Origin of the sequence: Roseibium aggregatum IAM 12614, assembly GCF_000168975.1 — a bacterium.
In the GTDB taxonomy this organism is placed as follows: domain Bacteria; phylum Pseudomonadota; class Alphaproteobacteria; order Rhizobiales; family Stappiaceae; genus Roseibium; species Roseibium aggregatum.
The window spans coordinates 57672-104657 of the sequence record NZ_AAUW01000025.1 but is presented as its reverse complement, the minus strand read 5'-3'; the positions used below and the strand labels follow the sequence as shown (position 1 = coordinate 104657).

Sequence of the window (46986 nt, the reverse complement as noted above, 5' to 3'; positions counted from 1 at the left end):
ACGCCCCCTCTTATTATTCTGCCGATTCTTGCGGTTTCTTCGCGGTGCTGCGCGGTTTGCGCGAAACGGCCGTCTTGCGCGCCGGCGCCTTGCGTGTTGCAGGCTTGCGAGGAGACGACTTGCTTGGCACCGCCGCAGCCGAGGCAGCTTTTACAGGGGCTGTCCGCTTTGCGGGTGTCTTCGCGGGGGCGTTGCTCGCTGCCTCTTCCTGGGCAGCCCTGGTATCTTCCTTGCCTGGCTCGACAGAGACATCCGTCACCGCCAGCGGATCATGCAGTATGTCTTCCGAAACCGGCGGCAGACCCAGTACCTCGTGGAACTGCTGCAGGGTTTCCAGGGTATGCGGCGTCATTTCGTCAATCGCCCCGGGCACGAAGCGGACAACCTTGGCGGCGAGTTCCCGCTCTTCTTGCGTTTTCAGCAGCTTGGGCAAGGTTTCGAGCGCCTGTTCCGGCGCAAATTCGACGATCATCGTCTGTTCCTGAAGTATGAAGCTGCGTTCGTCTGCGGTCAGCGATTTGAATGGCTCGTCCTGCGTCAGAACACGGGCAGACCTTTCCAGACGGTCGCGGCGGACATTGCCCCGGCTGTCGGCAAGCAGGATCAGCATACGGATGACCGCTTCGCAGAAACCACCTTCCTCGATATGCATCAGGGCGGCCTGAACCGGCGGCAGGCTGCGCAGCTCGTCCTTGCGCTTCAGTGTCCGGCCCGGTTGCTTGCTGCGGCCGAACCAGCGCATGTAGGGTGTTCCCCAGATCGAGTAGAACAGGTTTTCATAGGCGGTGTCGCGCAGATCCCGGAAGAGATCCATGGATTGCTCGATCAAGGCCGCATTGACCTTTTCCAGTTCCACAAACGGGTTGCCGGCACTGGCCGGAGACCTCTCGTTTCTGGCTCGCTCGGCAATGCCCGGCAACCAGCCCAGCGCCGGATTGAGGCTGGAGAACAGCGCCCGTTGCATTCTGAGCGGATGGCTCTTGCGGCGCAGGTCCGCGCTCTGCTCTGTCACGAAAGCCTGGACGAAGGGACGCACACAGACATCGTAGAATTCGGCTTGCTGTTCGGAGGCACGGGCGACAGCAGCGAAGGGAATTTCATCGTCCCGGCCGTCATCGATCTTTGCCAGGTCTTCCATCTTGCGCTCATGGAAGCTCACCGTGAATTCCCGCTCAAGCAGAGGGCCTTCATAGTCGTCGATGGTCATCTCATATAGGCCCGGTGCCAGCGCCTCGATTGTCTTCAGCGTCGAGGTGACTTCGGTGTGTTCCTTCTTGGCGATCTTGGAGGAGACGAAAATACCGAGGTGTCCGACCTGTTCGTGGATCATATAGATGATCCGCTGTCCGCGGATGGCGATTTCCCGCTCGTCCGTGTAGGTGTCGATGATCCAGTTGAGGGCCTGCTGCGGCGGGGTGATGTTATCGCCGTAGCTGGCAAAAACGATGATCGGCGCACGAATGTGCTTGATGTCGACGTTTCGGCCGGTTTCGAGCTGCGCTTCGTTCTTGGAAAGACGGTTGCCGACGAAGAGCTGCTCGACAATCCATTTCATCTCCGCTTCGTTGAGCAGGAAATACCCGCCCCACCAGCGTTCGAACTCCAGGAAGCGTTTCGGCTCGGTGTCGACCTTTGAATAAAGATCGTAGTATTTGCCGAAGTAGTTCCGGGCCGGATTGAGCATTTCAAAATTCTGCACGATGTCGGCACCGTCGAAGATGCCGTGGCCGAGGTCGGAGTAATACATGGCGTTCCACGTTCCGCCCAGAACACCGGCGTTATAGCGCATCGGGTTTTCGCCAACACGGCCGGACCAAGTGGACACAGGTGCGCCATTGAGAATGATCGGCCCGGTCAGGTCCGGGTTCATGGCAGCCAGCAGCAGCGTCGCCCAACCACCCTGGCAGTTGCCGGTCACGACAGGATTTGGCGCTTCCGGGTGCAGTTCCATCACCTTGCGAACGAAGGCCGCTTCTGCGTGGGTCACGTCTGCCAGCGTCTGGCCTTTTTCCGGCATGCGCTTGAAAGCCACGAAATAGACGGGGTGACCGTCATGGAGGGCAACACCCACCTGACTGTCCGGTTTGAAGCCGCCGATCCCTGCGCCATGCCCCGCGCGCGGATCAATGATGATGTAGGGTCGTTTGAATGGCTTGGGGTCGCGGCAGGGCAGATCAGCCGGCGGGATGATTTTCAGCAGCATGTAGCAGCTTGGGCGCGGCAGATCGGCCCCGTCCAGCACCACCTCGTAGTCATAAATCAGAACAGGCGGACAGCCGGCCTCTTCGTGATCCATGAAGTTGTCGCCACGCTGGCGAAGCACATCCATGGTGAGAACCGTGCGCTGGGTGGCGTCCTGCCAGTATTCCTCCCATGCCTGATAAAGTGAGCCGGCCTCCTGAGCGCCGCCCATGTCTTTCACGGCCTTTCCGTACTCGGCAACGGTCGCCTGCCAACGGCTCTTGTGGTCGTCTGAAATCCTGGTCAGGTGCTTGCTCAGCCCCCTGCCCATCAATTCCCCCAGGTTGGACAGTTCCGTTGCCTGCGCCTGCAGGGCCGTGAACCGTTCAGATGGGCCCCAGGCGGTTGCGTCATGCAGCGACTCCAGAAATTCGTTCTGGCCTTTTTCGAGCGCGTCAAAAATGTCCCTCATCAGGACCTCCTATCCAAGAATGCTGTAGCCACCGTCGATCGGATGTACGGCGCCGGTGACGTTGAAGGCCTCCCGGCTGGCCAGAAAGGCGGCATAGGCCCCGACATCGTCGATCGTGGCCAGGTGATGCGTCGGCGCGCGTTCGGCCGCGTCGTTCAAAAGTGCGTCGAATTCGGCGATGCCGGAAGCGGCCCGTGTCTTGAGAGGACCAGGGGACAGTGCATGAACCGAGATCCCCTTCGGACCGAGTTCGGCTGCCGCATAGCGGGTTGCCGCTTCCAGCGCGGCCTTGACCGGCCCCATGACGCCGTAGTTTTCAACCACCCTCTGCGCCCCCATGAAGGAGACCGTCATGCAAGTTCCGCCTTGAGGCATCAGGGGTTCGGACCTTTTGATAAGCCGCAAGAAGGAATGAACAGAGACATCCATCGCCAGCGCAAAACCGTCGGACGAACAGTCGATCACGCGGCCATGCAGGTCTTCCTTTTTGGAAAAGGCAATGGAATGGAGTAGCGTGTCGAGGCGCCCCCACCTGGCCTCGATTTCGGCAAACAGCGCCTCCATCTGGGCAGCGTCGCTCACGTCAAGTGGGGCGATAATTTCGGCATTGAGCTCTTCGGCGAGTGGCCGCACATAGGCTTCGGCGCGCTCATTCAGATAAGTGATCGCCAGATCGGCGCCCTGCGCACGGAACGCCTTTGCGCAGCCATAGGCGATGGACTGATCGTTGGCGACGCCGACAACAAGGGCCTTGTAACCCGTCAAATCAAACATATGCGCACAGATCCCGAACCTCAGTTCCGGACGGTCGGAAGAAAACCGGCCGGCCGCCACACGTTGCCGTTTCAAGCGCAACCTGAAACTGCTTCGCAGTGCAACATAAACCTTGTGACGGAACAATGACCTTTTCAAGGAGATAGGGGTTACTGCGGATGAGTTTCTTTTGCTGCATCGCAATAGAGGACCCCGGACGATGAACCGGAAAAGAAAACGGCGCCCCGGGTATCCCGGGGCGCCGCCATCTGTTTCCAAGGGCCGTGACCGGTCTTACAGCAGATCGAAACGGTCCGCGTTCATGACCTTGGTCCAGGCTTCAACGAAGTCCTTCACGAACTTCTCGTTGTTGTCGTCCTGAGCGTAGACTTCCGCATAGGCCCGCAGAATGGAGTTGGAGCCGAAGACGAGGTCTGCGCTGGTTGCGGTCCACTTCAACGTGCCCAACTGCCGGTCGCGCACTTCATAGGTGCCGTCGGCGGCCGGATGCCAGCTATTGCCCATGTCGGTCAGGTTGACGAAGAAGTCCGTGGTCAGAGCGCCTTCACGGTCGGTGAAGACACCATGCTTGGAGCCGCCATGGTTGGTACCCAGCACGCGCAGGCCGCCCACCAGAACAGTCATTTCACGCGCGGTCAGGCCCAGAAGCTGCGCACGGTCGAGCATCATTTCTTCCGGGCTGACAACATACTTTTTCTTCTGCCAGTTGCGGAAACCGTCTGCGACCGGTTCCAGAACCTCAAAGGATTCCGCATCGGTCTGCTCGTCGGTCGCATCCCCACGACCCGGAGCAAACGGAACCGAGACGTTGAAGCCACCGGCCTTGATGGCCTGTTCCAGACCGACATTGCCGGCCAGAACGATGACATCGGCTACGGATGCACCGGTCTCTGCGGCAATCGGCTCGAGCATGGCCAGAACCTTTGCCAGACGGTCCGGCTCATTGCCTTCCCAGTCCTTCTGCGGAGCGAGACGGATGCGCGCGCCGTTGGCGCCACCACGCTTGTCGGAGCCACGGAAGGTCCGGGCGCTGTCCCATGCGGTTGCGATCATCTCTGCAGCGGACAGGCCACTGGCGGCGATCTTGGCTTTCACGGCGTCCACATCGTAGGAGGTGGAGCCTGCCGGGATCGGGTCCTGCCAGATCAGGTCTTCAGCCGGAACATCCGGGCCGAGATAGTTGACCTTCGGGCCCATGTCGCGGTGGGTCAGCTTGAACCAGGCGCGGGCGAAGCAATCGCGGAAATAGGCTTCGTCGGCCATGAACTTCCGGCAGATCTCGTTGTAGACCGGGTCCATCTTCATGCCCATGTCGGCATCGGTCATCATCGGATTGCGGCGGACTGACGGGTCGGAGGCATCAACCGGCTTCTTGTCTTCCGGCATGTTGACCGGTTCCCACTGCCATGCACCGGCCGGGGACTTGCGCAGTTCCCAGTCGTAATTGAACAGGTAGTCGAAGTAGCCCATGTCAAACTGGATCGGGAATTGCGTCCAGGCGCCTTCAATACCGGAGGTGAAGGCATTGGAGGCCTTGCCGCCCTGGTCCGGATTTGACCAGCCGAAGCCCTGCGACTCGACGCCGGCAGCTTCCGGCTCGACACCGATACCTTCGGCTGAGTGGTTGCCGTGGGCCTTGCCGACGGTGTGACCGCCACAGGTCAGCGCCGCGGTTTCCTCGTCGTTCATCGCCATGCGCTTGAAGGTTTCACGTACATGGGCAGCGGTTCTGACCGGGTCCGGCTGGCCATTGACGCCTTCCGGATTGACGTAGATCAGGCCCATGTGGATTGCCGCCAGCGGGTTCTCCAGCGACGTTGCATCATCGGCATTTTCGAAACGGTTCTCGACAGGTGCGAGCCATTCCTTTTCCGAGCCCCAGTAGACGTCGGTTTCCGGACCCCAGATGTCCTCACGGCCGAAACCGAAACCGAAGGTTTTGAAGCCCATGGATTCGTAAGCCATATTGCCGGCCAGAATGATCAGGTCGGCCCAGGACAGCGCATTGCCGTATTTCTTTTTCACCGGCCACAGCAGGCGGCGGGCCTTGTCGAGGCTGGCATTGTCCGGCCAGGAGTTCAGCGGAGCAAAGCGGATGTTGCCGGAGCCCGCACCACCGCGGCCGTCCTGCATGCGGTAGGAGCCGGCGGAGTGCCATGCCAGACGGATCATCAGACCGCCGTAGTGACCCCAGTCGGCCGGCCACCAGTCCTGGCTGTCGGTCATGAGTGCGCGGACATCGGCCTTGACGGCTTCGTGGTCCAGACCCTTGACCGCTTCACGGTAGTTGAAGTCGGGGTCCATCGGGTTGGTGCGCGCACCGCGCTGGTGCAGGATGTCGAGGTTCAACGCATTCGGCCACCACTTCGTCACCGGCTTGTCCATCGACGTGTTGCCACCGTGCATTACAGGACAACCGCCTGTCTTTTCCACTTTAGCGTCCATAACTCTCTCCACTTAAATCTGAAACGTTCGATTATTCGGGCCGCATGAGACGCCCGTAATATCCGCAGACCCGCTTGAGCCCGGGACAGATCGGTTTCCTCAAATCTCCCTAAACTTTCGAGCCCAGCAGAAACCCGGCAATGCAAGGGGGTGTTTGCTCGCCGCCCGCTTCTGTTTGAGCCCCTTGACGCTAGCAAAGGCAATCCATCAGAGGAAGTTGAATTTTCTGATAAGTTCGATAAGCTGACCTTATGATCAATATCACCCTCAAACAGTTGCGCTATTTCGAGGCCCTCGCCCGTCACGGGCATTTCGGCAAGGCAGCCGAGGCTTGCGCCATTTCGCAGCCCGCGCTGTCCATGCAGATCAAGGAAATGGAGGAAGTGCTCGGCGCCACCTTGTTCGAACGTGGGGCCCGCCAGATCCGGCTGACACATTTTGGTGAAGTCGCCGCCGAACGTGCCCGCGACATCCTGCGGTCGGCCGAGGAATTGGGGGACCTTGCCAGGGCATCACGCGAAAGGCTTGTGGGGAGGCTGCGGATCGGCGTCATTCCGACGATCGCACCCTATCTCCTGCCGAGCGTCGTCGGGGCCTTGACCAAAAGCTATCCGGAGCTGGACATACATGTGCGCGAGACCGTCACGCCAAAGCTGATCGATGAGCTGGACGAAGGCCGCCTCGACACGGCAATCGTTGCCTTGCCGGTTTCCGAAGGTACCCTCGCCGAAACCGCTCTGTTCAGCGAGCGCTTCGTCCTCGTGCGCTCGGCGCGCGAGGCCAATGCGCCGCTGCCGAATGCCGACAGCCTGCGCGAGATGCGGCTTCTGTTGCTGGAGGAAGGCCATTGCTTTCGCGATCAGGCCCTCTCCTTCTGCAATCTGCAATCCGGCCCGCCGCGCGAAGTGCTGGACGCCAGTTCTCTTTCGACACTTGTTCAGATGGTGAGCGCGGGAATGGGCGTGACGCTGATCCCGGAGATGGCCGTTCCCGTGGAAACGCGCTCCGCATCGGTGGCAATTGCCCGTTTTGAAGCTCCTGAACCGACCCGGACCATAGGCATGGTCTGGCGCCGCAGAAGCCCGTTGGCGGGCCAGCTCACGGAGATCGCGGATATCGTCAGGCGATCCGCCGAAGGGCTGACGGCCTTGCGGGATCAGCCGGCACTCAGCTGATCTGCTGCCCGTTTAGGTTATGCCTGCGCAGCAGAGCGCCGGAACGTCATCAGGCCCAGCAGCGCCATGGCGGCGGCAAGGCCAAGCAGCACGGCCCTGGCGTCGTCACCGGCTGCAAACAGCGCAACGATCAGTCCGGCCAGCGGTTGGGACAGGTTGTTGAGGCAGATGATCACGCCGGTTGTCTTGCCGAATTCCTCCGGCGGTATGATTTCCTTGCGCAGGGTGCGCACATAGATGTTGAACATCTTGTCGAACCCGGCAATCAGCAGGAAACCTGCCGCATAGATCAAGGGATGGGTCCCAAGGCCCGTCAGCACGGCCCCTGCGCAAATCAACCCGTAAGCCGTGACGCCAAGTGTTTTCAGGCCGAGCGCCACATGCGCTGTCAACGTCAGTACGGCGAGCGTCGCAAGCGCTCCGCCGACCTGGAGCCAGGCGTAGACCTGCTCGCTCTGACTGAAGAAACCGGTCATCATGGCGGCCGCCGTTGCCAGGGTCGCCCCGATGATCAGATTAACCCCGGCAGCCTGCAGAATGGCCCGTGCCAGACCCGGCAAAGTCCAGACCAGCGTGAGCGCATGCCTCAGATCCGCGACCGGATGACGGGCAACGCGCGAAACAGGAGCCGCCTCCATGCGCGCCTGGCCGGGCCAGAAGTGAAAGGCGAGGTCGGCCAGCACGAACAGGACCGTTGCCAGCACGACCACCGCCTGCCAGGGCCAGAACGCCATCAGGTAGGCGGCCACCAGAGGCCCCATCACCACGCCCATTTGCGAGGCAAGCTGGCCATAGCTTGCCACTTTCTCGAAGCGCTGATCGGAAAAGGCGCGCACCAGCACCATTTCCAGCGCCAGCATGCCCTGCGTCGTGAAAATGCCGACGACGGCGGAAAGCCCGATCAGCCACCAGACCCCACCGAAGGCAAGCTGACCGGCAATGCCGGCGATGCAGGCCACAGCCCGCAGAATCCGGCTGATGCGCAGCAGCAGGATCGGCGGGAACCGGTCGCTCAATATGCCTGCGACGGGAAAGGTCAGGTAGCGTGGCAAGGTTTCGAAAAAGAAGGCCAGGCCGGACCAGCCAACATCACCGGTGATCTGGAATATCACCAGCGGCACAAGGAACAGAAGAATCTGATCGGCCAGAACCGTCAGGAACATGGACGCGAAAAAGGCGCGGTCGCGGACGAGCATTTTCAACTTTCAAGGGAGCATTCGTGGCGAGGTAGATCACACCTAGCACCCGAAAAGCCTCTCTGCAAGTTGCCTCGGCGCTTCATTTCAATCGATTTAATGCCGTGTTTGACGGCCTTTTCGAGCATCGCACCGCATTAGAGTTTCCGCGCCACGACAAACCGGCTGTAGGGAGCCGGATAGGTTCCTGTCTCGATGATTTCGAAACCGGCGGACCGGATCTTTTCTTCCAGCATGTCAAAGGAAAGGAAACGGACAAACGGTGCCTTGCCGAACAGTTGCATCACCTTGACAAGGGGCGCGAACAGCCACGCCCGTCTTTTCAGGCAAACGGTCTTCGAGATGTAGAGACCACCCGGTTTCAGAAGCTGGTGGATGCGCGACAGAGTTTCCTCGGCATTTTCCACCAGATGCAGGAAATTGAAGGCAACAACGGCATCATAGCCGGTTTCGCCCGGCTCGACCTTGTCACTGAAGACATCGGCAACTGCAAACCTCAGGCCCTGCGGAGCCTCCTTCGCCTCTGGCCCGCCTTTCAGTTTTGCCTCGGCGATTTCGATCATGCCGCTGGCAAAATCCGTGGCGAGGTAGGACCTCACGTTGCCGGCCAGCAGCAGCGCCGTGGTCCCCGTGCCGCAGCCGAGTTCCAGGACGCTGTCCTGAGGCCCCAGATGCGCGCTGGTCCGCTCCAGCGTCTTTTCATAGGCGTCCTGGTTGCGGATCGGAGACGCGGCATATTTGCGTGCAACCTTGCTCCAGAAGCCGGCGGAAGACGGCATGTCCTTGGTCCATGTTGTCGCCATGGTCGATGTTCCATTTCTAACAGATAAGCGGAGACGCAAACGGCCGGCCGAAACCGGAACCGGTGGCGAAGATGACAGCCGGCACATAGGTGCCCAAGCCTCGAAGAAGCTTCGAAACACCGGCTGCTCGAAGCTTCTGGATCCCTCTATTTCTTCTTCTTTCGGCCGCCGCGCAGGCCGAGATCTTGAAGAATGTCACGGCCGATATCGCGGCCGCCAGTGGGTGAAGCCAGAAACTCCAGAACCGAAAGAACGATATTTGCCAATTGGATCATCAAAGATGACGGGCTCATTGGCGTCTCCTTTCGACAAGAAATGTACGCCCTTCAGAAATGAATGAGAATTGCCGAAATCTGGCTAGTTGATATACATATTTGCATGAATTGGCAGACCATCACATTTGACTGGAACCAGGCCCGTGCCTTTCTCGTGACGGCAGAGGAAGGGTCCCTGTCCGCAGCGGCCCGTGCTCTCGGGCTGACCCAGCCAACGCTCAGCCGACAGGTGGCCGCACTTGAAGAAACCCTTGGCGTGACGCTGTTCCAGCGGGTCTCCAAGAGCCTCATCCTGACCGAAGCGGGCATCGAACTGGCCGATCATGTGCGCGCCATGGGTGACGCGGCCAGCAGGGTGTCGCTTGCGGCGTCCGGCAAATCGCAGCAGGTCGAAGGGCTCGTGACCGTTTCAACGACCGATCTCATGGCAGCCCACGTTCTGCCCGGCATTCTGCGTGACTTGCGCAAGAAGGCACCGGGTGTGGAAGTGAAGGTCCTGTGCACGAACAGCTTGAGCGACCTGCGCCGGCGCGAGGCCGATATCGCAATTCGTCATGTGGAGCCGGACCATCCCGACCTTTATGCCCGGAAGCTGCGGTCGGCCCCGGCACGCATCTTCGGAGCCAGATCACTGGTCGAGCAATTCGGCCGGCCGCTGACGAAGGAAGACGCACCGGATCTCGATTTTATCGGCTTCGACAACAACGAGGAACTCATCGGATACCTGCGGGTCTTCGGCCTGAAGGTAACCGAAGTCAATATACGTCTGGGGTCGCCCAGCGGTGTGGTCGCCTGGGAGTTCGTCCGTCAGGGCCTCGGTCTTGCCATCATGGCCGACGAAATCGCCGATCGTTTTCCCGAAGTCGTTCCCGCCTTTGCCGATATCGAACCGATTTCCTTCCCGATCTGGCTGGTAACCCACCGTGAGCTCCACACCAGTCGAAGGATCCGCGTCGTGTTCGACCACCTGGCGGAAGGCTTGCTGAAGATGCCGTTGAGGGGGACGCCTGCTGTCTCAGTCCGCGTCTAGATTGCTGAAGATGTTGTTCGCGCTATCTTAATTTAGGAGATTCATTTCCTTGCAGGCAGAGCACGGTGCGCGAGAATTCGATACGTCTTTTCGTCCATGTCAGTCACGTTGCACGACGAAATTTCCATTGTACGCTCGGACATCGAAAGCGTCCCGTTTTGCACCAGAACAGCGCGCAGACGCGTGTCGCAATGACCCGCGCCTTCCTCACGACTGCTGTAAACTAGCAAGATTTTTTTTCCCCCATCTTCAAAAAGACGCAGGCTTTCGTCGCTGTTGAACACAAAATCGCAAGGTGCGGGCAGACCAGTATCAAGGCTTACTTTATCCGTTTCACCTGCCAGCATAACAGAACACCCATCAAGCCAGATTTCAGAACCAGAGAGGTCAATCGCACCTGGAGCGCCCGCGAACGAAGTCGTTCCAAGGCCTACTGCCAGCCCAGCGGCGGCAAGAACGGTCAGCGACATTTCAACTCGCCGGCCAGAACCAAATTTCCGTGCAGTCTTCGAAGTATTCACCGGTTTTGCTCGCTTTTCCGTCCCAAAGATCAATGTGGTCGCCAATACCATTCCGAAATCCGGCGATATCCTTAAAGAAAACAACGCCCGACTTGTTAGAAACTTTCACCTTGGCGTTGGCTCCACCAGGAACGATTGTGGGTCGATGAACTTGAGACCAAATGTAATGTCCAAGTGACTGTGCACCGCGCGCATGCCCGTGCTTGCAAAGGGGCCCCTGTTTGTAACCGGACAAGTGGAAGCCTGCTCCGATCAGGCAAATGCTCATACGAATTGCACATTGGTTATCCCACCCCTGATCACAAGGGTGATTAGCAGCCGGGTAGGAACTGTCGAGAGACGAAAACTTCGGAAGGGTACGCGCCATCACACTTCAACCTGAAACTGCCAATCAATTTTCACTCAATCTAATGTGGCGAAAGCTAAAGTTCTAGCTGTTTGTGCCCCCAAAAGCACTCGATGAAGGCGCCCAACGCCCGTTTCTCTAGCCCAGCATCCAGTTGAGCACGAGGCGCCAGTCGGTCATGCGGATGGGCGTGCCGTGCGTGCCGGTATCGAACAGGGTGAACTTGATCGGATAATTCGGTGCCTTGGTCTTGATCTGCTTGAAGAAGTTCGCCTGGTCTTCCCAGTTGTAGACCTGATCGAGTGTCCCCTGCCCCATATAGATTGGCACGTTGCGCCCGAGCGCTCCGGAAGACAGGAAATTGGGATCTTTCGGCGAGCCAAGGAGCAGGACGCCGGAGAGCATGCTGGCGTAATTGGCGTTCTTCAGCAGGTTCCAGCAGATGATGCCGCCCATGGAGCCGCAGGCAACCACCACCTTGGCGCGGGGAGACAACTGCTTTTGATACTGGATCAAAGCAGCCACATCCGTGGTGCCGCGATTGTCGAAGTTCTTTATGTCGACGGTCAGATAAGCGCCGCCGTTTCTGACCATCAGGTTCTGCACACGGTTGAAGTTGCCGCCGAAGGAGACGTCGTTCATGCCCTGAAAGCGGTTGCCGCCCTGCCCGTGAATGTAGATCACGATGGCGTTTGCGCCGCCTTTCCAGTTGCCGGTGCCCATGAACTCGACAACCCGGCCATTGGCTTTCAGTTCGCTGCTGCCACGGCCACGCTTGGGTTTGTAGGAAACATAATTTCCGTAGACCCTGCGTTCATCGACTTCGTCGCGGTCGCGCAGGTCCCGCTGCTTGGAGTATTCGACGACGATGAAATCGCCGTCGTAGAGCGTTTCGCTGACCTTCTTGTAGCGGAACAGCCCATCCTTGTAGGGCTTCAGGGCCTCTGCCTGGGCGAAACCCGCCATCCCCGCATAAGTCAACACCCCGCAAAGCAGAAGGTTCCGGATCAAGCAGGCCGGGCGGGCGTTGAAAAATCGGTGCAGCATGTGGCGTCCTTCAAGGCGCGTATATAAGATAGAAGTCTGATCCCAAAGCATCTGGCGTGCAATTCACCGCAGGCAAGTGCCCACAACACCATGAGACCGGTCAACCGGCAGCAGGCAGCCGATTCAGGCCCCCTTTCCGCATCGACAACCTACGCGGCACCCGGGGCGCATGCAATCGGTGGCGGGTCAAAAACGGGCGGGCTTTCTTGCCGGTCCAGTCTGCAAAGGCCCAAGATGTTGCTGATTGATGATTGCCGCTTCGAGAGCGCCGCTCGGTGCTGACAACACGGCAGGTCTCAGAACCCTTGCAAATTGTGCCAAGGCCTTTTGCGCGTCTTTATCCACAAATCCTAACGCGCGTTGAATAAGTGTGCTGCAAAATGCGAATTTAAGGATTTGGTAACCATAAAAATCCAAGACTGCCAGACAGATAGGCCTGCAAAAGGTCATCGGCGACACAAGCGGATTTGCAATGGAACAGACGAAAACCCGCTGACGGATCGCCTTTTAGGTGTTGGGGCAGCTTTGTGCATGCACTCGCAGACGCAAGTTGCTCCAGACAATGCTCGGCCAGGTCAGGAGAACCCAGATGCCAGTCATTTCCTTCGCAAACGCAAAGGGCGGCGCCGGAAAAACCACGGCGGCCCTGCTGCTGGCGACAGAAGTCGCGGCACGGGGAAAACGCGTCACCATCTTCGATGCGGACCCGCAGAAATGGATCTCGAAGTGGTACGAGCTGCCGCGCAAGAGCCCAGGCATCAACGTCATCAGCGAAATCTCGCCGGCCTCCATCACCGAGCAGATCATGCTTGCGGCCGAGACCTCCGACTACGTTATCGTTGATCTTGAGGGGACCGAGAACCTGATCGTCGCCAATGCGCTGTCGGTATCCGACCTGGTGGTGGTGCCGATCCAGGGCTCTTCCATGGATGCACGCGGCGGCGCTAAGATCCTCACGCTAATCAAGAAGCTTGAAAAAATCGTCCGTCACGACATCAAGCATTGTGTGGTTCTGACCCGGACCAACGCCGCCGTGACAACACGCGCGATGAAAGCGGTGCAGGATTTCCTTTCGGCCCAGAACATCGATGTCCTGATGACCCCGATTGTGGAGCGTGCCGCATTCCGCGACCTCTTCGAATTCGGCGGCGGCCTTTCCGGCCTCGACACAACCCTGGTGTCCGGCGTCCGCAAGGCGCGGGAAAACGCGTCGCTCTATGCGGCGGAAGTTCTGGAACGGGCGATCTCCGTGCCCAAGAAACGCTGGTACAACGTGTTCAAGCGGGCAAGCTGACGGCTTCGGATCATATCAATTTGCTGAAAGGCTGCGTATCAAATCGCAGCCTTTTTTGGTTCCGGTTGACGACGATCACCCCTCTTTTCTGGTCGATGCGAACCGGCACTTCATCGCAGGCTTTCTCTTGATGTTGATCCCCTCGCCTCCGCCTCAACCAGCCATGGCACACACCTTCGAAGCAGGCTATGGTTACGGCAAGGTACTGCCCCTCTTGCTGCATGCCGTTGATCCATTGAGAGGAATCCATGTCCACGACCCGTCCTCAAGCCTTCCTCGCCGCCAGCCTGTGCCTGTTTGTTGCCGGCTGTTACGGTGAAGAAGGCAATGTTGCCCTTGGAAATCTCGAGCGCGACCGGGTGGCCCTGACGGCGACGGCCAACGAGGTTCTGGTGGAGCTGCCCGTACCGCAAGGAACCTTCGTCAAGAAGGGAACCGTGCTGGCTCAGTTGGACCCGGCAGAACAACAGGCTATCGTCGCTCAGGCAAAGGCGGAGGTTCAGAAAGCCAAGGCCAATCTGGTGAAGCTTGAAAACGGAGCGCGCCAGGAAGAAATCGCCAAGGCCCGTGCGAGTGTCGCCGGAGCAAAGGCGGAACTGGAAGACGCGCAGGCCACGTTCGAACGCTACAACGACCTGACCGGGCGCGGCACCACAAGCCAGGCGCAGCTCGACAGCGCGAAGGCGGCGCGCGATGCCGCCGACGCAACCTTGCAAAGTGCGCAGGAACAATTGAAGGAGCTTGTCGCGGGGACAAGGCCGGAAGACCTCGACATAGCCAAGGCCGAGCTTGAGGCTGCGCAGGCCAGCCTTGCCACACAGGAAAAGATCCTGTCGGATCTCACCATCACCGCGTCACGAGACGGAACTCTCGACAGTCTTCCCTGGAACCTTGGAGAACGGGTGACGGCCGGCAGCCCCGTTGTGGTGATGCTGGCGGGCGATGCCCCCTATGCCCGGGTTTATGTGCCCGAACCGCACCGGGTGAAGGTCAAGCAGGGCGACAAGCTTGAAGTGCGGATCGACGGCCTCGACAAGTCGATCGAAGGCACGGTGCGCTGGATCAGCTCCGAAGCATCCTTCACGCCCTATTACGCGCTCAATCAGTCCGAACGGGCCAGGTTGATGTATGTCGCCGAGGTGCAATTGCCCGACAGTGCCAACGACCTGCCAAACGGCGTCCCCGCCCAGGTCGTCCTGCCGTGAGTTCAACGGGTGGGGACATCGTGATCCGGGCCGAGGGCCTGGTGAAAAGCTTCAAGGGGTTCCGGGCAGTCGACGGACTGGACCTGACCATTGAACGCGGCATGATCTACGGCTTTCTGGGCCCCAACGGCAGCGGCAAGACCACCGCCATGCGCATGCTCACGGGGCTTCTGACGCCAACGGAAGGAACCGTTGAAGTTCTGGGGCTCTCCGTCCCCAAGGATGCGGAGACCCTGAAATACAAGATCGGCTACATGACCCAGGCCTTCTCGCTGTACGGCGACCTGACGGTGCTGGAAAACCTCACCTTCATGGCGACGATCTACGGCCTGCCGTCGAAGCGAAAGAAACAGCGCATCGCCGAGGTTATGGAGCGCTATGAACTGAGCGACCTCGGGGACCGGTTCGCAGGCAAGATGTCCGGCGGCCAGCGCCAGCGCCTTGCCCTGGCAACCGCGGTTCTGCACGAGCCGCAGCTTCTGTTTCTGGACGAACCGACCTCGGCCGTGGATCCGGAGTCGCGCCGCCATTTCTGGGAACAGCTTTTCGACCTGGTCGATGGCGGCACCTCCATCGTCGTGACCACCCATTTCATGGATGAAGCGGAACGCTGCCACAAGATTGCTATCATGGAAGCAGGCCAGAAGCGTGCGGACGGAGCACCCAAGGACCTGATGGCGGCAATGGGCGCCAATGTGGTGGAAATCGAAGGACCGAACCTGCGCGAGATCCGCCGGAAGCTGCTGGGAACGGAGGGCATCATTACCGCCGCGCAGCTTGGGGCCCGACTTCGGGTTCTGGTGCGGGAAGACATTGCCGACCCGGAAGCCTTTCTGAAGACCAAGGACGAAACCAACGGTGCCACGCTGATCGAAAAGGTGCGCCCGAACCTGGAAGATGTCTTCGTGACCGCAACGGGAGAAGGCCGCCAATGATCAGACCGCTCTCCCGCATATCCGCGATTTTCTTCAAGGAACTCGCCCAGTTGCGCCGTGACCGGATGACTTTCGGCATGGTCATCATGATCCCTTTGATCCAGCTCATCCTGTTCGGCTACGCGATCAACACCAACATCCGGGACATTCCCGTTGCGGTCGTCGATCACAGCCAGACCGGGATCAGCCGCGTTCTGATCCAGATGGTGGAAGCCACGCGCGTGGTGAAGGTGACCGAACGCCTGACGAGCATTGAGGAAGCGGAAACGGCCATCAAGGCCGCCCGCGTGCGAGCGGCCTTCATCCTGCCGTACGACCTGTCCCAGCGGGTTGCCCGCTCTCCCGCCGCCAATCTCGGCACGCCGCCTTCCACGGACGAGGAAACCAGCCGGCCCGTCGCCCAATGGATTGTCGACGGCTCCGACACCATGATCGCAGGTGCCATCAAGTCGCTGCGCAACATGCCGCTGTCCGAACTGAACCGGCAGGCCCCGAACCGGTCGACGCCGACCTTCGAGGTGGCCCTGTTCTTCAACCCGGAACAGCGCACCGCCATCAACATCGTGCCCGGCCTTGTCGGCATTATCCTGACCATGACCATGATCATGTTCACCTCCGCCGCAATCGTGCGCGAACGCGAGCGCGGCAACATGGAGATGCTGATCAACACACCGGTGCGGCCGATCGAGCTGATGATCGGCAAGATCATCCCCTATATCTTCATCGGGCTGGTGCAGACCGCGATCATCCTCGGGCTCGGCCATCTGCTGTTCAACGTGCCCTTCGGCGACCGGATACTCGACCTCTTCGTCGGAACATTGCTCTTTATCGGCGCCAGCCTTTCCCTGGGCCTGGTGCTGTCGACCATTGCCCAGAGCCAGTTGCAGGCAACGCAGATGACCGTCTTCGTTCTGCTGCCGTCGATCCTGCTGTCGGGCTTCATGTTTCCCTACGAGGGCATGCCGGTGATCGCGCAATATATTGCCGAGGCGTTTCCGGCGACGCATTTCATGCGCATGATCCGCGGCTTTGTCCTGCGTGATGCCGGGCTTGTAGAGCTGCATCGCGATGTCCTGTGGATGTGCGGCTTCTTCGTTCTCGGCATGATCGTCGCCGCGTTCAGGTTCAAGAAACGGCTGGATTGAGGAATGGCTGGCCTGGGCACCAGTTGCTTAGCCAACTGCTGTAGTGACCAGCCTCCTTCGCCCGCCTCCCCCAGGGCCGCATCCTGAGGAGCGCAATTCTGCGCGTCTCGAAGGATGGGCGGCATACTCATGAGCAAGTGGCCCATCCTTCGAGACAGCGCTAACGCGCTTCCTCAGGATGAGGCTGTCGTGTTGTGGGAAGTCCGGATAGCCGCCAGTTGGCAGTCAGTCTCCCCCGCTTCCTACTTCGGCTGCGGGCCCGTATCGAACCGCGGGTTGGCGGTTTTCAGGACCGGGGTCTGCATGGAGACATTCTCGCGGCTCTCGCGCCAGACGACGAAGATGCCCGAGGCGATGATGATGGCAGAGCCGAGTCCGACGTAGAAGTCCGGCGTTTCGGAAAAGAACAGTACGCCGAACAGGCTTGCCCACAGGATCTGGCTGTATTGCAACGGTGCCACCACTGCGGCCGGAGCGGCCTTGTAGGCGGAAATCGTCAGGAACTGGGCAACGACCGACAGAAAGCCGATGGCCGCCATCAGGCCGAGATCGAGAAGCTCCACCGGCACGTAGAACACAGGCAGCGTCATGGACATGGCGGTCATGGACAGGATCATCGGGTAGAGGATCAGCACCGCCGGGCGCTCCTTGCCGCCGAGTTTACGCACCAGAATGGTGGAGAGCGAATTGGCGAAGGCCGCCGTCAGAGCCGCGGCATGGCCGAGGGTCAGTTCGGTCACGCCAGGACGTAAAACGATTAAAACGCCAACCAGACCGACAATCACCGCCGCCCAGCGCTGTGCCCGCACGGTTTCGCCCAGCAACGGCACCGACAAAGCGGTGATCAGCAGCGGCATGGCAAAGAGCAACGCATAGACCTCGGCCAGCGGCAGCGCCGTGAAGGCGTAGAAGCCGCAAGACATGGCGATAATGGCCAGGCCTGCCCGAAACAGCACCAGCCAGGGATGCCTTGGACGGAAATTGTCGACCGCCTTGTCCGCCAGCATCATCATGGACATCGGCACGAAGGCGAACAGCATCGTGAAGAAGATGATCTGAAAGACCGGATAGCTGGCGCCGAGTTCCTTGATGATCGCGTCATGCGTGGAAAACAGGGCAAATGCGAGAAGCGCGGCGGCAAGTCCCTTGAGCGATTCAGTCATAGGCCGGGCCTTAATGGTGTGGTGGCCGCCCGCGGAAACCAGTCAGATGCGGGGCGAGGTTTCAGGCGTGACGCATGTTTTCGTCAGCCGAGCGGTGGCGGCAAATCAGCGGTTGGTGGCAGTCTCTTGGTTCGATCATCGCTGAAACGAATAAAAGTTCAAGAAAGACAACGTCGCTTCGGCTGGTTTTCGGACAGAATGACAAAGAGTTTCCACAAAGCAAATGGTGCGGCAGAGATTTCTCCCTGCCGCACCATTGTTTTCAGTTTGCCAGAACTGCTTTTCAGACCAACCAACCGGTTCGGACTCTTTTCAGAGGATCTTGCGCCGCAGGTAGGACGATACGACCTCGCCGGCAACCACCAGGGCGATGATGGCCAGGAGCACCGTGGAAACTTCCTGCCAGTTGAAGGTGTCGATGGCGCCTTGCAGGATCACCCCGATGCCGCCGGCACCGACCAGGCCGAGAACCGTGGATTCCCGCAAGTTGATGTCCCAGCGCAGGATCGCCACCGCAAAGAAGGTCGGCATGACCTGAGGCACGATGGCATAGAGCACGACCTTGAAATGGCTTGCTCCACATGCCTTCAGCGCTTCGACCGGCTTCGGATCGATTTCCTCGATGGCCTCACCCAAAAGCTTACCCAGGAAGCCGATGGAGCGGAACATGATGGCGACGATACCGGCAACAACACCGGGGCCGAAGATTGCCACGAACAGCAAGGCCCAGATGATCGTATTGACCGACCGCGAGGAGACCAGGATGAACCGGCCCAGCCAGAGCGTCAGCGCGTTCGGCGTGGTGTTCTGCGCGGCGATATAGGCCACCGGCAGTGCCAGCACGACCGCCATGGCTGTAGCGATGGTGGCCAGGTTCACCGTTTCCCACAACGCACTCAGGATCTGGTCGAGGTGGGTCGGGTCGGGCGGCACCATGCGGCTGAAGAGATCGCCCATCTGGGTCGGCGCGTCCCACACCCAGGCCCAGATGATGTTGACGCTGCCCAGTGCCCAGGCGACGACAAGGGCGGTCAGTGCAAAGTAGCCGTAGCGCTGAAACCGCTGTGCCGGCGTGTAGCGCGCCCAGTCTTGAAGCTGTACCTGTTCCATTATGCGATCCGCTTTCTGATGGCACCGCTGACGGCTTCGGAAATCAGGATGGCACCCACGATGACCATGGTGATCGCCAGGGCGAAGTCGTAATCGTAGCGTCCGAAGGCATTGGCCAGGGTGGCACCGATCCCGCCCGCGCCGACGATACCGACGACCGCCGAGGCTCTCAGGTTACTGTCGAGCTGGTAGATGCCGAGGCCGATCTGGCGCTGCATGATCTGCGGGAACACCGCATAGACCAGTGTCGACAGGAACGGAGCACCGGCTGCCCTCATGGCTTCGACGGGCCCTGGGTCGATTTCCTCGATCTTTTCGGCCAGCAGCTTGGCAACAAAGCCGATGGAGTAGACGATCAGCGTCAGGATGCCCGCGAAAGGGCCGAAACCGACGGCTTTCACGAAGATGATGGCAACGATCACCGGATGGAAGCTGCGTGCGATGATGATGACTGCCCGGCCAAAATAATAGATCGACAGCGGAGCGATGTTCCTGGCCGCCATGAAGGCGATCGGGATCGACAGCAGGACGCCGCCGACAGTCGCGAGGATTGCGATCTTCAGGCTTTCCATAAACCCGTCGATGAGCAATTCGCTACGCTGGAAGCTGGGCGGGAAGGCCCCGCCGAAGATCCGCCCTGCCCGGCTCAGGCCTTGCACCATACGGTCCCAGTCGATCGGCAGCGTCGCAAAGGTGGTCACGATATAGACCGCGATCGCGGCATAAAGGCCGTAGCGCAAAACCGGGTTGGCGATGAAGGGCTGCTTGCGCCAGGTGTCCCTCGCCGTACTCATGCCGCAGCGCCTTCCATCTGCCGGTCCTCATGGGGAACACCGGCATAGATCTCGTGCATCGCGTCCTTTGTCAGGGCATCCGGCAGATCGTCGAAGATGATGCGCCCATAGCGCATGCCGACGATACGGTCGCTGAATTCCTTGGCTTCATTGACGTTGTGAATGTTGATGATCACCGGCAGCTTCAGTTCGCGCGCAAGGTCCCGAAGCAGGGTCATGATCTGTTCGGAGGTCTTCGGATCGAGCGACGCTGTCGGTTCGTCGGCCAGAAGGATTTCCGGCTGCTGCATCAGGGCCCGGATCACGCCGACACGCTGGCGTTCGCCGCCGGACAGTTCGTCCGCGCGCTTGTTGGCGTAATGGGCGATGCCGACTCGCTCCATCAGCTCGTAGGCCCGGCGGATGTCTTCCTTCGGGTAACGCCGTGACAGTGCGGCCCAGGTCGAGATGTAACCGAGACGCCCACTCTGGACGTTTTCCATGACGGTCAGGCGGTCGACCAGATTGAAACTCTGGAACACCATGCCGATGCGGCGACGGCCGACGCGCAGTTCGCGCTTGCCCAGGCTGGTGAAATCGGTGCCATTGAGGAAGATCTTGCCCGAGGTCGGTTCGACCAGGCGGTTGATGCAGCGAAGCAGCGTACTTTTGCCCGCACCCGAAGAGCCGATCACGGAGACGACCTCTTCGCCGGGAACCTCAAGGTCCAGGTCTTTGAGCACAGGATCCCCGGCCCCGTAACGCTTCACAAGGCTTGTTATCTTTAGCATGTTTTACCCCGATTGAACCGGCCCGCCGGAGCTGTCTCTCGGCGGGCCGTCAAAGCCAGTTGTCTTACTTGGCAAGACCTTGCGGCGTGTACTCAACACCGTTGCTGGCCTGGATCTGCCGGATGACAGCCCACTGGTCCTTGTAGGTGATGGGAACGAACTTGCTTACGCCCTCGAATTCCTCACCCAGCTTGTTGCCCTTGAAGTCGAAGCTGAAGAACGCTTCCTTGATTTTTTCAACGAGGGCCGGATCCAGGTCGTGGGCGTAGTTGAAGGAGGTTGTCGGGAACGGATCGCTTTCCCAGACAATGCGCACTTCCTCAGGATCGTAAAGGCCGCGTTCCGCCATGCGGTCGACAACTTCGGAGGCAACCGGCGCGGCGTCATAGTCGCCGGCAACCACGCCCAGCATCGATTGGTCGTGGGACCCGGAATAGATGACTTCATAGTCCTGGTCCGGCACGACGCCGAGAGCCGGGAACAGGGCGCGCGGCGCCTGGTTGCCCGAGTTGGATGTCGGAGACGTGTGCGCGATGCGCTTGCCCTTCATATCAGCTGGCGTTTTGATATCGCTGTCGGCCTGGGTATAGATCTGAAGGCGATAGCCGAACTGACCGTCTTCGCTGCCCATGATCGCAAACGGGACGGCACCTGCGAGATTGACGGCGAAAGGCGTCGGGCCAGTCGAGAAGCCTGCGATGTGCAGACGGCCGGACCGCATGGCTTCCACTTCAGCCGAATTCGACTGCACCGCGAAGAACTGCACGTCCTTGCCGGTCACAGTTTCCAGATGCTCGATGAAAGGCGCCCAGATGTCGGCATAAACAGCGGGATCTTCAACCGGCGTATAGGCAAAGACGAGCGTGTCGGGGTTGCTCAGTTTGGCCGGATCGGACGGTGCGTCGGCGACAAGATCGCCATTGGCGTCGCAATAGATGCTGTCGAGTGCACCCTGGTTCGCGCACTCCGCAGCATAAGCGGACGAAATGGCAAAACCGGTCACAAAAGCCACGGAACCGAGCCGGGCCAGCATATTTCTCATATTTTCCTCCCATTACAGATCGTTCCTGCCCCGCAGCGCATCGCACCGCAAGGCTCTTGAAAGATCCACATCAGCCTACCGGGAGATGGCGAAGGAAAACGAGCGGCGAAGTGTTAACAGAAGCTGTTGGACAGCCTTATTTTGTTAACAGTGTTACAGCTGCGCGTGGGCAGGTGAAACATTTGTAACGAGATTCTGGCCTCGCCGCCCGGTCCTTGTGTTAGACAGCTCATGTAGGTGCAAGAGAGCGACAGCATGGATGCAAGCGCGACAAGACCGGTGATTGCCATCATCGATGACGACGCGGATGTGCGCGATACCCTGTCTGCACTGATGGAGGCAAGCGGGTTCGAACCGGTTGCGTTTCAGGACAGTGACGGCTTCAAGGCCGCCGGCAGCCCCCAGGACTTCGACCTTGCTCTGATCGACCTGCGCCTCAAGGGCGAGTCGGGTCTTTCCCTTGCCATCCATATCCGCGAGACCAGCGAGCTTCCCATCGTCATGCTGACCGGCGTCGGCGACGAGATCGACAAGATCATCGGCCTTGAGACGGGCGCCGACGACTATCTGATGAAGCCGTTCAATCCGCGCGAACTCGTCGCCCGCATCCGCGCAGTACTCCGCCGCTACGGGCATGGCGTTTCGGCCGTAAAAGCCGGCAAGGATCAGGAAATCGTCTTCGGCGACAAGAGGGTGAACCTGAAGCGCCGGGAACTGCTGGACGGGAACGGCGACGAGATTCCGCTGACCAACGCGGAATATGTCCTGCTGGAATATTTCGTGAAGAACCCGGATCGGATCATTCCCCGCACGGACCTGATGCGCGAGATCGGCAGCGACATGCAGCGCTATGTGGACCGGACAATCGATGTCCTGATCCTGCGGCTGCGCCGCAAGATCGAGAATGTCCCCTCCAAGCCCGTTCATCTGCAAACCCGCCGGGCGCAGGGGTACATCTTCGTCCTCCAGGCTGACGGACCATGAGCACGTCCCGGCTCCGCCAGCCCAGCATCCGCTCGCTGCTGCTTTCGTCCATCGGTCTGCTTCTTGTCGTGGTCATGGTGGTCGGGGCCATTGCTCTCATTACGCTCAACAGCGCCGAAGAGCGGCTCGGCACCTTTCACGACCAGACCTTGAGCGACGTTTCCGACGCTCTGGAGCTTTCCGGCAACGCGTCGAAGCTGGCCGCCTCCGCACCCTTTCTGATGACGCTCAGCCCAAGCTTCCAACTTGAAAGCGAAGCTGAACGAGTTCTCGCAACACTTGATCACATCGAATCTTTGGGGGGCGGCGATCCTGATCTCGTCAGGCCTCTTGCCCGTATCCGGGTGGCGATCACCGATCTTGCCCGTGCAATGGTTCCACAGGGCAGGACCGCTGCCGAACTCGCACTGATCGATCAGGATCTGGAACGCCTGCAAAAACGCTTCCGCAGGCTGGCGCAGTCGCGGGACCAGTCGCCGGAGGACCGCCAGAACTGGTCTGCCTTGCAGCAACTGGTCATGGCCGCCATCGGCGCGCTGCGCAGTCAGGAGCTGATCAAGGTGGGGGAGCAACAGAGCAGTTTCCGGCGCATCCGTCAGGACATTGCAGCCTCTGCCACCTCCCCTGTCCGCGCGGCCCTGGCAGAGGTCGACGAGGCTGTGATGCGGCGCGGTGACCTGTTCTCGCTGCGCTATTCCAGCCTCGCAGCCAAGCTTGATGCCGAAAACGCTCTCTTCCGCATTCGCACCGAGCTCGTGCAGGTGAACGCCTACGCCCTGCAGAAGGTCACGGACACAAAGCTGAGGCTTCGCGATTCACGCGACAAGACAACAACCAGCATTACCTTTGCAAAGGCCGTCATTCTGGTCCTGACTGTCATCAGTCTGGTTGTCGCCATCGGCTCTGCCCTGTTTGTCTCCCGCTATGTGGTGCGCAACCTGCACCAGATCACTGCTGTCATGCGGCGGCTGGCGGCAGGAGACCTGAAGGCACGGCTGCCCAAGAAGGCAAGCGCGTCAGACGAGATCGGGCAGTTGTCCGAGGCTTTCCGCAAGTTCCGGTCCAATGCCCTGCGGCTGGAACGGAAAACCCGGGAAGTCTGGCGCCGCAACGAGCTTTTCATCACCGTTTTCCAGAACATCAGTGACGGCGTTGCGGTGCTGTCGCCGACCGGGCAGTTCCTCGCCGAAAACGACCGCGTACGGGAATTGCTGCGTCTGGAAAAAGCAGGTCGCGGCAAGCGCATGACGCTGCCGGAGCTTCTGGAAGGGTCGGCGTTCCAACCCCGGGCCAATGAAAACGACAGGGCCGGATTTGGCGAATACGCCGACCCCACCGGCCGGGTTCTGGAAGTGCGCCAGTCGGCATTGCCCGACGGCGGATCCGTGTGGCTGTTTTCCGAAACGACGGAGCGCAAGCGGATCGACGAACGGCTGGAAGAGATCCGGCGGGTGGAAAGTCTCGGCAAGGTGACGGGCGAAGTTGCCCACGACTTCGGCAACATCCTGTCCACGATCTCCGGCAATCTTCACATGCTTGAGGGCGAGCTTACGCCCAAGGCCTCGGTGATGAAGGCAAGGATCAATGATGCGGTCGAACTCGGCGTTTCCCTGATCGAGCGGCTTCTGGCCTTTGCCCGAAAACAGCACCTTGCCCCTATCGAAACCGATATCGCCGTGATCGCGGAAGGCATGGAAGACCTGTTGTCGATGGCCCTGCCTGAAACCGTAACGCTGTCGATCCGGTGCGACGAAGGCCCGATGTTTGCGCGCATCGACCCCGGCCAGCTGGAAAGCGCTATCTTGAACCTGTGCGTCAATGCCGGACAGGCCATTGAAGACGAAGGACACATCGAAATCGCCGTAACGCGGCAAACAGACGGAAAGATCTCGCTATCGGTGAAGGACGATGGCTGCGGGATGGATGCGGATACGTTGCGCCAGGCTGCCGAGCCTTTCTTTAGCGCTCGCGCGAACGGCGAAGGCACCGGTCTCGGCCTGTCCATGGTGCACGGGTTCGTGCATCAGTCTGGTGGCACCATCCACATTGCGTCGCAGCCGGGTCAAGGAACCTGCGTGACGTTGACCTTCCCCCAGCAATCCGGCGGAAAAGCCCCCCAATCTCCGGGGACCGTCGCTGGGGATGGGATCGGGCGAGCCCTGGTGGTCGATGACGACCGGCGGTCGGCAGCGGCGATTTCGGACCTCATGACAAGGTTCGGGTACACGGTGACGACAGAGCATAGTTTTGAGAATGCAAAGGCCAGGATCAGCCCTGACATGCCCTACTCGATCGTGGTGACGGATCTGCAGCTCGACAATGGACATTCGGGCTGGGATCTTGCCGGGCAGGCTCTTGAAGCGCACGCAGATTGCCGGGTCGTTGCCGTTTCGGGGCATCTGCCAAACGACGATCCGTTTTCAGACCGATATGCCGGGCGTTTTTCGAAACTGCCCAAGCCGGTGGATGCCGAGGCGCTGGCTGGCAAAATCGGGCTGAAGCTGAACGAGCCGGCCTGAGCAAGGCTCAAGCAAAACCCTGTTAGCGGTGCATATCAGACGAAGACCCGCGCCAGTGTCGCTACGGCAAGCGCGGTTGCGGCGCGTTTCGGCCCAGCCAGGTCCGACGCCGTGCCACCGGGCACCATCAGATTGATGCGGTTGAGATCCGTCGCATCCAGATGATCGAGATCGGCTGATTTCGCGGCTTCCTCGGCAGACAGCCGGATTTCATCGAGCATGCGCACGAGGCCTTGCCAGATGTGAATAGGCGGTGCCTCGCTCGTACTGCACCAGCGAAGAATTTCATCTTCAGATACGTTAAGCACCATCGCAGCCTCACTCGTATCGAGGCCTAGATAGGTCATCATATCACTGAAGTTGCTCATTCTTTTCCCCAAGACGCGTCGCGCCCCAAACACCAGATTGTCTATATTGCACTGCAATATGGCAAAAATCCAGTTTTTTACAGGAATTGAGTTAACCAATGCGCCGGCAAAGAAGGCAGGCCGGGGTGCGATGCTGCGATTCTTGGCGGTTCTCTTGGTATTTTTGGCAAGTAGAGCGACCAGCGCTTGAACCAGAGACTTGGTGTAAGAGCCAATTATCTGAAATATCAGATGAAAATTGATATCGGTGGAAAACGGCTGCCTGCCCGATTGTCCGGTTCGGTTAATGATAGGTTTACCGGACCAAATCAACCTGACCAATTGTGCCGCCGGACTCTTTGATGAAGTTCAAGGGAAAATCCTTCATTGCCATCGTTCTGAGCCCGGAGCCGCCCTTTGCGGACTGGTTCCGTGAAATCGACCGGATCATCGAACGCTCGCCTGGATTCTTTATCGACCGGCCCATCATTCTGGATGTTCGGGGGACCAAGATACCGATCGAGGAGTTGGAGCAGCTTCTTGCGCAGCTTGGCGACCGTTCGATCCGCGTCATGGGCATTGACGGTGTCGCCGGTACACGGCTGAAACCAGGCATGCCGCCGAGTTTCTCAGGTGGCCGCCTGGCCTCCGACGTGGATGTCCCGACACCCGCGAACGCTCCGGCTGAGGCCAGCGATGGCCCTGAAGCAAAACAAGCGGACGGGAGCGGGACAGACGGTGCCGCGAAGGGTGCGTCCGGCAAAGCCAGGAAGGCAACCGGCGAAACGAAGACCAAGGCCAGCAAGGTCAATGGCAACAGCGCGCCGGAATCAGAAGCGTGGGAAGCCTCGCCGGCAAGCATTGCAAGCGGGTCCTCCATCGTGATTACGGAACCGGTTCGCTCGGGTCAGAGCATTCTGCATCCGGAAGGCGACGTGACGGTGATCGGCTCTGTGAGTTCCGGCGCCGAAATCATCGCCGGCGGCTCGATACACGTCTATGGCGCTCTGCGCGGACGTGCATTGGCCGGTGTCTCCGGGAAAGACAGCGCCCGCATCTTCTGCTCCAAGCTGGATGCGGAGCTGGTTTCCATCAACGGGCTCTACAAGGTCGCGGACGATTTCGATACCGCCCTGCGCAACGCACCTGCGCAGATACGCTTCGAAAACGAAACCCTCGTCTTTGAAGAGCTGAACTAACCACAGAACCGGCAGCCGAGCGCGGCCGGTCTGACAACAAAAACAGGACGAACACCATGAGCAACGCTACTGTCGTTGTGGTCACGTCAGGCAAGGGCGGCGTGGGCAAAACCACCACCACCGCAGCCATCGCCTCGGCGCTTGCCAAAGAAGGCTACCAGGTCTGCGCCATCGACTTCGACGTCGGGCTGCGCAACCTCGACCTGATCATGGGTGCGGAACGGCGGGTCGTGTTCGACCTCGTCAACGTGGTGCGCGGCGAAGCTTCGATCAAACAGGCGCTGGTGCGCGACAAGAAGCTGAACAACCTCTACCTGCTGCCGGCCTCCCAGACCCGGGACAAGGACGCACTGACCGAAGAGGGCGTTGCGAGCGTCATCAGCGAATTGCGGATGTACTTCGACTGGGTGATCTGCGACAGCCCGGCAGGTATCGAGCGCGGCGCGACGCTGGCCATGCGCCATGCGGATGAGGCCATCATCGTATCCAACCCGGAAGTGTCGTCCGTACGCGACTGCGACCGGATCATCGGCCTGCTCGACGCAAAAACCAAGATTGCCGAAGACGGCGGCCGCATGCCCAAGCACCTGATGATCACGCGCTACGACACCGAGCGCGCCAAGACCGGCGACATGCTGGCGACCGACGATGTCGTCGACATTCTGTCCGTGCCTCTCATCGGCGTCGTTCCGGAAAGCAAGGACGTTCTGAAGGCCTCCAACGTCGGCCTGCCGATCACGCTGTCGGACGAAAACTCTCCGGCCGCCAAGGCTTATACCGAGGCTGTCCGCCGCCTCCTGGGTGAAAATATCCCTGTCACGATCCCGGAAGAGAAGAAGGGCCTGTTCGGCAAGTTCTTCAAGGGGAGGGCCGCATGAACATCCTGAGCCTCTTTGGCAAAAGAGGTGAAAGCGCCTCGGTTGCCAAGAACCGGCTGCAAATTCTGCTGGCGCACGAACGGGCCGACGACGGGTCCGACGCGGTCCTGATTTCAAGTCTGCGGGAAGACATTCTGGCCGTCGTTGCAAAGCGTGTGGCTATCGACCCGGACTCCGTCCGTCTCGAGATGGACAGAACCGGCGACGTCACAACGCTCGGCATAGACATCGAGTTGCCGTCTGCAAAGGCATCCTGACCTGCGAGACCGGCCCCAGGGCCGGTCTTTCTTTGTCAGCTTGGCTGTGCCGCCGATTGAATGGGGACGTTCCGGAAATCCAGAAGGTCGGCGGAGTAGACCGCAACCTGTGCCCTGCCCCGCCGTTTTGCCGAGTATAGCGCGACGTCGGCCTTGCGCAGCAGTTCCGACGGCTTTTCGGAAAAGGCAACACCGACACTGGCCCCGAACGTATAGGTGGCCCCATCCAGGTTCACCGGCCGGCTGAGCTGCTCCACGATCGCGCGGCTTGTCGAAAGCACCCGCTCCCGCCGCGCCCTCCCGAACACGATCACGAATTCGTCTCCCCCCAGCCGCACGACCGTATCGTCCACGTTGGCAAGCCCCGTCAAAGCTTCCGCAACATAGAGCAGCACGACATCTCCGGTTTCATGTCCGTAGGTATCGTTTATGTCCTTGAACCGGTCGAGGTCGACGTAGAGCAACGCGTGACCGTCCGCCAAAGGCTTGACGTCCTGTAACAGCGCAAGCTTCTCATCCAGGAGGCGCCTGTTGCCAAGCCCCGTCAGAGGGTCGCTTCTGACCTGATTGGCCAGCAGGTCCTTGACCTTTTCTGCCTGGTGCTTGGCTTGCGCAAGTGCCCGGACCGTTTCCGCCGCGCGGTGGAAAAACGTGCGCGCCGAGAAGAACATGCCGAGATAGACCACCAGCACCCCGATGGCGAGCAGTGGCAATATCCGGAACCCGGCAAGTTCGGGGTTCCACACGAAAAACCCGAGATGCCGCCTGTCGACAGTCTCAACGTCGAACCCTGCCTGCCAAAAGGCCGGCGGAAAACCAGAAAGTCCCAGACCGGGCAGGTGATATTTCTCAGCCATCTCAGCCAGGAGCAAGGCATTGACCGGCCGCGCGAAAACCAGCACGTGATCGGTGCTGGTTTCATTGTCCTCCTTGTAGGAGGTTAGCAAAACAGCGCTGGCGAGATAGAGCTTCTCAAGAGTACCAACCAGCCCTGTCGCAGGAACCGGCGCCTCGTCCTTCGGCGTGTTGCGGGCATCGGCAATCAGCACGCTCATCGAAGGCCCGTAGCGGCTATGGAGATCCACGTCGGCAATCTTGCCTTCAACGACGTGAACCTTGGGCTGGTTGTTGCCATCGAACAGATGAATGCCCTCGATGTGCAACTCTTCCTGCATGTAGTCGACGAAGATCTCGCGAACCCAGGTGAGATCCAGAGTTTCGACAAGGTTATCGACCGCGTCGTTCCAATAGCCGTATTCAAGCGTGATATCCGCCAGATGATCGGCGCGGTCGCCAAGCGTGGCCGTGAAAATATCTTCCGACGACCGGATGGAGTGACGATCAAGCATCCAGGAGAGAAACGACACAAAAACCATCAGGCTGACCGCGCTGATGAACACGGTTACCCAGAAAGGCTTGGACAGACGGCGGATTTCTACCGCTTGCGCTTCACCCTTGGCTTTCTGAAGCGGCGGCGAACCATGCCCGATAGGAGGCTTGTATCGCACTTGCTCGTTCGCTCTCTTAGCTGCATTACCGTTGGAATTGTCAGTATTTCGGCAGCTTCAAATATCCTAGACAAGCCTTCGCGCGCGATCAACCGAAGAAATATTGTTTAAAATCAATACTTAGAGGTCTATCAGGCTGCTAGGGAACGGCGAATGCGCCCATCCCTACAATTTACAATGTATTTATGTGAAAAGATCTTTGCTCTATTCGTAATTGTCCGAGGAGCCTTTGCGTAATCCCAATTCGTTTCTCTTGTGAACAAACGTCCCGGCATCTTCCGAGCGGTCAGGAGGGTTTGGTCCCATACCCTTTTGCCCCCCTGGCCTTCTGCCCTGAAGCCCCTGCAGACCACAGGAGCCAGAAAACGCGCAAAGAACGGACATATTATCGTGCGCGATAATCCGGATTACGCCTCGTAGACGATCTCTCGCGTTTCGCGGAATTTCACGTCCGGGAATTTTTCGGTGACATGACCGATCTCCCAGGCGTTCTTGAACAGGAACACCGGCTTGTCGTCCCGGTCGTTGGCAATCGACATGCGGTGGCCTTCCAGCATCTTCTGCAAGGTCTGGCTGTCGGTTTCGATCCAGCGAGCGGTGGTATAGGGCACGGCTTCAAAGCCGATTTCCGTGCCGTATTCCGCCTTGAGCCGGTCGACCACGACATCGAGCTGCAGTGCTCCGACCACGCCAACAATCCAGTTTGAGCCGAGATCCGGCTTGAAGATCTGCACAAGACCTTCTTCCGCCAGATCCTGAAGACCCTGGCGCATCTGCTTGACACGCATGGTGTCGGACAGGCGCACGCGGCGCAGGATTTCCGGTGCGAAGGCCGGCAGGCCGGTGACGTGAATGTTCTCGCCTTCGGTGAGGGTATCGCCGACGCGCAACTGGCCATGGTTGGGCACACCGATGACGTCGCCCGGATAGGCAAGATCGGCGATTTCGCGTTCCTCGGCAAAGAAGAAGATCGGCGCGGAAACGGCAATCTGCTTGTCGGCGCGCACGTGTTTCAGCTTCATGCCACGCTTGAAGGTGCCGGAGCATAGGCGCACGAAGGCAATGCGGTCGCGGTGCTTGGGGTCCATGTTGGCCTGCACCTTGAAGACGAAGCCGGTGACCTTGTCTTCCTGCGGCATGATGGTGCGTCCACCGGTGGCCGGCTGGGAGTGCGGCGGCGGAGCGAAGTCGGCGATGAAATCGAGCACTTCCTCGATGCCGTAGTCGCGCAGGGCCGAGCCGAAGAACACCGGCGTCAAGTGCCCCTCCAGGAAGCTTTCCCTGTCGAATTCGGCGTAGCCTTCGGCCCCCAGTTCGACGTTCTCGGTCAGTTCATCCATGATCCGGTCAAACACCGTGCCGGTGAGAATCTCGTCGTCGAGGCCGGAAACGTCTTTCGTCTGGGTGTAGGCACCGCCGCGCTCGCCGCTGGAGGTGTGAAACTTCTTCTTCTGCCAGTCATAGACGCCGAAGAAGTCCGAGCCCATGCCGACGGGCCAGGTCTGCGGAGACACGTCGAGCGCCAGAGCCTCCTGCACCTCGTCCAGGATTTCCAGCGCATGACGGCCTTCACGGTCGATCTTGTTGACGAAGGTGATAATCGGAATGTCGCGAAGGCGGCAGACTTCGAACAGCTTGCGGGTCTGGGTTTCAATACCCTTGGCGGCATCGATGACCATGATGGCCGCATCGACGGCAGTCAGCGTGCGATAGGTATCCTCGGAGAAGTCTTCGTGGCCCGGCGTGTCGAGCAGATTGTAAACGATGCCCTTGCGCTCGAACGTCATGACGGAGGATGAGACGGAAATGCCGCGTTCCTGCTCGATCTTCATCCAGTCGGACCTTGCGCGGCGGCGTTCGCCGCGAGCGCGCACTTGGCCCGCCGCCCGGATCGCGCCGCCCGACAGCAGCAGCTTTTCGGTCAAGGTCGTCTTACCGGCATCCGGGTGAGAAATGATCGCAAAGGTGCGCCGGGACTGATAGGGCGCCGTGCCGTTGAGGCCAGTCATGAAGATCTCCTGATCCCAAATCCGGCGGGGCCGCGCGAACGCGCCGGAAAAACCGGGGCGCAACCTTCCACTCAGAGCCGGACGGATTGATGTTTCGTTGGCGGAAGGTCATAGAGAGAAATCTTGAAGATTTCCAGTAGAGAATCGCCAATCTGCCCCGACGGTCCGAGGAGAGCCCGTGAGCAAACGCAAATGCCTGATCGTCGGTCTGGTGATGATCGCTGCCACAGCGGCCATTCTTTTGGCCATGGGGCGAATCCCGATCTGTGATTGCGGCTATGTTCTTTTGTGGACACCGGCCAGCGATGTCGCCGGTTCCTCGCAACATATTTCCGACTGGTACACGCCCTCACATATCATCCACGGCTTCCTGTTCTATCTGTTCTTGTGGCTGATCTTCAGACGCAGTTCCGTGGGTGAGCGGGCGCTTGGCGCGATCTTTATCGAGGCTGCGTGGGAAATTGTCGAGAACAGCCCCTGGATCATCGACCGGTACCGCGAAGCCACCATCGCGGCGGGCTACACCGGCGACAGCGTGCTGAATTCCGTCTTCGATATTCTCTGGATGCTCGCAGGCTTCTTTTTTGCCTGGCGTATGCCCGTCTGGGTGACGGTTCTGGTCGGGATTGCCTTTGAACTGCTGGCGCTCTGGGTAATCAGAGACAATCTAACGCTGAACGTGCTGATGCTGGTTTACCCGGTCGAGGCCATAAAGACCTGGCAAGGCGGGTAAACGCCGACGCGGCTGAGCACGCTCGCGACGCCAAAGTTGGCAATGTTCTGCAGCGTCTGGCGTTCGGAACAACTGGTTTGAATGTGCCCGCGTGGTGGATCCTCGCCCCTTCCCCTTCTCAAACAGGGCAGCGCTGAACGAGTGCACCAAATTCATCAGTTGCAGGTCGTCACTTCAGCTTGCGGGATATCCCACCGCAGCTCTCGCGAACGATCAGATCGCCGTGGAGCAGATGGGTCTGTGTTTCCAGCGACCGGTTCGCCAGGCGGTCCAGAAGGATCGTCATGGCCTTTTCGCCGATATGCTGGCGGGGCTGGCGGATTGTCGTCAGACCGGGCGTGAAATTGTTGGCAAAGGGAATGTCGTCAAAGCCGAGAACGGAGAAGTCCTCCGGCACACGGTAGCCGCGCAGTTGCAGCGCGGAGATCACGCCGATGGCGGTGTTGTCGTTGAAACAGAAAAAGGCGGTCGGCAGATCGTCCTTGATGAACAGCCGCTCAACGGCTGCGCGCCCGCTCTCGCTGGAGCCGTCGCCCTCCACCCGCCAGTCCCGCAATGCCTCGGGCGATTCTTTCAAGCCTTGCAAGTAGCCCGAATGGCGCAGATCGCTGCGGATGTCGGCCGGCCCGCCGGAAATAAAGGTGATCCGCCGGTGCCCAAGCGAGATCAGGTATTCGGTCGCGACTTTGGAAGCCGCGACATCATCCACCCCGACATAGCTGATTTCCGGGTTCGAGACCGGACGCTCCGTCGCAACGATCGGCGGCAGGTTCGTGAGCGGCGTCTGCGGCTGCCCGGCAACCGGAATATGCCCTGTCAGCAGCACCAGTCCGTCGGCCATGCCTGTCGACAGGAACCGCAGGTAATTCTGCTCCAGCCCGGTTGTGCCTTCCGTGTTGCCAATGAGAACACCGTAACCACGGTCGTTTGCCGCCTTTTCCAGCCCTGTCAGAATGCCGGCGAAATTGGGATCTGCGATGGAAGACGCCAGAACCAGCACCATCTGCGAGCGTTGCATGCGCAGGTTCTGCGCCATGGCGTTGGCGGTGTAGCCGGTCCGGGCAATGGCGGCGGTAACCTTCTTGCGTGTGCTCTCGGCAACCTTCTCCGGCGAACGCAAGGCCCTGCTGACGGTCGCGATGGAAACGCCCGCCAGTTTCGCTACATCTTCAATGGTCGCCGGCCGCTCGCCCGGTTCGCTCATTTCCCGTTTCCAGACATGCTGCGGTGCGGCCTTCGGATAAGTCCATGAATCGCAACGCCATCTACGCTGTATAGAACGCAATGCACACGATGAAAAGGTTTACAGCGCCCAATGTAAAGGTTTACACGATCCATGAAAACGTTTACATGAGACGAATGGCGCTTGAGAGGGAGAATGCTCTGGCGCCTTGGGAGGAAAAAGAATGAGCGTGGACACCACTGCTCCGGCAGCGGTCATCGAGGCCGTGAACATCAGTAAATCCTTCGGGCCGGTTCCCGTGCTGTTCAGTGTCAGCATGGACGTCCGCCCGGGCGAGGTTCACGCGCTCATCGGCGAAAACGGCGCCGGCAAGTCGACGCTGATGAAAATCCTCTCCGGTTTCCATGATCCCACCTCCGGCCAGATCCGTCTCGACGGCAAGCAGACCGACCTGCCCCCGAATGGCGGCGCGGAGAAGCTGGGCGTGGTCCTGATCCACCAGGAACTCAACCTCGCCGAACAGATGACGGTGGAGGAAAACGTGTTCCTCGGCCGCGAGCTCAAATCCAACGGCTTCCTGGACAAGGCGGCCATGCAGGCAACCGTCCGCAAGTATCTGGACGAGATCGGCCTCGACATTTCTCCGACCGACCGCATTTCCGACCTCACCATTGCCCAGAAGCAGATGGTCGAGATCGTCAAGGCCGTCAGCCGGAACGCCCGCATCCTGATCATGGACGAGCCGACCGCCGTTTTGACCGAGGAGGAAACGCAGGTCTTCTTCCGTCAGGTGGAAAAGCTGAAGGAAAGCGGCGTCGGCATCGTGTTCGTGTCGCACAAGCTCAATGAGGTCAAGGAGATTGCCGACCGGGTGACCATCCTGCGCGATGGCCAGTGGATCGATACGCGGGCCTCCAGCGATCTGACGCCGGACATGATGGCCCAGATGATGGTCGGCCGGGAACTTTCAGACCTTTACCCACCCATGCATGAGGCGGATGTCGATGCCGAGCTCGTTCTGGAAGTCCAGAACCTGCGTGCCCCGTCCGTGAACAACGTCAGTTTCAGCCTGCGCAAGGGCGAAATCCTGGGCTTTTCAGGCCTGATCGGCTCCGGCAGAACGGCCGTGTTCGAGGCTATTTGCGGCCTTGCACCGATCGAGGCAGGAACCATCAGGCTTTTTGGACGCGACACCGGCCCCACGACCGTCGCGCAAGCGCGGGACCTTGGTCTCGCCTATCTCACCAAGGACAGGAAGGAAAAGGGACTGCTTCTCGACAAGAAGATGCGCCCCAACCTCACCCTGTTCGCCCTGCCGAAATTCGTTCGCAATTTCAGGCTCGACAGCAAGGCGGAAGAAGACGCGCTCAACCGTGCCATCCGCCGCTTCGACGTGCGGGCACGCGACAAGGAAATCACGGTCGGCAAGCTGTCGGGCGGCAACCAGCAGAAACTGCTCCTGGCGAAGATCATGGAATGCGATCCGAAGATCGTCATCATCGATGAACCGACTAGAGGCATCGATGTCGGCACCAAGCAGCAGATCTACCATTTCATCGCCGCTCTTGCCGCAGAAGGCGTCTCTGTCGTGGTCATCTCGTCGGAAATGCCGGAAATCATCGGCATCTGCCACCGGGTGGTGGTGATGCGCGAAGGCCATATCACCGGCGTTCTGACCGGCGATCACATCAACGAAAACGAAATCATGCGCTATGCCGCCGGGCTGAAACGGGAGGAACTCCATTGACCATGATGACCGCGTCTGACGATACAGCGGCCAAGCCGGCCAAACGGTCTTCCATAGACTTCAAGACAATCGGCCCTGCAGTTGCGCTTTTGATCCTGTGCATCATCGGCTTTCTGCTCAACCCTGCCTTCGTCAGCGAAGGCAACCTGACCAACCTGCTGACGCGTTCCGCCTTCATCGGCATCATCGCGGTCGGGGCGACCTTCGTCATCACGGCAGGCGGCATCGATCTCTCGGTCGGGTCCATGGCAGCGGCCATTTCCGGTGTCATGATCATCATCATGAACAATGCGGTAGAGACCATGGGCAGCGGGGTTCCAACGGTCCTGCTCGGCTGCGGCCTTGCCATCGTGCTCGGCATCGGCGCCGGCTGGGTGAACGGTGCCCTGACGACAAAGGGCAAGATCGAAGCCTTCATCGTGACACTCGGCACCATGGGCATCTACCGCTCGCTGGTGACCTATTTCGCCGATGGCGGCACCCTGTCGCTCAACTTCGATATCCGTGGAACCTACCGGCCCGTCTATTACGACACGTTTCTGGGCCTGCCCTTCCCTGTCTGGGTGTTCATAGCGGTTGCCATCTGCGGCTGGCTGCTGTTGAACCGCACCGCGTTCGGCCGCTATTGCACGGCCATCGGCTCGAATGAAGCCGTCGCCAGATACTCGGCGATCAACGTGGACCGGGTGAAGACGCTTACCTATGTCATCCAGGGTCTGTGCGTTTCCTTTGCCACCATCATCTACGTTCCCCGCCTCGGCTCGGCCTCTGCCTCCACCGGTGTGTTGTGGGAACTTGAGGCGATTGCCGCGGTGATCATCGGCGGTACGGTTCTGAAAGGTGGCTATGGCCGGATCGGCGGCACCATTCTGGGCGCGCTGATCCTCACCACCATCGGCAACATTCTGAACTTCACCGATGTGATCTCGAACTACCTGAATGGAACCATGCAGGGCCTGATCATCATCGTTGCAGTGTTTCTTCAGCGCAGTGACTGGAAGCTCGGCAAGAGCAAGTAAGCCCCTGAGCTGATTTCAACCGAACCGGGACCCGTCCCCAAATTTAATGACCGGATCGCACCGGACGGGAGAGGTGCGTCCAGATGGCAGCATTGAAGGAGGAAGCAATGCTCATGAAGAAAGCTTTGGGAGTGATCGCGGTAACCGGTGCGCTGGCTTTTGCAGGCGCTGCGGTTGCGCAGGAAAAGATCAAGATCGGCGTCAGCTATCCGACCCCGACCCATGCCTGGGCAGCCGGCATGAACTGGCATGCGGAACAGGCGGAAAAGCGTCTTGAGGCGCTTTATCCGGATGTCGATCTGATCCTGGTGAACTCGCCGGATCCGGAAGCCCAGGCAAGCGCCCTGGAAGATCTCGTCTCCGTTCACCAGATCGACGCCCTGGTGGTTCTGCCGTTCGAATCCGAACCGCTGACCGACCCGGTGCTGAACGTCAAGAAGTCAGGCGCATGGATCACGGTCGTTGACCGCGGCCTCAGCCAGCCGGGCATCGAAGATCTTTATGTGGCCGGCAACAACCCGGAACTGGGCCGTGTTTCCGCCCAGTACATGAAGACCCGTCTGAAGGAAGGCGACAACATCGTCATCCTGCGCGGCATTCCGACGGTCATCGACAATGAGCGCTTCGACGCGTTCATGGCCGAGATCGAAGGCTCCGGCATCAACGTGCTCGACCACAAGCACGCGAACTGGAACCGCGACGACGGCTTTGAAGTGATGCAGGACTTCCTGTCCCGCTTCCCGGACATCGACGCGGTCTGGGCTCAGGACGACGACATCGCCATTGGCGTGGTTGCCGCTCTGAAACAGGCCGGACGTGACGGCGACGGCATGTTCGTCGTGGGCGGTGCCGGCATGAAGGAAACCATCAAGGCCATCATGGACGGCGAAACGCTGATCCCGGTCGATGTTCTCTATCCGCCGGCGATGATCGCCACCGCCATGGACCAGACGGTTGCGGCCTTCAAGTCCAACGGTCCGGTTGCCGGCCGCTACATTCTGGGCGCGACGCTGATCACGCCGGAGAATGCTGAAAACTACTACTTCCCGGATTCGCCGTTCTAAGGCATCGGGACGTAGCGGGCCGGGGTCTTTCGCGATGGGACCCCGGCCCTTCCCGCCTCAACTCACCTTCCCCGATTTCTGGAGATTGTCATGAAAACCATCAAGGGCCCGGCGTTGTTTCTCGCCCAGTTTGCCGGGGACGAAGCGCCGTTCAATTCCTGGGCCTCGATCACCAAATGGGCCGCGGACTGCGGCTATCTCGGCGTTCAGGTACCCAGTTGGGACAGCAGGCTCATCGACCTTGAAAAAGCGGCCAGCTCCAAGACCTATTGCGACGAATTCATCGGGACGGCGCGCGAGAACGGCGTCGAGATCACCGAGCTCTCCACCCACCTTCAGGGCCAGCTCGTTGCCGTGCATCCGGCCTATGACACGGCTTTCGACGGCTTTGCCGCACCGCACGTCCATGGCAATCCGGCTGCCCGGCAGGCCTGGGCCGTCGACCAGGTGAAACTGGCACTGGCCGCCAGCCGCAATCTCGGCATTACGGCCCACGCGACCTTTTCGGGCGCGCTTGCCTGGCCCTATGTCTATCCGTGGCCGCAGCGGCCTGCCGGCCTGATCGAAACAGCTTTTGATGAACTTGCCAGACGCTGGCGCCCGATCCTCGACTATGCCGAGGAAATGGGGGTTGATGTCTGCTATGAAATCCACCCGGGCGAAGACCTGCACGACGGCATCACCTTCGAAATGTTCCTGGAGCGCGTCAACGATCATGAGCGCTGCAAGATGCTCTACGACCCGTCCCACTACGTGCTGCAATGCCTCGACTATCTCGACAACATCGACATCTACAAGGACCGGATCGGCATGTTCCACGTCAAGGATGCCGAGTTCAATCCGACAGGACGCCAGGGCGTTTACGGCGGTTACCAGTCCTGGGTCGACCGTGCCGGCCGCTTCCGGTCCCTGGGCGACGGCCAGGTCGATTTCGGCGCCGTCTTTTCCAAGATGGCCGCGAATGACTTCGACGGCTGGGCCGTGGTCGAGTGGGAATGCTGCCTGAAGCACCCTGAAGACGGTGCCCGTGAAGGCGCGGACTTCGTGAAGGCGCACATCATTCGCGTCACCGAAAAGGCCTTTGATGATTTTGCCGATGGCGGTAGTGATGAGGCAGCCAACCGGAAGATGTTGGGGATCGGGTAACGGGACCACTCAGGGGCCGGCTCGTGCCCTCGGCCCCTGCCCCACTCGACCACGCCCGAGCAGAACCGTCAGGTCCGTCTCAAAGGATGGGCGGCATCCGCACTTGCGCCCAGCCCATGCCTCGAGACAGCGCATTCGCGCTTTCTCGAAAGATGGATTCCAAATATGTAAACAGGGCGTGTAATCGATTACAGTGCCCGGCACGATAGAGCCGAAACAGTTTCAGGAGGAGCGACATGGCCATTGAAGGAAAAGACACGGCGCAGACACGCCCGATCAGGCTCGGCATGGTCGGCGGCGGCAAGGATGCCTTTATCGGAGCCGTTCACCGGATTGCCGCGCGTATCGACGGCGCATACGAACTGGTGGCGGGCGCCCTGTCTTCCACCCCGGAGAAGGCTCTCGAATCGGGCCGGGCACTCGGGCTCAAGGAAGATCGCATCTATGGGTCCTTTGAGGACATGGCCAAGCGGGAAGCCAGGCTGAAGGATGGCATCGAGGCCGTCGCCATCGTCACGCCGAACCATATGCACTTTCCGGCGGCGAAGGAGTTCCTGAAGCGCGGGATCCATGTCATCTGCGACAAGCCGCTGACCTCGACCCTGGCCGATGCCAAGAAATTCGTGAAGGCAGCGGAAAGCTCCGATGCGCTGTTCTTCCTGACACACAATTACACCGGCTATCCGATGGTTCGCCAGGCCCGTGAGATGGTGGCAAATGGCGATCTCGGCACCATCCGCGTCGTGCAGGTGGAATACCCCCAGGACTGGCTGACCGTGGAACAGCACAACAAGCAGGCCGAATGGCGCACCGACCCGGCGCGCACGGGGCTTGGCGGCTCCACCGGCGATATCGGCACCCATGCCTATAACCTTGCCTGCTTCATCACCGGCGAGCCTGCGGAAAGCCTTGCTGCCGACCTGCAGTCCTTTGTTCCCGGCCGGCAGGTGGATGACAACGGCCATGTGATGCTGCGCTACGCCAGTGGGGCGCGCGGCATGTTGTGGTGTTCGCAGGTGGCCCCGGGCAACGAAAACAACCTCAAGATTCGCGTCTATGGCGACAAGGGTGGGCTCGAGTGGCATCAGGAAGACCCGAACTACCTTCACTTCACAGCGTTCGGTAAGCCGAAGCAGCTTCTGACCCGTGGTGGCGCCGGCATGCTCGACAGCGTTGCCTCCGCCACCCGCATTCCACCCGGTCATCCGGAAGGTTATCTGGAAGGCTTTGCCAACCTCTACAAGGACGCCGCCGAGGCAATCCGGGCCCATCAGGCCGGCAAAGACATCTCTTCGCTGGTGCCGGGTATCTCGGACGGGCTTGCGGGTGTGCGTTTTGTCGATGCCTGCGTTCGCTCCTCTGCGAGAAACGCTGCCTGGGTGAAGCTGGACGGCTAAGCGTGCCCGCGCCCGCAATCTCAGAAGCCCGGGTCCTTGCACCCGGGCTTTTGCCGTTTTTCAAGGGAGCACTCTCCGCTGTGGCGGCGCTTTCTGATGCTTCCTCTTCGTCCGAGGTGACAAATGGTGAGCTTCAATCCGTCCTCATCATGTCATGGCTCGCCGATCGCATCGATGCTGTTTCCCGACATCTGGCGAGGGCTTGGGAAACACAACCGGAACGGCATCAACCGCCATATCAAGCCCGGGAATAACGATGGGACGAGGTCATTCATATTTCAATTTTCTGCATTTTTACAAACACTTAAATCTTCCATTCGCACCGCACAACGTTCCTCGCTTTACAAAAGTAATAAAGTATTACTTAATGCCGATTGTGAGGATAATACACCTTGTGGAGGAGACCCTATGAAACTCAAGGCAATGCTAATTGCCGGGGCACTGTCGTTTGTCCCGATGACCGCCATGGCTGCCGATCTGACCATCGGTTTTTCGCAGATCGGATCGGAATCCGGTTGGCGTGCCGCTGAAACAACCGTCACCAAACAGGAAGCTGAAAAGCGCGGCATCGATCTGAAATTTGCCGACGCCCAGCAGAAACAGGAAAACCAGATCAAGGCGATCCGGTCTTTCATCGCGCAAGGCGTCGATGCGATCCTGCTCGCCCCTGTGGTCGCGACCGGTTGGGATGAAGTTCTGGAAGAAGCCAAGGACGCCGAAATCCCGGTCGTGCTGCTTGACCGGACCGTCGATGCACCGGACGATCTCTACATGACCGCCGTTACGTCTGACCTCGTTCACGAAGGCAGTGTTGCCGGCCAGTGGCTGGTTGACGAAACCGCGGGCGAGAAGTGCGACATCGTCGAACTTCAGGGCACGACCGGTTCCAGCCCGGCCATCGACCGCAAGAAGGGCTTCGAGCAGGCGATTTCCGGCCATGACAACCTGAACATCGTCCGCAGCCAAACCGGCGACTTCACCCGCAGCCAGGGCAAGGTCGTGATGGAAAGCTTCCTGAAAGCCGTTGGCGGCGAGAACATCTGCGCTCTTTACGCCCACAACGACGACATGGCCGTCGGCGCTATCCAGGCCATCAAGGAAGCCGGCCTGAAGCCGGGTGAGGACATCAAGATCGTTTCGATCGACAGTGTTCCGGACATCCACCTGGCGATGGCAAACGGCGAAGCCAATGCCACCATCGAACTGACCCCGAACATGGCAGGCCCGGCGCTGGACGCCCTTGAAGCCTATCTTGCCGACGGCACCATGCCGCCGAAGTGGATCCAGACCGAGTCCAAACTCTACACGCTCAAAGATGATAACATGGCCATCTACGAGATGAAGAAAGACCTGGGATACTAAGAATGATCCCGATGCCGGGCGGCTCGCCGCCCGGCATCTCAAGGTTCAGGTAGACTGACTTCGGGGGAAGCCGATACATGGCGAGCGTAACCGACCCTGTGCTCGAATGCCGGGGCATATCCAAATTCTTTCCGGGGGCCATAGCGCTGGATGCGGTGGACCTGACCCTTTATCCGGGTGAGGTGCATGCACTGCTCGGCGAAAACGGGGCCGGAAAATCCACCCTCATCAAGTGCCTGACCGGAGCCTACCGGCGCGACGCCGGCACCATCGTCCTGAACAATCAGGAAATCTCGCCCAACAGCACCCAGGACAGCCAGAAACTGGGGATCGGCACCGTTTACCAGGAAGTGAACCTGCTGCCGAACCTGACTGTTGCGGAGAACCTCTTTCTCGGCCGCCAGCCGATGTGGCACGGCTTCATTTCCCAGCGCAAGATGATGACCATGGCGCGGGATCTGCTTGCCGAATTCGGCCTTTCCGTCAATCCGGCCGAACCGCTGTCGGCCTATTCCGTTGCCGTGCAGCAGGTGGTCGCGATTGCGCGTGCCGTCGAGCTTTCCGGCAAGGTCCTGATCCTGGACGAACCGACCGCCAGCCTTGACCGGGACGAGGTCGACCTAATTTTCTCCGTGATCGAAAAGCTGAAGGCACGCGGCCTTGCCATCGTCTTCATCACCCACTTTCTGGATCAGGTCTTCGAGATATCCGACCGGGCGACCGTGCTCCGAAACGGCCGCGTCGTTGGCACACGGCGCCTTGCGGACGCGAGCCAGACCGAAATCGTGACGCTGATGCTTGGCCGGCAACTGGAAGACCGCATCCACGACCGCGCTCCGCCGGCAATCGGCGACACATTGATAGAACTCACCAATTTCGGCAAACGCGGCATGATCACGCCGTTTGATCTGACCGTGCGCAAGGGCGAAGTCGTCGGTCTTGCCGGACTATTGGGGTCCGGGCGCACGGAAACCGCCGAAATCATCTTCGGCGCCGTTCAGGCCGACCAGGGTGACGCGCGTCTGGAAGGCAAGAAGATCAGCATCAGGAACCCGCGCGAGGCTGTCACGCACCGGTTTGCCCTCTGCCCGGAGGACCGCAAGAGCGACGGTATCGTCGGCGACCTTTCGGTGCGGGAGAACATCATTCTGGCCCTGCAGGCCCGCCAGGGCTGGTTCCGTCCCCTGCCCAAGGCCAAGGTCAACGAACTGGCGGAAGCCTATGTAAAGGCTCTCGACATTCGCCTTGCCAGCCTGGACATGCCGATCCGCCTGCTCTCAGGCGGCAATCAGCAGAAGGCGCTGCTTGCCAGATGGCTGGCGACCAATCCGGCCTTCCTGATCCTGGACGAACCGACACGCGGCATCGACGTGGGCGCCCACGCGGAAATCATCGCGCTCATCGAAAAACTCCGCGAGGACGGCATGGCCCTTCTTGTAGCCTCGTCCGAACTTGAAGAACTCGTGGCCTATTCTACCCGGGTGATCGTGCTGCGCGACCGGCGCCAGGTTAGCGAACTCACCGGTGACGACATCACCACCTCCAACATTGTCGCGGCCATTGCCGACGAACCCATGGCGGAGGCCGTGTGATGACCGCTCATGTTCACAACACCCTCCGGCGGATCACCCCGCAGCTGATCATCCTGGCTGCCGTGCTGATGCTGAATTTCATGGTCTTTCCGGATTTCTTCCGGATCGAATTCCAGAACGGCCGTCTTTTCGGCAACCTGATCGATGTGCTCAATCGCGGCGCGCCGACCGCCCTCCTGTGCATCGGCATGACCCTGGTCATCGCGACCAGAGGCATCGATCTGTCGGTGGGGGCCGTCATGGCAATTGCCGGCGCGGTCGCCGCCTCCCTCGCCGTCGATGGTCACGGCTGGCAGGTCGCGCTGACCGGCGCACTGGCCGTCGGCGCGATCTGCGGCCTGTGGAACGGCGTGCTGGTTGCCGTGTTGCGCATTCAGCCGATCGTTGCGACGCTGGTGCTGATGGTGGCCGGACGGGGCATTGCCCAGCTGGTGACGGAAGGAACCATCCTCACCTTCCTGGATCCGGGCCTTATTCACCTGGGTGCCGGAACCATCCTCGGCATTCCGACGCCGATCCTGATCTGGATTGCCCTCGGTCTGGCGGTTACGGCGGCGGTTCGCAAGACGGCGCTCGGCATGCTGATCGAAGCCATCGGTATCAACGAGAGCTCCTCTCGCCTTGCCGGCATCAACAGCCGCGTGCTGATCATCTCGGTCTATCTGATTTCCGGTGTCTGCGCGGCGCTGGCCGGCGTCATCGTCGCGGCCGACATCAAGGGGGCCGACGCCAACAATGCCGGCCTCTGGCTGGAGCTCGATGCCATCCTGGCCGTGGTTATCGGCGGCAACTCCCTGCTTGGCGGACGCTTTTCCATCATCGCGTCGCTGTTGGGCGCCTTGATCATCCAGTCGGTCAATTCGGTGATCCTGCTGTCCGGCATGCCGCCCGAGTTCAACCTGGTCATCAAGGCGCTGATCATCATCGCGATCCTGGTCATCCAGTCTCCGACGGTAAAACACGCGCTTTACATCTTGCGGGCTTCTGCGGAGCCCCAGCCAGCCGAGCCCATCAAGGAAGCGAAAGAAAGCCCGCAATGATCCGCTCCACCCATCTTCCGCTTCTCATCACCATCGCCACATTTCTGCTGGCCTTCACGTTGTGCGCCTCGCAATACCCGGCAATGCTGTCGACACGGGTCGTGGCCAATCTTCTGACGGACAATGCCTTTCTCGGAATCGCCGCCGTCGGCATGACCTTCGTGATCCTCTCCGGGGGCATCGATCTGTCGGTCGGCTCGGTGATCGCCTTTACCGGCGTCTTTCTGGCTGTGATCCTGAGGGATACCTCGATCCATCCGCTGGTCGCCTTTGTCCTGGTCCTGGCGATTACCATTTCCTTCGGCGCGGCGATGGGGGCGATGATCCATTATCTGGAGATGCCGCCCTTCATCGTGACGCTGGCGGGCATGTTTCTGGCGCGCGGCGCGGCCTATGTGCTTTCGACCGACAGCGTGCCCATCACCCACGAGTTCTACGACACGCTGCAGTCGCTTTACTGGAAAGCCCCTGGTGGCGGACGGTTCCGGCTCACCGGCATCATCATGCTGCTGACGTTCCTTGCCGGCATCATCGTCGCCCACCGCACCCGCTTCGGCCAGAATGTCTACGCCCTTGGCGGCGGGCTGTCGACGGCGCGGCTGATGGGCGTGCCCCTCGCCCGGACCACCATCGGCATCTACGCCACATCCGGAGGCCTTGCCGGCCTCGCCGGAATCATCTTCTCGCTCTATACGTCCGCGGGCTATTCACTGGCGACGGTCGGGGTCGAACTTGACGCAATCGCCGCAGTGGTGATCGGTGGCACTCTGCTCACCGGAGGCACGGGTTTTGTCGCAGGCACATTTTTTGGCATTTTGATCATGGGGTTGATACAAACCTTTATCGTGTTCGACGGAACGCTCTCGAGCTGGTGGACAAAGATCGTGATCGGCGGCTTGCTCTTCGGCTTCATCTTGCTTCAGAAGGGACTCACTTGGGCAACGACACTGCGCAGAAAACCAGCGACAGAGTTCGCCGCGCAATCATGACCTTCGTCGCCACCGGCGGGTTGGGAAGCCAGATCGGAAACCACACCGATCAGGTTGTCGAGCAACTGGGCAGGGCCATTGTTGCAGGTGAGTATCCACCGGAAACGATGATCCCTCTGGATCCGGACATTTCGGAAATGTTCGACGTGTCGCGCACGGTGGTGCGGGAAGCAAAGAAGACGCTGATTGCCAAGGGACTGATCCAGTCGAAAGCCAAGGTCGGAACCCACGTCCGGCCGGCATCCGAGTGGAACATGTTCGATCCGGATGTCCTGCGCTGGCATGCCGCGCTCAACAATCAGCGTCCGTTCCTGGAAGACCTCTTCGAGATCCGCCTGATTTTTGAACCGGCGGCCGCAGGCAGCGCCGCCAAACGCGCCACCGATGCAGAATGCGTGACCCTGGCCAAGCTCTGCGACAACCTGGCCACCGGCAAGGACAGAGCGGCCGTTGCGGTGGCCGATCTGGAATTTCACAAGATGATCCTGAAGCTTTCCGGCAATCGCTTCCTGCAATCGCTCGGAGATCTCGTTCAGGCCGCGCTCTATTCACTTTTCATCGCCGAGGCCAACGAACGCAACGACCAGGAAACCTACGAATTCGTCGAGCGCCACCGGGCCATCGTCACGGCCATCAAGGCGGGAGACGCAAAAGCCGCCCATGACGCCATGGTGGCCGTCATTCTGGCCGGTCGGAAGATCGAGCTGAATATCTGAGACTGATCGCCGAATTCGCGCGCTGCCAGTCCAGCTTCCTGGAATCACAAACAAAAAAACCTCATCCTGAGGAAGGCCGTAGGCCTGTCTCGAAAGATGGGCATCTTGCTCTGAGCAAGCGGCCTACCCTTCGAGACGCGCACAGGTGCGCTCCTCAGGATGAGGTCTTTATCTGGTTACTTGCCGCCTCAGTTGGCCGGCAGCAGGTCGTCCGGCAGGTTCTGGTAGCATACCGGACGCAGGAAGCGACGGATGGCCAGGGTGCCGACGGAAGTGGCGCCGAAGTTGGTCGATGCCGGGTAAGGACCGCCGTGAACCATGCTGTCGGCAACTTCCACACCGGTCGGGAATCCGTTGGCAAGCACGCGGCCAGCCTTGCGTTCCAGAACCGGCATCAGCTTGCGGGCAAGATCCATGTCGCCCGCGTCCATCTGCAGCGTGCATGTCAGCTGGCCTTCCAGGCTCTTGGCGATTTCCAGAAGCTGCGCTTCATCCTTGACGCGCACCACAATGCCGAGCGGGCCGAAGACTTCCTCACCCAGTTCCTCGTTGGCCAGCCAGTTGTCACCGGTGGTCTCAAAGACGTAAGGCGCGGCTTCACGGGTTTCGCACGAGGTGCCGATCAGTTCACGGACACCGCTGGACGCGGCAACCCGCTTGGAACCGGACCGAAAAGCTTCCGCAATGCCGTCTGTCAGCATGGTCTGTTTGCCCATGCCGCTGAGGGCTTCGGTGGCAGCTTTGACGAAGGCGTCAGCGTCCGCACCGTCGAGCATCAGAAGGACGCCCGGGTTGGTACAGAACTGGCCGGCGCCCATCGTCAGCGACCCGGCCCAGCCCTTGGCGATTTCCGCACCGCGCGCGGAAAGGGCCTTGGGAAGCACGAACATCGGATTGACCGACCCAAGCTCGCCGAAGAAGGGGATCGGCACAGGGCGCTGTGCGCACAGGTCGAACAGGGCACGGCCGCCGCGCAGTGAACCGGTGAAGCCGACAGCGCGGATCAGCGGGTGCTGCACGAGGGCCTGTCCGACTTCGTGGCCATTGCCCTGGATGAAGGAAAAGACGCCCGGATGCAGGCCGCAGGACTTGATGGCCGCGGCAATTGCCTCGGCAACGATCTCGCCCGTGCCCGGGTGCGCCGGATGGCCGCGCACGACCACGGGACAGCCCGCAGCCAGTGCCGATGCCGTGTCGCCACCGGCCGTCGAGAATGCCAGCGGGAAGTTGGAAGCGCCGAAGACCGCAACCGGCCCGATCGGGCGCTGCACCATTTTCAGGTCCGGGCGTGGCAGAGGCTGGCGGTCCGGCAGAGCTTCATCGTGACGCTTGTCGAGATAGTCGCCTTTCAGAATATGCGAGGCGAACAGACGAAGCTGGCCGGTCGTGCGGCCGCGTTCGCCCTGAAGGCGTGCTTCCGGCAGGCCGGTTTCGGACGTGCCGATTTCAGTGATGGCGTCCGCCCGTGCCTCGATCTCGTCGGCAATGGCGTTCAGAAACTTCGCCCGGTCCTCGCTGCTGGAATAGCCATAGCTCCAGAAAGCTTCTTCCGCGGCCCGGCAGGCTGCGTCGAC

Annotated in this window: 42 protein-coding genes (1 of these 42 cut by a window edge); 22 read left to right on the top strand and 20 right to left on the bottom strand. The window is 60.1% G+C overall.

Annotated elements, in window-relative coordinates; all coding sequences use genetic code 11:
- Nucleotides 1-13: 13 nt before the first annotated feature.
- From SIAM614_RS26835 to katG, 3 genes are all read right to left on the bottom strand, one after another.
- Nucleotides 14-2653, bottom strand: a complete 2640-nt coding sequence (locus tag SIAM614_RS26835; RefSeq protein ID WP_006939418.1) for a DUF3141 domain-containing protein — start codon at nucleotides 2651-2653, stop codon at nucleotides 14-16.
- A gap of 9 nt (nucleotides 2654-2662) precedes the next feature.
- Nucleotides 2663-3427, bottom strand: a complete 765-nt coding sequence (gene fabI, locus SIAM614_RS26830; RefSeq protein WP_040441265.1) for an enoyl-ACP reductase FabI — start codon at nucleotides 3425-3427, stop codon at nucleotides 2663-2665.
- A 273-nt stretch (nucleotides 3428-3700) separates the two neighbouring features.
- Nucleotides 3701-5872, bottom strand: coding sequence for a catalase/peroxidase HPI (gene katG, locus SIAM614_RS26825; protein WP_040441242.1), 2172 nt, complete (start codon nucleotides 5870-5872; stop codon nucleotides 3701-3703).
- A gap of 251 nt (nucleotides 5873-6123) precedes the next feature.
- On the opposite strand from katG, the gene SIAM614_RS26820 reads away from it, so the two are divergent.
- Nucleotides 6124-7047: a hydrogen peroxide-inducible genes activator gene (locus tag SIAM614_RS26820; RefSeq protein WP_006939415.1), complete on the top strand. Its 924-nt coding sequence runs from the start codon at nucleotides 6124-6126 to the stop codon at nucleotides 7045-7047.
- Nucleotides 7048-7064: 17 nt separating this feature from the next.
- On the opposite strand, the gene SIAM614_RS26815 is transcribed toward SIAM614_RS26820, so the two are convergent.
- The 3 genes from SIAM614_RS26815 to SIAM614_RS32265 all read right to left on the bottom strand — a co-directional run bounded on the left by SIAM614_RS26815 (nucleotide 7065) and on the right by SIAM614_RS32265 (nucleotide 9339).
- Nucleotides 7065-8243, bottom strand: coding sequence for an MFS transporter (locus SIAM614_RS26815; protein WP_040441241.1), 1179 nt, complete (start codon nucleotides 8241-8243; stop codon nucleotides 7065-7067).
- Between the two features lie 137 nt (nucleotides 8244-8380).
- The gene (locus SIAM614_RS26810; protein WP_006939413.1) at nucleotides 8381-9046 is read right to left on the bottom strand and encodes a class I SAM-dependent methyltransferase; all 666 of its coding nucleotides are present in this window, start codon (nucleotides 9044-9046) and stop codon (nucleotides 8381-8383) included.
- Nucleotides 9047-9192: 146 nt separating this feature from the next.
- Entirely contained in the window at nucleotides 9193-9339 is a 147-nt protein-coding gene (locus SIAM614_RS32265; protein ID WP_157140115.1) for a hypothetical protein, read from the bottom strand.
- Between the two features lie 85 nt (nucleotides 9340-9424).
- Between SIAM614_RS32265 and SIAM614_RS26805 the strand changes: the two genes are divergently transcribed.
- Nucleotides 9425-10351, top strand: coding sequence for a LysR family transcriptional regulator (locus SIAM614_RS26805; protein ID WP_006939410.1), 927 nt, complete (start codon nucleotides 9425-9427; stop codon nucleotides 10349-10351).
- A gap of 41 nt (nucleotides 10352-10392) precedes the next feature.
- Here SIAM614_RS26805 and SIAM614_RS26800 read toward each other — a convergent pair whose 3' ends face one another.
- From SIAM614_RS26800 to SIAM614_RS26790, 3 genes are all read right to left on the bottom strand, one after another.
- Nucleotides 10393-10923, bottom strand: a complete 531-nt coding sequence (locus SIAM614_RS26800) for a hypothetical protein (RefSeq protein ID WP_198137417.1) — start codon at nucleotides 10921-10923, stop codon at nucleotides 10393-10395.
- Nucleotides 10823-11140: a T6SS effector amidase Tae4 family protein gene (locus tag SIAM614_RS33605; protein ID WP_006939408.1), complete on the bottom strand. Its 318-nt coding sequence runs from the start codon at nucleotides 11138-11140 to the stop codon at nucleotides 10823-10825. Before SIAM614_RS33605 ends, SIAM614_RS26800 begins: the two co-directional genes overlap by 101 nt.
- Before the next feature lie 216 nt (nucleotides 11141-11356).
- On the bottom strand, nucleotides 11357-12265 hold the full coding sequence (locus SIAM614_RS26790; protein WP_006939407.1) for an alpha/beta fold hydrolase: 909 nt from the start codon (nucleotides 12263-12265) through the stop codon (nucleotides 11357-11359).
- A gap of 589 nt (nucleotides 12266-12854) precedes the next feature.
- Between SIAM614_RS26790 and SIAM614_RS26785 the strand changes: the two genes are divergently transcribed.
- Nucleotides 12855-13559: a ParA family protein gene (locus tag SIAM614_RS26785; RefSeq protein WP_040441239.1), complete on the top strand. Its 705-nt coding sequence runs from the start codon at nucleotides 12855-12857 to the stop codon at nucleotides 13557-13559.
- Nucleotides 13560-13569: 10 nt separating this feature from the next.
- On the opposite strand, the gene SIAM614_RS26780 is transcribed toward SIAM614_RS26785, so the two are convergent.
- Nucleotides 13570-13809 carry a hypothetical protein gene (locus SIAM614_RS26780; protein WP_006939405.1) on the bottom strand — a complete coding sequence of 80 codons (240 nt, stop codon included), beginning with the start codon at nucleotides 13807-13809 and terminating at the stop codon, nucleotides 13570-13572.
- On the opposite strand from SIAM614_RS26780, the gene SIAM614_RS26775 reads away from it, so the two are divergent.
- The 3 genes from SIAM614_RS26775 to SIAM614_RS26765 are packed head-to-tail and all read left to right on the top strand — an operon-like array spanning nucleotide 13808 to nucleotide 16844.
- Entirely contained in the window at nucleotides 13808-14764 is a 957-nt protein-coding gene (locus SIAM614_RS26775; RefSeq protein WP_006939403.1) for an HlyD family secretion protein, read from the top strand. The two genes, SIAM614_RS26780 and SIAM614_RS26775, sit on opposite strands and share 2 nt — an antisense overlap.
- Nucleotides 14761-15699 (top strand): ABC transporter ATP-binding protein, encoded by a 939-nt coding sequence (locus tag SIAM614_RS26770; protein ID WP_157140113.1) that lies wholly within the window; start codon nucleotides 14761-14763, stop codon nucleotides 15697-15699. Before SIAM614_RS26775 ends, SIAM614_RS26770 begins: the two co-directional genes overlap by 4 nt.
- Complete coding sequence (locus tag SIAM614_RS26765; protein WP_006939400.1) at nucleotides 15696-16844, top strand: ABC transporter permease; 1149 nt, start codon at nucleotides 15696-15698, stop codon at nucleotides 16842-16844. The genes SIAM614_RS26770 and SIAM614_RS26765 overlap by 4 nt, the downstream gene beginning before the upstream one ends.
- 242 nt (nucleotides 16845-17086) lie before the next feature.
- Here the strand turns inward: SIAM614_RS26765 and SIAM614_RS26760 are convergent, their stop codons facing one another.
- The 5 genes from SIAM614_RS26760 to phnD form a co-directional block, all read right to left on the bottom strand.
- Nucleotides 17087-18007, bottom strand: coding sequence for a DMT family transporter (locus SIAM614_RS26760; RefSeq protein ID WP_006939398.1), 921 nt, complete (start codon nucleotides 18005-18007; stop codon nucleotides 17087-17089).
- A gap of 312 nt (nucleotides 18008-18319) precedes the next feature.
- The gene (gene phnE, locus SIAM614_RS26755; protein ID WP_006939397.1) at nucleotides 18320-19117 is read right to left on the bottom strand and encodes a phosphonate ABC transporter, permease protein PhnE; all 798 of its coding nucleotides are present in this window, start codon (nucleotides 19115-19117) and stop codon (nucleotides 18320-18322) included.
- Nucleotides 19117-19911 (bottom strand): phosphonate ABC transporter, permease protein PhnE, encoded by a 795-nt coding sequence (gene phnE, locus SIAM614_RS26750; protein ID WP_006939396.1) that lies wholly within the window; start codon nucleotides 19909-19911, stop codon nucleotides 19117-19119. Before phnE (SIAM614_RS26750) ends, phnE (SIAM614_RS26755) begins: the two co-directional genes overlap by 1 nt.
- Nucleotides 19908-20681, bottom strand: a complete 774-nt coding sequence (gene phnC / locus SIAM614_RS26745) for a phosphonate ABC transporter ATP-binding protein (RefSeq protein WP_006939395.1) — start codon at nucleotides 20679-20681, stop codon at nucleotides 19908-19910. The genes phnE (SIAM614_RS26750) and phnC overlap by 4 nt, the downstream gene beginning before the upstream one ends.
- A gap of 64 nt (nucleotides 20682-20745) precedes the next feature.
- Entirely contained in the window at nucleotides 20746-21714 is a 969-nt protein-coding gene (phnD, locus tag SIAM614_RS26740; RefSeq protein ID WP_006939394.1) for a phosphate/phosphite/phosphonate ABC transporter substrate-binding protein, read from the bottom strand.
- 264 nt (nucleotides 21715-21978) lie between these two features.
- Between phnD and SIAM614_RS26735 the strand changes: the two genes are divergently transcribed.
- Both SIAM614_RS26735 and SIAM614_RS26730 read left to right on the top strand, forming a co-directional pair.
- Nucleotides 21979-22707 (top strand): response regulator, encoded by a 729-nt coding sequence (locus SIAM614_RS26735; RefSeq protein ID WP_006939393.1) that lies wholly within the window; start codon nucleotides 21979-21981, stop codon nucleotides 22705-22707.
- The gene (locus SIAM614_RS26730) at nucleotides 22704-25226 is read left to right on the top strand and encodes an ATP-binding protein (RefSeq protein ID WP_006939392.1); all 2523 of its coding nucleotides are present in this window, start codon (nucleotides 22704-22706) and stop codon (nucleotides 25224-25226) included. The genes SIAM614_RS26735 and SIAM614_RS26730 overlap by 4 nt, the downstream gene beginning before the upstream one ends.
- A 35-nt stretch (nucleotides 25227-25261) precedes the next feature.
- On the opposite strand, the gene SIAM614_RS32260 is transcribed toward SIAM614_RS26730, so the two are convergent.
- On the bottom strand, nucleotides 25262-25915 hold the full coding sequence (locus SIAM614_RS32260) for a hypothetical protein (RefSeq protein ID WP_006939391.1): 654 nt from the start codon (nucleotides 25913-25915) through the stop codon (nucleotides 25262-25264).
- Nucleotides 25916-25935: 20 nt separating this feature from the next.
- Between SIAM614_RS32260 and minC the strand changes: the two genes are divergently transcribed.
- Genes minC through minE form a run of 3 tightly spaced genes read left to right on the top strand, consistent with a single transcriptional unit; the run spans nucleotide 25936 to nucleotide 27907 of the window.
- Nucleotides 25936-26772 carry a septum site-determining protein MinC gene (gene minC, locus SIAM614_RS26720; protein WP_006939390.1) on the top strand — a complete coding sequence of 279 codons (837 nt, stop codon included), beginning with the start codon at nucleotides 25936-25938 and terminating at the stop codon, nucleotides 26770-26772.
- Between the two features lie 56 nt (nucleotides 26773-26828).
- Nucleotides 26829-27650, top strand: coding sequence for a septum site-determining protein MinD (minD, locus tag SIAM614_RS26715; RefSeq protein ID WP_006939389.1), 822 nt, complete (start codon nucleotides 26829-26831; stop codon nucleotides 27648-27650).
- Nucleotides 27647-27907: a cell division topological specificity factor MinE gene (minE, locus tag SIAM614_RS26710; protein WP_006939388.1), complete on the top strand. Its 261-nt coding sequence runs from the start codon at nucleotides 27647-27649 to the stop codon at nucleotides 27905-27907. Before minD ends, minE begins: the two co-directional genes overlap by 4 nt.
- A gap of 35 nt (nucleotides 27908-27942) precedes the next feature.
- Here minE and SIAM614_RS26705 read toward each other — a convergent pair whose 3' ends face one another.
- Both SIAM614_RS26705 and SIAM614_RS26700 read right to left on the bottom strand, forming a co-directional pair.
- Nucleotides 27943-29415, bottom strand: a complete 1473-nt coding sequence (locus SIAM614_RS26705; RefSeq protein WP_006939387.1) for a sensor domain-containing diguanylate cyclase — start codon at nucleotides 29413-29415, stop codon at nucleotides 27943-27945.
- A gap of 407 nt (nucleotides 29416-29822) precedes the next feature.
- Entirely contained in the window at nucleotides 29823-31424 is a 1602-nt protein-coding gene (locus SIAM614_RS26700; RefSeq protein WP_006939386.1) for a peptide chain release factor 3, read from the bottom strand.
- Between the two features lie 178 nt (nucleotides 31425-31602).
- On the opposite strand from SIAM614_RS26700, the gene SIAM614_RS26695 reads away from it, so the two are divergent.
- Nucleotides 31603-32157 (top strand): DUF2585 domain-containing protein, encoded by a 555-nt coding sequence (locus SIAM614_RS26695; protein ID WP_006939385.1) that lies wholly within the window; start codon nucleotides 31603-31605, stop codon nucleotides 32155-32157.
- Nucleotides 32158-32326: 169 nt separating this feature from the next.
- Here the strand turns inward: SIAM614_RS26695 and SIAM614_RS26690 are convergent, their stop codons facing one another.
- Complete coding sequence (locus SIAM614_RS26690; RefSeq protein ID WP_006939384.1) at nucleotides 32327-33361, bottom strand: LacI family DNA-binding transcriptional regulator; 1035 nt, start codon at nucleotides 33359-33361, stop codon at nucleotides 32327-32329.
- Between the two features lie 202 nt (nucleotides 33362-33563).
- Here SIAM614_RS26690 and SIAM614_RS26685 point away from each other — a divergent pair, with 202 nt between their 5' ends.
- From SIAM614_RS26685 to SIAM614_RS26640, 10 genes are all read left to right on the top strand, one after another.
- Nucleotides 33564-35087, top strand: coding sequence for a sugar ABC transporter ATP-binding protein (locus SIAM614_RS26685; protein WP_006939383.1), 1524 nt, complete (start codon nucleotides 33564-33566; stop codon nucleotides 35085-35087).
- Nucleotides 35088-35089: 2 nt separating this feature from the next.
- The gene (locus SIAM614_RS26680) at nucleotides 35090-36106 is read left to right on the top strand and encodes an ABC transporter permease (RefSeq protein WP_006939382.1); all 1017 of its coding nucleotides are present in this window, start codon (nucleotides 35090-35092) and stop codon (nucleotides 36104-36106) included.
- 107 nt (nucleotides 36107-36213) lie between these two features.
- Entirely contained in the window at nucleotides 36214-37170 is a 957-nt protein-coding gene (locus SIAM614_RS26675) for a substrate-binding domain-containing protein (RefSeq protein ID WP_040441259.1), read from the top strand.
- A gap of 90 nt (nucleotides 37171-37260) precedes the next feature.
- Nucleotides 37261-38316: a sugar phosphate isomerase/epimerase family protein gene (locus SIAM614_RS26670; RefSeq protein ID WP_006939380.1), complete on the top strand. Its 1056-nt coding sequence runs from the start codon at nucleotides 37261-37263 to the stop codon at nucleotides 38314-38316.
- Between the two features lie 236 nt (nucleotides 38317-38552).
- Nucleotides 38553-39713 carry a Gfo/Idh/MocA family protein gene (locus tag SIAM614_RS26665; protein WP_006939378.1) on the top strand — a complete coding sequence of 387 codons (1161 nt, stop codon included), beginning with the start codon at nucleotides 38553-38555 and terminating at the stop codon, nucleotides 39711-39713.
- Between the two features lie 408 nt (nucleotides 39714-40121).
- A complete protein-coding gene (ytfQ, locus tag SIAM614_RS26660) occupies nucleotides 40122-41075 on the top strand; it encodes a galactofuranose ABC transporter, galactofuranose-binding protein YtfQ (RefSeq protein ID WP_006939376.1) in 954 nt (317 codons plus the stop codon).
- Nucleotides 41076-41152: 77 nt separating this feature from the next.
- Nucleotides 41153-42667 (top strand): sugar ABC transporter ATP-binding protein, encoded by a 1515-nt coding sequence (locus SIAM614_RS26655; protein ID WP_006939374.1) that lies wholly within the window; start codon nucleotides 41153-41155, stop codon nucleotides 42665-42667.
- Nucleotides 42667-43707 carry an ABC transporter permease gene (locus SIAM614_RS26650; RefSeq protein ID WP_006939373.1) on the top strand — a complete coding sequence of 347 codons (1041 nt, stop codon included), beginning with the start codon at nucleotides 42667-42669 and terminating at the stop codon, nucleotides 43705-43707. The genes SIAM614_RS26655 and SIAM614_RS26650 overlap by 1 nt, the downstream gene beginning before the upstream one ends.
- Nucleotides 43707-44696 carry a galactofuranose ABC transporter, permease protein YjfF gene (gene yjfF / locus SIAM614_RS26645; protein WP_040441257.1) on the top strand — a complete coding sequence of 330 codons (990 nt, stop codon included), beginning with the start codon at nucleotides 43707-43709 and terminating at the stop codon, nucleotides 44694-44696. The genes SIAM614_RS26650 and yjfF overlap by 1 nt, the downstream gene beginning before the upstream one ends.
- Complete coding sequence (locus tag SIAM614_RS26640; protein ID WP_208984105.1) at nucleotides 44642-45412, top strand: FadR/GntR family transcriptional regulator; 771 nt, start codon at nucleotides 44642-44644, stop codon at nucleotides 45410-45412. The genes yjfF and SIAM614_RS26640 overlap by 55 nt, the downstream gene beginning before the upstream one ends.
- A 188-nt stretch (nucleotides 45413-45600) precedes the next feature.
- On the opposite strand, the gene SIAM614_RS26635 is transcribed toward SIAM614_RS26640, so the two are convergent.
- A protein-coding gene (locus SIAM614_RS26635) for an aldehyde dehydrogenase (NADP(+)) (RefSeq protein WP_040441235.1) crosses the window boundary here: on the bottom strand, nucleotides 45601-46986 show its 3' portion. 123 nt of this gene lie beyond the right edge of the window; the window shows 1386 of its 1509 coding nt (coding positions 124-1509); its start codon lies off the right edge, out of view; it ends in the stop codon at nucleotides 45601-45603.

What these genes read in the sequence shown, in the direction of transcription:
- SIAM614_RS26835 (WP_006939418.1), bottom strand. Translation starts at nt 2,653, where the DNA reads ATGAGGGACATTTTTGACGCGCTCGAAAAAGGCCAGAACGAATTTCTG.
- fabI (WP_040441265.1), bottom strand. Translation starts at nt 3,427, where the DNA reads ATGTTTGATTTGACGGGTTACAAGGCCCTTGTTGTCGGCGTCGCCAAC.
- katG (WP_040441242.1), bottom strand. Translation starts at nt 5,872, where the DNA reads ATGGACGCTAAAGTGGAAAAGACAGGCGGTTGTCCTGTAATGCACGGT.
- SIAM614_RS26820 (WP_006939415.1), top strand. Translation starts at nt 6,124, where the DNA reads ATGATCAATATCACCCTCAAACAGTTGCGCTATTTCGAGGCCCTCGCC.
- SIAM614_RS26815 (WP_040441241.1), bottom strand. Translation starts at nt 8,243, where the DNA reads ATGCTCGTCCGCGACCGCGCCTTTTTCGCGTCCATGTTCCTGACGGTT.
- SIAM614_RS26810 (WP_006939413.1), bottom strand. Translation starts at nt 9,046, where the DNA reads ATGGCGACAACATGGACCAAGGACATGCCGTCTTCCGCCGGCTTCTGG.
- SIAM614_RS32265 (WP_157140115.1), bottom strand. Translation starts at nt 9,339, where the DNA reads ATGAGCCCGTCATCTTTGATGATCCAATTGGCAAATATCGTTCTTTCG.
- SIAM614_RS26805 (WP_006939410.1), top strand. Translation starts at nt 9,425, where the DNA reads ATGAATTGGCAGACCATCACATTTGACTGGAACCAGGCCCGTGCCTTT.
- SIAM614_RS26800 (WP_198137417.1), bottom strand. Translation starts at nt 10,923, where the DNA reads ATGGTATTGGCGACCACATTGATCTTTGGGACGGAAAAGCGAGCAAAA.
- SIAM614_RS33605 (WP_006939408.1), bottom strand. Translation starts at nt 11,140, where the DNA reads ATGAGCATTTGCCTGATCGGAGCAGGCTTCCACTTGTCCGGTTACAAA.
- SIAM614_RS26790 (WP_006939407.1), bottom strand. Translation starts at nt 12,265, where the DNA reads ATGCTGCACCGATTTTTCAACGCCCGCCCGGCCTGCTTGATCCGGAAC.
- SIAM614_RS26785 (WP_040441239.1), top strand. Translation starts at nt 12,855, where the DNA reads ATGCCAGTCATTTCCTTCGCAAACGCAAAGGGCGGCGCCGGAAAAACC.
- SIAM614_RS26775 (WP_006939403.1), top strand. Translation starts at nt 13,808, where the DNA reads ATGTCCACGACCCGTCCTCAAGCCTTCCTCGCCGCCAGCCTGTGCCTG.
- SIAM614_RS26780 (WP_006939405.1), bottom strand. Translation starts at nt 13,809, where the DNA reads ATGGATTCCTCTCAATGGATCAACGGCATGCAGCAAGAGGGGCAGTAC.
- SIAM614_RS26765 (WP_006939400.1), top strand. Translation starts at nt 15,696, where the DNA reads ATGATCAGACCGCTCTCCCGCATATCCGCGATTTTCTTCAAGGAACTC.
- SIAM614_RS26760 (WP_006939398.1), bottom strand. Translation starts at nt 18,007, where the DNA reads ATGACTGAATCGCTCAAGGGACTTGCCGCCGCGCTTCTCGCATTTGCC.
- phnE (WP_006939397.1), bottom strand. Translation starts at nt 19,117, where the DNA reads ATGGAACAGGTACAGCTTCAAGACTGGGCGCGCTACACGCCGGCACAG.
- phnE (WP_006939396.1), bottom strand. Translation starts at nt 19,911, where the DNA reads ATGAGTACGGCGAGGGACACCTGGCGCAAGCAGCCCTTCATCGCCAAC.
- phnC (WP_006939395.1), bottom strand. Translation starts at nt 20,681, where the DNA reads ATGCTAAAGATAACAAGCCTTGTGAAGCGTTACGGGGCCGGGGATCCT.
- phnD (WP_006939394.1), bottom strand. Translation starts at nt 21,714, where the DNA reads ATGCTGGCCCGGCTCGGTTCCGTGGCTTTTGTGACCGGTTTTGCCATT.
- SIAM614_RS26735 (WP_006939393.1), top strand. Translation starts at nt 21,979, where the DNA reads ATGGATGCAAGCGCGACAAGACCGGTGATTGCCATCATCGATGACGAC.
- SIAM614_RS26730 (WP_006939392.1), top strand. Translation starts at nt 22,704, where the DNA reads ATGAGCACGTCCCGGCTCCGCCAGCCCAGCATCCGCTCGCTGCTGCTT.
- minC (WP_006939390.1), top strand. Translation starts at nt 25,936, where the DNA reads ATGAAGTTCAAGGGAAAATCCTTCATTGCCATCGTTCTGAGCCCGGAG.
- minD (WP_006939389.1), top strand. Translation starts at nt 26,829, where the DNA reads ATGAGCAACGCTACTGTCGTTGTGGTCACGTCAGGCAAGGGCGGCGTG.
- minE (WP_006939388.1), top strand. Translation starts at nt 27,647, where the DNA reads ATGAACATCCTGAGCCTCTTTGGCAAAAGAGGTGAAAGCGCCTCGGTT.
- SIAM614_RS26700 (WP_006939386.1), bottom strand. Translation starts at nt 31,424, where the DNA reads ATGACTGGCCTCAACGGCACGGCGCCCTATCAGTCCCGGCGCACCTTT.
- SIAM614_RS26690 (WP_006939384.1), bottom strand. Translation starts at nt 33,361, where the DNA reads ATGAGCGAACCGGGCGAGCGGCCGGCGACCATTGAAGATGTAGCGAAA.
- SIAM614_RS26685 (WP_006939383.1), top strand. Translation starts at nt 33,564, where the DNA reads ATGAGCGTGGACACCACTGCTCCGGCAGCGGTCATCGAGGCCGTGAAC.
- SIAM614_RS26680 (WP_006939382.1), top strand. Translation starts at nt 35,090, where the DNA reads ATGATGACCGCGTCTGACGATACAGCGGCCAAGCCGGCCAAACGGTCT.
- SIAM614_RS26675 (WP_040441259.1), top strand. Translation starts at nt 36,214, where the DNA reads ATGCTCATGAAGAAAGCTTTGGGAGTGATCGCGGTAACCGGTGCGCTG.
- SIAM614_RS26670 (WP_006939380.1), top strand. Translation starts at nt 37,261, where the DNA reads ATGAAAACCATCAAGGGCCCGGCGTTGTTTCTCGCCCAGTTTGCCGGG.
- SIAM614_RS26665 (WP_006939378.1), top strand. Translation starts at nt 38,553, where the DNA reads ATGGCCATTGAAGGAAAAGACACGGCGCAGACACGCCCGATCAGGCTC.
- ytfQ (WP_006939376.1), top strand. Translation starts at nt 40,122, where the DNA reads ATGAAACTCAAGGCAATGCTAATTGCCGGGGCACTGTCGTTTGTCCCG.
- SIAM614_RS26655 (WP_006939374.1), top strand. Translation starts at nt 41,153, where the DNA reads ATGGCGAGCGTAACCGACCCTGTGCTCGAATGCCGGGGCATATCCAAA.
- SIAM614_RS26650 (WP_006939373.1), top strand. Translation starts at nt 42,667, where the DNA reads ATGACCGCTCATGTTCACAACACCCTCCGGCGGATCACCCCGCAGCTG.